The 41,160-nt window shown below is 69.6% G+C and carries 39 protein-coding genes; 23 read left to right on the forward strand and 16 right to left on the reverse strand.

Going from position 1 to position 41,160, the window contains the following annotated elements:
* Window positions 1–2,571: excinuclease ABC subunit UvrA (gene uvrA / locus ACZ5CR_RS18270; protein WP_468858520.1), on the reverse strand; the 2,571-nt coding region annotated here is incomplete at its 3' end.
* 9 nt (window positions 2,572–2,580) lie between these two features.
* Window positions 2,581–4,422, reverse strand: a complete 1,842-nt coding sequence (locus ACZ5CR_RS18275; protein WP_468858523.1) for a flavin-containing monooxygenase — start codon at window positions 4,420–4,422, stop codon at window positions 2,581–2,583.
* 143 nt (window positions 4,423–4,565) lie between these two features.
* Between ACZ5CR_RS18275 and ACZ5CR_RS18280 the strand changes: the two genes are divergently transcribed.
* Complete coding sequence (locus tag ACZ5CR_RS18280) at window positions 4,566–5,585, forward strand: SMP-30/gluconolactonase/LRE family protein (protein WP_468858526.1); 1,020 nt, start codon at window positions 4,566–4,568, stop codon at window positions 5,583–5,585.
* Between the two features lie 71 nt (window positions 5,586–5,656).
* On the opposite strand, the gene ACZ5CR_RS18285 is transcribed toward ACZ5CR_RS18280, so the two are convergent.
* From ACZ5CR_RS18285 to ACZ5CR_RS18300, 4 genes are all read right to left on the reverse strand, one after another.
* Window positions 5,657–6,253, reverse strand: a complete 597-nt coding sequence (locus tag ACZ5CR_RS18285; protein WP_468858528.1) for a TetR/AcrR family transcriptional regulator — start codon at window positions 6,251–6,253, stop codon at window positions 5,657–5,659.
* 32 nt (window positions 6,254–6,285) lie between these two features.
* On the reverse strand, window positions 6,286–6,711 hold the full coding sequence (locus tag ACZ5CR_RS18290; protein ID WP_468858531.1) for an ATP-binding protein: 426 nt from the start codon (window positions 6,709–6,711) through the stop codon (window positions 6,286–6,288).
* A 337-nt stretch (window positions 6,712–7,048) separates the two neighbouring features.
* Window positions 7,049–7,513: a peroxiredoxin gene (locus tag ACZ5CR_RS18295; protein ID WP_468858533.1), complete on the reverse strand. Its 465-nt coding sequence runs from the start codon at window positions 7,511–7,513 to the stop codon at window positions 7,049–7,051.
* A gap of 286 nt (window positions 7,514–7,799) precedes the next feature.
* Window positions 7,800–8,642: a SigB/SigF/SigG family RNA polymerase sigma factor gene (locus ACZ5CR_RS18300; protein WP_468858535.1), complete on the reverse strand. Its 843-nt coding sequence runs from the start codon at window positions 8,640–8,642 to the stop codon at window positions 7,800–7,802.
* Window positions 8,643–9,107: 465 nt separating this feature from the next.
* Between ACZ5CR_RS18300 and ACZ5CR_RS18305 the strand changes: the two genes are divergently transcribed.
* Window positions 9,108–9,434, forward strand: a complete 327-nt coding sequence (locus ACZ5CR_RS18305; RefSeq protein ID WP_468858538.1) for a plasmid stabilization protein — start codon at window positions 9,108–9,110, stop codon at window positions 9,432–9,434.
* A 430-nt stretch (window positions 9,435–9,864) separates the two neighbouring features.
* On the opposite strand, the gene ACZ5CR_RS18310 is transcribed toward ACZ5CR_RS18305, so the two are convergent.
* The gene (locus tag ACZ5CR_RS18310) at window positions 9,865–10,761 is read right to left on the reverse strand and encodes an RNA polymerase sigma factor SigF (protein WP_468858540.1); all 897 of its coding nucleotides are present in this window, start codon (window positions 10,759–10,761) and stop codon (window positions 9,865–9,867) included.
* Window positions 10,762–11,067: 306 nt separating this feature from the next.
* Here ACZ5CR_RS18310 and ACZ5CR_RS18315 point away from each other — a divergent pair, with 306 nt between their 5' ends.
* Window positions 11,068–12,231 (forward strand): PP2C family protein-serine/threonine phosphatase, encoded by a 1,164-nt coding sequence (locus ACZ5CR_RS18315; protein ID WP_468858543.1) that lies wholly within the window; start codon window positions 11,068–11,070, stop codon window positions 12,229–12,231.
* A gap of 101 nt (window positions 12,232–12,332) precedes the next feature.
* On the opposite strand, the gene ACZ5CR_RS18320 is transcribed toward ACZ5CR_RS18315, so the two are convergent.
* Complete coding sequence (locus ACZ5CR_RS18320) at window positions 12,333–12,830, reverse strand: MarR family winged helix-turn-helix transcriptional regulator (protein ID WP_468858545.1); 498 nt, start codon at window positions 12,828–12,830, stop codon at window positions 12,333–12,335.
* A gap of 497 nt (window positions 12,831–13,327) precedes the next feature.
* On the opposite strand from ACZ5CR_RS18320, the gene ACZ5CR_RS18325 reads away from it, so the two are divergent.
* The 3 genes from ACZ5CR_RS18325 to ACZ5CR_RS18335 all read left to right on the forward strand — a co-directional run bounded on the left by ACZ5CR_RS18325 (window position 13,328) and on the right by ACZ5CR_RS18335 (window position 16,434).
* Entirely contained in the window at window positions 13,328–13,684 is a 357-nt protein-coding gene (locus ACZ5CR_RS18325) for a hypothetical protein (protein ID WP_468858548.1), read from the forward strand.
* A 231-nt stretch (window positions 13,685–13,915) separates the two neighbouring features.
* Window positions 13,916–14,647, forward strand: coding sequence for a FadR/GntR family transcriptional regulator (locus tag ACZ5CR_RS18330; protein WP_468858549.1), 732 nt, complete (start codon window positions 13,916–13,918; stop codon window positions 14,645–14,647).
* A 347-nt stretch (window positions 14,648–14,994) separates the two neighbouring features.
* The gene (locus tag ACZ5CR_RS18335; protein ID WP_468858823.1) at window positions 14,995–16,434 is read left to right on the forward strand and encodes a sialidase family protein; all 1,440 of its coding nucleotides are present in this window, start codon (window positions 14,995–14,997) and stop codon (window positions 16,432–16,434) included.
* Here ACZ5CR_RS18335 and ACZ5CR_RS18340 read toward each other — a convergent pair.
* A complete protein-coding gene (locus ACZ5CR_RS18340) occupies window positions 16,424–17,113 on the reverse strand; it encodes a FadR/GntR family transcriptional regulator (RefSeq protein WP_468858551.1) in 690 nt (229 codons plus the stop codon). The two genes, ACZ5CR_RS18335 and ACZ5CR_RS18340, sit on opposite strands and share 11 nt — an antisense overlap.
* A gap of 206 nt (window positions 17,114–17,319) precedes the next feature.
* On the opposite strand from ACZ5CR_RS18340, the gene ACZ5CR_RS18345 reads away from it, so the two are divergent.
* From ACZ5CR_RS18345 to ACZ5CR_RS18375, 7 genes are all read left to right on the forward strand, one after another.
* Window positions 17,320–18,279, forward strand: a complete 960-nt coding sequence (locus ACZ5CR_RS18345; protein ID WP_468858553.1) for a dihydrodipicolinate synthase family protein — start codon at window positions 17,320–17,322, stop codon at window positions 18,277–18,279.
* The gene (locus ACZ5CR_RS18350) at window positions 18,276–19,232 is read left to right on the forward strand and encodes an ROK family protein (RefSeq protein ID WP_468858555.1); all 957 of its coding nucleotides are present in this window, start codon (window positions 18,276–18,278) and stop codon (window positions 19,230–19,232) included. Before ACZ5CR_RS18345 ends, ACZ5CR_RS18350 begins: the two co-directional genes overlap by 4 nt.
* A gap of 19 nt (window positions 19,233–19,251) precedes the next feature.
* Window positions 19,252–19,950: an N-acetylmannosamine-6-phosphate 2-epimerase gene (locus ACZ5CR_RS18355; RefSeq protein ID WP_468858558.1), complete on the forward strand. Its 699-nt coding sequence runs from the start codon at window positions 19,252–19,254 to the stop codon at window positions 19,948–19,950.
* Window positions 19,951–20,011: 61 nt separating this feature from the next.
* Window positions 20,012–21,508 (forward strand): sialate:H+ symport family MFS transporter, encoded by a 1,497-nt coding sequence (locus ACZ5CR_RS18360; RefSeq protein WP_468858560.1) that lies wholly within the window; start codon window positions 20,012–20,014, stop codon window positions 21,506–21,508.
* A 74-nt stretch (window positions 21,509–21,582) separates the two neighbouring features.
* Window positions 21,583–23,136, forward strand: coding sequence for an MFS transporter (locus ACZ5CR_RS18365; protein WP_468858562.1), 1,554 nt, complete (start codon window positions 21,583–21,585; stop codon window positions 23,134–23,136).
* 279 nt (window positions 23,137–23,415) lie between these two features.
* A complete protein-coding gene (locus tag ACZ5CR_RS18370; protein ID WP_468858564.1) occupies window positions 23,416–23,805 on the forward strand; it encodes a hypothetical protein in 390 nt (129 codons plus the stop codon).
* Between the two features lie 99 nt (window positions 23,806–23,904).
* Entirely contained in the window at window positions 23,905–24,573 is a 669-nt protein-coding gene (locus tag ACZ5CR_RS18375; protein ID WP_468858567.1) for a class F sortase, read from the forward strand.
* Window positions 24,574–24,689: 116 nt separating this feature from the next.
* Here ACZ5CR_RS18375 and ACZ5CR_RS18380 read toward each other — a convergent pair whose 3' ends face one another.
* Together ACZ5CR_RS18380 and ACZ5CR_RS18385 are read right to left on the reverse strand one after the other, a co-directional pair.
* Window positions 24,690–25,052, reverse strand: a complete 363-nt coding sequence (locus ACZ5CR_RS18380) for a DoxX family protein (protein ID WP_468858569.1) — start codon at window positions 25,050–25,052, stop codon at window positions 24,690–24,692.
* Entirely contained in the window at window positions 25,049–25,558 is a 510-nt protein-coding gene (locus tag ACZ5CR_RS18385; protein ID WP_468858572.1) for a cupin domain-containing protein, read from the reverse strand. The genes ACZ5CR_RS18380 and ACZ5CR_RS18385 overlap by 4 nt, the downstream gene beginning before the upstream one ends.
* Window positions 25,559–25,638: 80 nt before the next feature.
* On the opposite strand from ACZ5CR_RS18385, the gene ACZ5CR_RS18390 reads away from it, so the two are divergent.
* Window positions 25,639–26,490 carry a LysR family transcriptional regulator gene (locus ACZ5CR_RS18390; protein WP_468858574.1) on the forward strand — a complete coding sequence of 284 codons (852 nt, stop codon included), beginning with the start codon at window positions 25,639–25,641 and terminating at the stop codon, window positions 26,488–26,490.
* A gap of 46 nt (window positions 26,491–26,536) precedes the next feature.
* Window positions 26,537–27,160, forward strand: a complete 624-nt coding sequence (locus ACZ5CR_RS18395; RefSeq protein ID WP_468858576.1) for a TOPRIM nucleotidyl transferase/hydrolase domain-containing protein — start codon at window positions 26,537–26,539, stop codon at window positions 27,158–27,160.
* Here the strand turns inward: ACZ5CR_RS18395 and ACZ5CR_RS18400 are convergent.
* Window positions 27,141–28,619 (reverse strand): FAD-dependent monooxygenase, encoded by a 1,479-nt coding sequence (locus tag ACZ5CR_RS18400; protein WP_468858577.1) that lies wholly within the window; start codon window positions 28,617–28,619, stop codon window positions 27,141–27,143. The genes ACZ5CR_RS18395 and ACZ5CR_RS18400 overlap by 20 nt on opposite strands.
* Before the next feature lie 58 nt (window positions 28,620–28,677).
* Here ACZ5CR_RS18400 and ACZ5CR_RS18405 point away from each other — a divergent pair, with 58 nt between their 5' ends.
* Window positions 28,678–29,379, forward strand: a complete 702-nt coding sequence (locus ACZ5CR_RS18405; RefSeq protein WP_468858579.1) for a TetR/AcrR family transcriptional regulator — start codon at window positions 28,678–28,680, stop codon at window positions 29,377–29,379.
* 29 nt (window positions 29,380–29,408) lie between these two features.
* On the opposite strand, the gene ACZ5CR_RS18410 is transcribed toward ACZ5CR_RS18405, so the two are convergent.
* The 3 genes from ACZ5CR_RS18410 to ACZ5CR_RS18420 all read right to left on the reverse strand — a co-directional run bounded on the left by ACZ5CR_RS18410 (window position 29,409) and on the right by ACZ5CR_RS18420 (window position 32,122).
* Entirely contained in the window at window positions 29,409–29,651 is a 243-nt protein-coding gene (locus tag ACZ5CR_RS18410) for a DUF6411 family protein (protein ID WP_468858581.1), read from the reverse strand.
* A gap of 93 nt (window positions 29,652–29,744) precedes the next feature.
* Entirely contained in the window at window positions 29,745–31,427 is a 1,683-nt protein-coding gene (gene murJ, locus ACZ5CR_RS18415) for a murein biosynthesis integral membrane protein MurJ (protein WP_468858583.1), read from the reverse strand.
* Window positions 31,428–31,468: 41 nt separating this feature from the next.
* A complete protein-coding gene (locus ACZ5CR_RS18420) occupies window positions 31,469–32,122 on the reverse strand; it encodes a hypothetical protein (protein WP_468858585.1) in 654 nt (217 codons plus the stop codon).
* Between the two features lie 268 nt (window positions 32,123–32,390).
* On the opposite strand from ACZ5CR_RS18420, the gene ACZ5CR_RS18425 reads away from it, so the two are divergent.
* From ACZ5CR_RS18425 to ACZ5CR_RS18445, 5 genes are all read left to right on the forward strand, one after another.
* Window positions 32,391–33,383, forward strand: coding sequence for a GlxA family transcriptional regulator (locus ACZ5CR_RS18425; protein WP_468858588.1), 993 nt, complete (start codon window positions 32,391–32,393; stop codon window positions 33,381–33,383).
* Between the two features lie 119 nt (window positions 33,384–33,502).
* Window positions 33,503–34,132: an isochorismatase family protein gene (locus ACZ5CR_RS18430; protein ID WP_468858590.1), complete on the forward strand. Its 630-nt coding sequence runs from the start codon at window positions 33,503–33,505 to the stop codon at window positions 34,130–34,132.
* A gap of 109 nt (window positions 34,133–34,241) precedes the next feature.
* On the forward strand, window positions 34,242–34,319 hold the full coding sequence (locus tag ACZ5CR_RS18435; RefSeq protein ID WP_370443954.1) for a 50S ribosomal protein bL37: 78 nt from the start codon (window positions 34,242–34,244) through the stop codon (window positions 34,317–34,319).
* 169 nt (window positions 34,320–34,488) lie between these two features.
* Window positions 34,489–34,911 (forward strand): VOC family protein, encoded by a 423-nt coding sequence (locus tag ACZ5CR_RS18440; RefSeq protein ID WP_468858592.1) that lies wholly within the window; start codon window positions 34,489–34,491, stop codon window positions 34,909–34,911.
* A gap of 197 nt (window positions 34,912–35,108) precedes the next feature.
* Window positions 35,109–37,511: an ATP-binding cassette domain-containing protein gene (locus ACZ5CR_RS18445; protein ID WP_468858594.1), complete on the forward strand. Its 2,403-nt coding sequence runs from the start codon at window positions 35,109–35,111 to the stop codon at window positions 37,509–37,511.
* Window positions 37,512–38,019: 508 nt separating this feature from the next.
* Here ACZ5CR_RS18445 and ACZ5CR_RS18450 read toward each other — a convergent pair.
* Complete coding sequence (locus tag ACZ5CR_RS18450; protein ID WP_468858596.1) at window positions 38,020–38,310, reverse strand: hypothetical protein; 291 nt, start codon at window positions 38,308–38,310, stop codon at window positions 38,020–38,022.
* A gap of 174 nt (window positions 38,311–38,484) precedes the next feature.
* Between ACZ5CR_RS18450 and ACZ5CR_RS18455 the strand changes: the two genes are divergently transcribed.
* On the forward strand, window positions 38,485–39,276 hold the full coding sequence (locus ACZ5CR_RS18455) for a DUF4232 domain-containing protein (protein ID WP_468858598.1): 792 nt from the start codon (window positions 38,485–38,487) through the stop codon (window positions 39,274–39,276).
* A gap of 193 nt (window positions 39,277–39,469) precedes the next feature.
* A complete protein-coding gene (locus ACZ5CR_RS18460) occupies window positions 39,470–41,002 on the forward strand; it encodes an alpha/beta hydrolase (RefSeq protein WP_468858600.1) in 1,533 nt (510 codons plus the stop codon).
* Window positions 41,003–41,160 lie beyond the last annotated feature (158 nt).

Raw genomic sequence — 41,160 nt, forward strand, 5'->3', positions numbered from 1 at the left:
CGGGTGGGGGGGGGGGGAGGGGTGTGCTTTTTTCTTTCCTTCTTTGTTTTTTTTTTTTTTTCTTTTTTTTTTCTTCCTCCCCCCCCCCCCCCCCCCCCCCCGCGGCGCGAGGTAGGGCGCGGTGGCGCTGCGTTTCGACGTGGCGACTTTCGAGGGCGTGCCTTTGGCGACGACCCTGCCGCCCGCGTCGCCGCCGCCCGGGCCGAGGTCGATGACCCAGTCGGCGGTGGCGATCGTGTCGAGGTCGTGTTCGACCAGGACGACCGTGTTGTCGGCGTCGACGAGCCGGTGGAGCTGGCGGAGCAGCAGGGCGATGTCCGCGGGGTGCAGGCCCGCCGTCGGCTCGTCGAGAAGGTAGAGCGTGTGGCCGCGGCGGGCTTTCTGCAATTCGGTGGCGAGCTTGATGCGTTGGGCCTCACCGCCGCTGAGTTCTGTCGCCGGCTGGCCGAGTCGCAGGTACCCCAGGCCCACTTCCCGGAGTGTTTCGAGGCTTCGGGAGGCAGCGGGAACCTCCGCGAGGAACGTGGCGGCGTCGTCCACGGACATCGCCAGGACGTCCGCGATGTGTTTGCCGCGATACGTCACTTCGAGTGTCTCGGCGTTGTACCGCGCGCCGTGGCACGTCGGGCACGGGGCATAGGTTCCGGGCAGGAAGAGCAGTTCGACCGCGACGAACCCCTCGCCCTGGCACGTCTCGCACCGTCCCTCGGCGACGTTGAAGGAGAAGCGGCCCGGCGTGTAGCCGCGCGCCTCGGCCTCGTCCGTCGCCGCGTACAGCTTGCGTACCGCGTCGAACATCCCCGTGTAAGTCGCCAGGTTGGAGCGGGGTGTGCGGCCGATGGGCCGCTGGTCGACCCGGACGAGCCGGTCGAACGATTCGACCCCGGCCGATTCCCGCACGTCGATCTCGAACTCCGCTTCGTCGGGTTCACCGGGTCTATCGGGTTCATCGGGTGCGAGGCCGAGGTGGCGGCGCACGACCTCGGCGAGCACCTGCGTGACCAGCGTCGACTTCCCGGAGCCGGATACGCCGGTCACGGCTGTCAGTACGCGCAGCGGTACGTCGACGGACACGTCGCGCAGGTTGTGGCGGGAGACGCCGCTCAGGCGCAGCCAGCCCCGGGGTGTGCGAGGTCGGTGTCTGAGCGGCTCGGCACGTCCGAACAGATAGCGGCCGGTGGCCGACTCCTCCACCTCTTCGAGCCCGGGGACAGGACCGCTGTACAACACCCGTCCACCCGCCTCACCGGCGGCGGGCCCGATGTCGACGACCCAGTCCGCCCGCCGTACGACATCCATGTCGTGCTCCACGACGAACAGCGAGTTGCCCGAGGCTTTCAGCCGGTCGAGCACGTCAAGGAGTGGCTCGGCGTCAGCGGGGTGCAGCCCTGCGGACGGTTCGTCGAGCACGTAGACGACGCCGAAGAGGCCGGAGCGCAGCTGGGTGGCGATCCGCAGGCGCTGTGCCTCGCCGGGCGAGAGCGTCGTCGAGCGGCGACCCAGACTGAGGTAGCCGAGGCCCAGGCCGAGCAGCACCTCGACGCGTGCGACGACGTCGGCGCAGATCCGCACCGCCGCCTCGGTGCTCTCCCCGGACCGGGCGGTCGACGTGGCCGCCGAGCCTTCCCGCAGCTGTGCGACGGGCCGCAGCAGGGCCGCGACCTTCGTCAGCGGCATCGCGTTCACCTCGGCGATCGAGCGCCCGGCGAAGGTCACGGCGAGCGCCTCGGGCCGCAAGCCGCTGCCCTCGCACGCAGGGCAGGGAACACTCTGGACGAACCGCATCGCGCGCTCCCGCATCCGCTCGCTCTTGGAGTCGGCGAGGACATGCATCACGTGCTTGCGGGCGCTCCAGAACTTCCCGTGATAGCCGTGGTCGACACGGTCCGGCTCGGGTTCGATGAGCACGGACGGCTGTTCGTCGGTGTGGAGCAGCCACTCCCTGTCCTTCTTCCTGAGTCTGCGCCACGGTCGGTCGATGTCGATGCCGAGACCGCTCACGATGCTGCGCAGGTTCGCTCCCTGCCAGGCGCCCGGCCAGGCCGCGATCGCGCCGTCCCGGATGCTCAGCGACGGGTCCGGGACGAGCAGCTGCTCGGTGACGTCGTGCACGACGCCCAGGCCGTGGCATCGCGCGCAGGCACCGGCCGACGTGTTGGGCGAGAACGCCTCGGCCTCAAGACGTCCGGCGTCCGGCGGGTAGGTCCCGGCACGTGAGTAGAGGATGCGGAGCAGGTTGGACAGCGTGGTGAGCGTGCCGACCGTCGACCGTGAACCGGGCGCCCCGCGGCGCTGCTGCAGGGCCACCGCGGGCGGCAGGCCGGTGATCTCCTGCACGTGCGGCGCACCGACCTGCTGCAGCAGCCGACGGGCGTACGGCGCGACGGACTCGAAGTACCGGCGCTGCGCCTCGGCGTAGAGCGTGCCGAAGGCGAGCGAGGACTTGCCCGAACCGGAGACGCCGGTGAAGGCGACCATCGCGTTTCGCGGAATGTCCACGTCCACGTTTCTCAGATTGTGTTCATTGGCACCCAGGACACGCACACAGCCGTCAGTCGAATTGTCTTCCATGGCATGTCTTTAACCGTTCGGAGCCACCGCGGTTGGCCGCCATGCGGGTGGGGTGGTCGACCTGGCCTGGAGGATCCCGCCCATGGACTCCTCGCGCCATTGCTTCAGGAGTTCGTGGAAGGCGGATGCGCCGTGGGGGTAGGCGATCGGGCCGTTCGGCCGGCCGCGCCCTTCGCGGTTGTAGTAGCCGGGGGTGCACTCGGCGTGGAACCACTCGTGGTCGGGGGCGTCCGCGGCCAGGACGGCGATCCAGGCGTCCTCGGCCTCGCGGGTCGGCTCGAAGAGGGCGCCCTTGGCCTCGGCGGCCGCGACGAGGGCGGCGGCGTGGACGGCCTGCTCGTCCAGTACGTGGGTGAAGTTGACGCTGCTGGCGTTCTGGAGGGAGCCCATCTGGACCAGGTTCGGGAAGCCGTTGCTGGTGAAGCCGTGCAGGGTGCGCGGGCCCTGTCGCGCCCACGCGTGCAGCAGTTGGGCGCCTCCGCGGCCGTGGACGGGGAGCTTGCCGGAGTGGATGCCGGAGGTTCCGACGGAGAATCCCGTCGCGAAGATCAGACAGTCGAGTTCGTACGCGGTGTCGCCGACCACGACACCGTGTGCGGTGACGCGCTCGATGCCGTGGGTGTCCGCGGTGTCGACGAGGGTGACGTTGTCCCGGTTGAACGCCGGGTAGTACTTGTCGGAGAAGGTGGGCCGCTTACAGGCGTACCGGTACCAGGGCTTGAGCTTCTCCGCGGTGTCCTGATCGGCGACGGTCTGCTCGACGCGGGTGCGGAGCTCGTTCATCTTGGCGGCGTCCGCGGCCTCGTACGCGGCCTCGAAGTCCGCCCGGTCGCTCTGACGGCGGAAGCTCGGCAGGAGCTTCTCCAGGAGGCCTGCCGACATGGTCCAGCGGTCCGCCACGAGATCCTGCTCGGCGCCCTCGCCCGAGACGATACGGAGATAGTTCTCGCGGCGCTCACGTGCCCAGCCGTCGTGATCGGCGCCGACATCCCGTGCGGTGGTGGGGCGGTTGGCGCGCACGTCCACGGTCGAGGGGGTGCGCTGGAAGACGTAGACATGTCCGGCGTCCTCGGCCAGCATCGGAATGACCTGGATGCCGGTCGCCCCGGTGCCGACGATGCCCACCCGCTTCTGCGCAAGGCCTGTCATGCCGCCGTCCGGGGTGCCGCCGGTGTAGGCGTAGTCCCACCGCGACGTGTGGAAGGTGTGGCCCGTGAAGTCCTCGATGCCGGGTATCCCGGGCAGCTTCGGCTCGGAAAGGGTACCGGTGGCCGTGACGACGTACGTGGCCCGGAACGCGTCGCCGCGGTCGGTGGTGACCATCCACGTCTCGGAGGTCTCGTCCCAGGTCAGCGAGGTGACCCCGGTGGAGAACAGAGCGTCGGGGTAGAGGTCGAACTTCTCTGCGATCCGCACCGCGTGGCGGCGGATCTCCTCGCCGGGAGCGTACTTCCACTCCGGCACGTATCCGGTCTCGTCGAGCAGCGGCAGGTACACGTGCGACTCGATGTCGCAGTGGATGCCCGGGTACCGGTTCCAGTACCAGGTGCCCCCGAAGTCGCCGCCCTTCTCGACGATACGGACGCGCCGCACGCCCTGCTGCCGCATCCGCGCCCCGGCGAGGATGCCGCCGAACCCGCCACCGATCACGGCGACGTCGACGGTGTCGTGCAGCGGATCGCGCTCGGCCGGCTCTCCCGCGTAGGGATCAGCGGCGTAGTAGCCGAACTCGGCTTCGGTGGCGCGGTATTGGAGGGCGCCGTCGGGCCGTACGCGCCGCTCGCGTTCGAGGCGGTAGCGCTGCCTGAGGTCGGCGAGCTCGTCAGAAGACGGAGCTTGAGGGGTGGTCATGTGGGGGGACCCCGATCCTGCCTGTCGGGCCGTCCCGGAGTGAACGGCCGTCCGCTACGGTAGCAACAACCGGACAGCGCTGTCCGGTTGGATGGCGGACACCCCCCCCACACACACACAGCGGACAGGAAGAGTGACTCCTCATGCGGCGACTCCCGATCCGATCCCTCGCGGTCCTTGCCGTGATCGGCACGCTGGCCCTCACCGGATGCGGTACGGACACACGGGACTCCGGTGATCAGGCGGCTTCCGTCGGCGCGGGCAAGACGGTCCGCGCGCACAAGGTCATGCAGCTGACGAAGGTGCACCAGGAGACCGGGATGACCCTCCTGGAGGGCCCGACCTTCGGAAAGGACGGCGATCTGTACGTCGTCGACGTCACCGCACCCGCGGGCAAGCCCAAGGTGATGCGCGTCGACGTGGAGAAGAAGACCTCCCGTGCGGTCCATACCGATGAGCGCGGGGCCTACACCTCGGCCCAGTTCGGCCCGAAGGACGGACGGCTCTACCTGACCGACTACGCGCACGGCGAGGTCGTGAGCCTGGCTCCGGACGGCAGCGATCCGCGGACCTTCTTCTCCGGCAAGGTCGACGGCGCGCAGATGAACCCCGACGACATCGCCTTCGACAAGGAGGGCAATCTGTACGTCAGTGACTCACGTGGTCTCTCCGAGGGGCAGGAGCAGGGGCGCGTGGTGCGGATCGACCGCGACGGCAAGAAGGCCACGGTCCTGGCCGAGGGCCTGGCATCGACGAACGGGATCTCGTTCGACGTGGACTACCGCGGGCTGTGGATCAGCGAGCTGACCCAGAACCGGATCTCCTACCTTCAGCTGGACGGAAAGGGAGGGGTGGCGTCCCGGCACACCGCCATCCGCGTCGACGGCGGGATCGCCCAGACCGACTCGATCGCCGTGGACGCGGACGGCAACCTCTACCAGGGGTTGCACGGCCGAGCCGCGATGGCCGTGTACGACAAGTACGGTGAGCGCCTTGCGACGGTCGAGGTTCCCGGCAGCGCGGCGGGACTCGAATCGGCGACCAACGTGGCGATAGCGCCGGGCGGGAACAAGGCGTACATGACCGTCAGTGGGCCTGCCGGGGGGTATCTCTACACTTTCGATGCCCTGGCGGCAGGGATCAGGCAGTCGAACGGCGGCTGACACCGCCCGGTGATCCAACTGTGGTGACAGACATCGTCCGGCAGCCCAACGGTGGTGGCACTGCCCCGCGCTCACCCTTCGAAGGGCCGCACCGGCCCCACCTCGACGCCGAGCAGCCGCCAGGCAGCCATCGCCCGGCGTTCCCGCTCCTCACGAGTGGGGCCGGTGACGGCGCCGGAGACCATGGCGACAGCGAGCATGAGGTCGTCGGCCGCGCCCAGTCGGTGCCCCTGCGGCAGGTGTCCGCGCAGGCCGCGCTCCACCCGCTCGGAGAGGGCCACGGCGTGCGCGCGGATGTCGGAGTGGCCGCCTGCTCCCTCGGCGTGCAACAGGCCGATGAAAGCTGCCGACTCCGTCAGATGCCACGTCATCACACCGAGAACGTCGGCCAAGGTCGCGTCCTCGGCTGCGGCGGCCTGTTCGACCTGCCGTACGTTCTCCTCCAGAACCGCGGTCGCCACGGCGGCCCGGTCGGGGAAGTGCCGGTAGAGGACGCCTTGTCCGACCCCGGCCCGACGCGCGATCGCGGAGAGCGGAGCGTCCAGACCGTACGTCGCGTAGATCTCGCGGGCGGCGGTGATCAGGGCGGACCGGTTGCGTGCGGCAGCCTTCGGCCCGTCGTTCGCGGGGCGCCGTTCGTCCGGCTTGGGCTTGGGGGGCTGCGTCACCCCGGAAGCCTACCGGCGGCGGCAGGGGCGGCTCACGCCTGCTGTGCGGAGGCTTCGGCGGCCGGTTCGTCGGCCAGGGCGATGTGGGCGGTGATGCGTTTGCCCGCCGGTTCGAGGTGGACGTGGAACTCCCGGGCGACGGCCATGACGATCTCCAGGCCGTGCCCGCCTATTCTGCGCGGGTCCTCGGGGCGGGCGACTGGCTGGGCGGGGACGCTGTCGTGCACGGTCACCGCGACTGCGGCGTCCACGATGATCAGTTCCATGAGCAGCGGCCCGGGGGCGTATTTGCGGGCGTTGGTGACCAGTTCGCTGACGACCAGTTGAGTGAGGTCCATCGCGCGGGCGGAGACGGTGACGTTCTGGTCCGTCCGGGCGCGGGTGAGGAAGTCGAGCGCGAGGTGACGTGCCTCGGCGATGGAGGCGTCCCCGCCGTTCAGACGGACAGCGACCCCCATGGTGTGAGCTCCCGACGGCCCCTCGCCGTCACTTCCGGCTGAGTCCATGTCCTCGCCACCTTCGTCCCCGTTGTCTGCGCTCACCTACCCTGCCGGACGCTTCGCATACTGTTCTGCCCCGGATCGATAATCCGTTCGAGTAAGCCTGCGTGTTCCGTCCGGCGGTTCTCCGGCGTGTGCCCGGGTCCGCGGCGCTTGGGTGAGTGCAGTCGAGAACATGGTGACAGACCGCCGCAGGGACGGCCCGCCCATGTGCGGAACGCGCCCCCTGAAGCATGCACGGGACGGGCCCGCTGAAGAGGTGAAGAGGTGAAGAGGGCCCGTCCCGTCCGGCGCTCTAGTCGGCGGCGGACCGCAGAGCCGCCAGGGCCCGGTCCGCGTGGGCGCTCATCCGGAACTCGCTGCGCACCACCTCGAGAACGCGGCGGTCGGGTCCGATGACGAAGGTGGCCCGCTTGGTCGGCAGGGGACCGAAGCCGCGTGCCACGCCGAACTGCCCGCGCACCACCCCCTCCGGATCGGACAGCAGCGGGAAGCCGAGCGTGTGCAGCCCCGCGAACTCGCGCTGGCGCTCGACGGCGTCCGAACTGATGCCCACCGGTCGCGCGCCCGCCGCCGCGAACTCGGCCGCCAGATCACGGAAATGGCAGGCCTCCGCGGTGCAGCCGGGCGTCATCGCCGCCGGGTAGAAGAACACCACCACCGGGCCTTCGGACAGGAGCGAGGAGAGGGTCGTGGGCGCGCCCGTCTCGTCGGGCAGCGTGAAGTCCTCGACCAGGGAGCCGACTTGGATCCGGGTCATCGCTGTGCTCCTCGGCCGTGGTGGACGCGGGCGGGCGAAGCAAGCGTGGAAGCGGGAGCGAGGGCGAGCGGTGGACGAGGGGGGTGGACGGACACGAGGTCTCCTCACGGCACGGCAGCACAAGGCAGGTGGCACGCGATACTACTCGGCGGTAAGGAAGGGTGTCCCCGGCCTGGTTCGCCGCACACCACGCGGTGTGCGGCCGACCTGCCTGAGCCCCTGGGGCCGCCCTGGTGCCCCAGGGGCCGATCAAGCGATGCGCGCAAGGCGCATGCGGGCCCCGTCGTCAGGCCGCCTGAGCCTGCCCGATGCCCTCGTCCCCGCGGACGGCCTCCGCGCGTACACGGGCACAGCTGGTGGTGATGAGGCGGGAGACGTGCATCTGCGAGATGCCGAGCTCCTCGGCGATCTTGCTCTGCGTCATGTCCTCGAAGAAGCGCAGGTACAGAATGGTCCGCTCACGCTCCGGCAGCCGCCGCAGACCTTCCTTGGCGGCCTCACGGTCGGTGATGAAGTCGTAGGCGGGATCGGACGCGCCCAGGGTGTCGACCAGGCTGAATCCGTCGGGATCGGAGGAGATCTCGGCGTCGAGGGACAGGGCGCTGTAGCTCGTCATCGCCTCAAGGCCGTCATGGACCTCGGCCTCGGTCAGACCGGCCTGTTCGGCTATGTCCGCGATGCGGGGCTCGGCGTCGCGACCCGGCTGGTCCAACAGGTCGCGGCGCGCGACACGGACCTTGTTGCGCAGCTCCTGGACGCGACGGGGCACCCGTACGTCCCACATGCGATCGCGGAAGTGCCGCCGCAGCTCTCCGGTGATGGTGGGCACGGCGTAGCTCTCAAAGGCACCGCGCTCCGGCTCGTACCGGTTGACCGCCTTGATCAGGCCCATCGCCGCGACCTGGCGCAGGTCTTCGAGGCTCTCGCCCTTGTTGCGGAACCGGCCCGCGAGACGGTTCGCCATGGGCAGCCAGGCCGCCACGATCTCCTCGCACAGCAGGTCGTGCTCGGGCCCTTCATCGAGCGTGGCGAGGTGGGCGAAGGCCGCCTTGGTGTCAGGAGCGTCGTCGTGGGGGCGTCGCGTCCCCGTACGACGACGGGCTGAGGGTGCATGGAGATCGGTAAGCATCAGGAATCGCTCCTCAACGGTGGGCCGACGAGTGACCGCGAGGAACGGGATGATCCGGAGCCGGACATCCAGCGGGATTGGACAGACCGCTCCCCGCGGATGCGCCTCCGGTCCGAAGCACGAACTACGCCTGCCCCTCGACTCGGAGGCAAAACAAGTCGCACGCACCGAATTGCCGCCCGGCTGGCTGCCGCTGTCCGTCCGGGCGAGCCTGGAGAAGGTGTCCGTCGCCGAGTGCGAGCACTGCGGACGCGGGGCAGGAGGTGCCATGGGTGTGCGCAGGCGAGTCAGCCGATGCCCGTATACCGGCAGTTCACTGTCGGTGCCGTCGGTGCCGCCGGCACCGACGTGCAGGGCGGCCGTAGCCATGGCCAGTCGATCCGTCGGCGTGCGACCCGTACGACCACCAAGAATCATGAGGACGAACCACCCACGATCACCACACACATAAGAGAGGGGCATCACATGCCTGCCGGATCGAACAAGAAGCGTGAACGCCAGTACGAGCACATCAAGGAGAGCGTCGAGGACCACGGGACCTCGGCCAAGCGCGCGAAGGAGATCGCCTCCCGGACGGTCAACAAGGAACGGGCACGCTCGGGGGAGTCGAAGACGGCCAGCAAGACGTCCACGCAGGACAAGAAGTCGGCGTACGAGCGAGGTGGGGAGCGCTCGCACAGCGGCGCGCAGGGCCCGACCAAGGATCAGCTCTACGCGGAGGCCAGGAAGAAGAACATCGAGGGCCGCTCGTCCATGAACAAGAAGGAACTCAAGCAGGCTCTCGGCCAGTGACGCTGCCGCGCACGTTGCCGCCGATCGGGCGATCTTCACCGGTGCGGGGGCATGCGGAGGAACGGGTAGGGCACACGGGACGCGGGGTGCGAAGCGTCGGAACGGCCTCGGACGCTTGGCTTCGCCGATCGGCCGCATTGGGGTGCGGCCGATCGGCGGCCTTCCTCGCCGTGCTGTCGGCAGTCATGCCGTACTCACCGGAGTTGGCGGCCCTGAGGCGCCTTGCGGTACGGACGGTGACGTTCTTGACCAGTCTGGAGCCCGCGAGCGCGGGACTGGCGGGCGTACTGGTCCTGGGCGAGGACCCGCCTCGCGCAGCGGGCGGCCCTGGCGTGCGTAGGCGCTGCGAGCGCGCGCCAGGGTGGTGGCCCCGCGCGCGAGTCGGAGGGGGCGGGGCCACCGCGAGATCGAAGGTGATGGTGCGTCGGCGTCAGGCCAGCATTCCGTTGCGGAGCTTGCTGAGGGTGCCAGTGAGGAGACGGGAGACATGCATCTGGGAGACGCCGAGTTCGGCGCCGATCTGCGACTGGGTCATCTCCTGACCGAAGCGCAGTTCGAGGATGCGGCGCTCGCGGTCGTCGAGTTCGTCGATGAGTGGTGCCAGGGCGTGCAGGTTCTCCACCGTTTCCAGGGCCGGGTCGGATTCACCCATCACGTCGGCCAGCGTGCGCGTCGGCGTGGCCGCGCTCTCACCGCCGTCGCTGGGCGCCTCCAGGGAACCGGCCGTGTAACCGTTCGCGGCGATGATGCCGTCGATGACCTCTTCCTCGGTGATGGACATGTGGTCAGCGAGTTCCTTGACGGTCGGGTCATGGTCGAGACGAGTGGAGAGTTCCTCCTTCGCCTTGGCCAGTTCCACGCGCAACTCCTGGAGCCGGCGCGGTACATGCACGGCCCAAGTGGTGTCCCGGAAGAACCGCTTGATCTCGCCGAGGATGTACGGGACGGCGAAGGTGGCGAACTCGACTTCGCGGGTGAGGTCGAACCGGTCGATGGCCTTGATGAGGCCGATCGTGCCGACCTGAATGATCTCCTCCATGTCGCCGCTGCCCCGATTGCGGAAGCGCCGGGCCACGAACTGGACGAGGGTCAGATTCATCTCGATAAGGGTGTTGCGTGCGTACTGGTATTCGTGCGTGCCCTCTTCCAAGGTCTGCAGGCGGTCGAAGAACATCTTCGACAGTGCCCGGGCATCCTTCGGGGCCACCTTGTCCGTGTCCTCGATCCATGGCAGCGGGCCCTCGGTGGCGGGCGTCTCGCCCGAGGCCGAGAGCACGCCCTCGCTCTCTCGTGCGGTCCCGGCAACCTGTTCAGAGATCAGTGACATATCCCTACCTCCCCTAGTGGTACGACGCTTCCTCGTACGCCCCTGCCCCGGCATCCGGGAGGCATGTGCGTTGACCCAAATTTTCTTGCTGTGGGGAAATAGTTGTCTGCATGCATCGTACGATGTGCGAGGCTGCCCGGCTTCGGCCAGGCATTCGCCCGAACCTGACAGCCCCAGCCACCGGAGTGACTCTTCGGGCGTGCCGTGTTGGACTGAGTGCATGTCCCCCTACGCCGAAGGCCGACGGACCGGGGGCACTGTCAGGAGGCTCTTATTTCGGCGTGGCTTAATGAGAAGCAGGATCACGTGGACAGATTCGCTGCCGTCGAGCGGGCGCTGCGCAACGCGGCACCCCACTTGTTGCTCGATGTCGTGACGAGGGCGTTGCGGGAGGAGTACGGGGTCGAGCGGGTGGAACTGCGGCTCGCCGACTACGGCTTGACCACCCTTCAGATGGTGGAGGACGTGCCGTTCACCACCGAGCCGGTGTCCCTGCGGAACAGTCCGCAGGGCAGGGCCTTCGGCGCCCAGGAACCTTACGTCGAGTCGAGGATCGCGCAGGACGCGGCGACCGTACATCTGCCGGTGACCGTCCGGGGGGACCGGATGGGCGTACTCACTCTCACCGTTCCCGAAGAGCGCTGCGCCCCGGACGACCTGACGGAGATGCAAGGCATCTGCGAGGCGCTCGGTCACGAGATCCTGGTCGCCGAACGCGACACCGATCTGTACCTCCTCGCACGCCGGGCCGCCCGCCTCACTCTCGCCGCCGAGATGCAGTGGCAGTTGTTGCCCGGTCGCTCGGTGGCGCGTCCCGAATTCGCGTTGGGCGCCCACCTGGAGCCCGCGTACGCGATCTTCGGGGACAACTTCGACTGGTCGGTCTCGGCCCACCACCTCACGCTCACCGTGACCAACGGAATGGGTCAGGGGATGGAAGCGGCGCTGCTCACCAACCTCGTGGTGAACGCGCTGCGCAACGCCCGACGGGCAGGACTCGATCTGGCGGGCCAGGCGAGCCTCGCCGACCAGGCCGTCTACGCGCAGTACCGGGGCGAGCTGCACGCCTCCGTCCTGCTTCTGCGCTTCGACCTCGCCACCGGCGAGGTCGAAGCCGTCGACGCCGGATCCCCCCGCATGTGGAGGCTCCGAGGGCGGGCGGTCACGTGTGTCGACTTCGACGCGCAGCTTCCCCTCGGGATGTTCGAGGAGACGGCCTATGTCGCGGAGCGCCTGCGGCTGGAACCGGGTGATCGCATTCTGGTGGGCAGCGACGGGGTCTACGACAGCGTCTCGAAGATGGGGGAGCCTTACGGGGAGCGGGCGCTCGCGCGGTCCCTGTCCGCGCACCGTCTGCTGCCGGCGTCACAGGTGCCGCAGGCGGTGCTGCGGGATCTCGCGGACTACCGGAGCGCGCTGCCTCTGGACGACGATGCTCTCGTGGTCTGCCTCGACTGGTTCGGACGGTAGTCGCGCGTGCGTGGCCGACGGTAGCCGCGCGTGCGTGGTCGACGGGAATCGCGATCGCGCGTGCGTGGTCGACGGGCCGGCCTGGGCGCTCAGCGGCCTGACTAGCCGACCGAGCGCCAGGTCCTGGCTCCCTCGTCGCCCTGCTCCGGCGCGGTCGCCACGTCACGGAAGGCCCTGAGCCCTTCGAGCAGCGCACGCCGAGCCTTGGGGGGCATCGCGTCGATGGTGGCCATCAGGATGCCTTCCCGACGCTTGCGCAGGTCGGTGAGGTAGGCCCTGCCCAGGCTGGTCAGCCGAAGCTCCAGTTCCCGTCGGCTGACCGGGCTCGGCGTGCGTTCGATAAGCCCTGTGGCCTGCAGCCGGTCGCACAGTCGGCTCACCGACGGTGGAGCGGACCCCAGGGCCTCGGCGAGCATCCGCAGATTGATGCCGTCCTCGCGGTCCAGTGCGTACAGCACGCGCAGCTGGGACGGAGACACAGGCCCGGTCGGAACGGCCTCACGCCCCTGCTCCCACATGACTTCGAGCAGTTCGATGAACTCGGAACCCGCATGAGCCGCATCCCGGGACCTGCGATCCGGTTCGGGACTCAGACCCATAGCGATGACACTCCGATCGGCGTTGTCTCTCTTGTACATCTTGCCACCGGGGCACGGTCCACACATCGTCCCGATCGGCTGACAAGGACACCCGGGTCGCGAAGACCGAAGACCATGCGTGCGACGTGTGACAGCCCCGAGAAACCGCGTCGACCCCGGCGAACTTCTCGCAGTGGACGGGGCACGATGGGAGGCGCCGGTAGTGCACGCGGCACCGGATCGCATCTCGGCGTCGGCGGTAGCCCGAGGAAGCATAGTGGAAACCGGCCCGGGCATCGCAGGACAATGCCCGCCCAGGCCGTGACTGCGTTCCGTCGGAGATCAGGTGCCCGGCATCAACAACGCGTGAAGACTGCCGGAACACGGCAATGCGCCCGAACTGTCCTCCGGGCCAGGATGACTGCGGCAGGAACGGGGGGCGGGTTCCGGTGCCGGGTCGCGAAAGCGGGGTCCGGCACCGGGACCCGAGCCGCAGCGAGCGCGAACGGGGTGGAGCGGTGGGGGAATTCCTGCACGCCCTTGCCGGGTTCCCGGCCATCCTCTTCAGCGCCGCTCTCCCCGTGGTCCTGGGCTTCTGGCTGCTCGTCGCACTCGGCGGCGCCGATGCCGACAGCTTCGACTCGGATGTGGATGCCGGTGCGATGGGCCTGGGCGGTGTGCCGGTCGCGGCGGCGGCGTCCGTGATGGCCGTGGTGGGCTGGTTCACCAGCCTGACCGGTTCGATCCTGGTCGACCGGTCGGCCCCCACCGGTCTCGTGCACGCGGGGGCGGACGTCGTTCTCCTCTTTCTCTCCCTCTTGATCGCCTGGCGCGTGACGCGATGCCTCGTACGCAGCTGGGTCTGCCGCAGCTGATCGCTACCCTCGGGACAGCCCCGCACGTTCCAGGCAGTCGGCGATCGCCGCTGTCTCCGCCTGGTGCGCCGCTGTCTCCTCTGGTCCAGAGTCTCCTTGCCCGCGGGCCGTCGGTGTTCGACGACGGCCCGCCCTGCGGTCTCTGACATGAGACGTCAGATGTCTGATGCCTTGATAGCGTGGGAACGTAGCTTGACAATCGAAAGGGGTCAAGAGGTGGGGAGTTCACCCATGTCCGGTGCGAAGCCCGGCCGACAGCTGCTCCGGCAGGAAGTCGTCGAGGGCATCAAGCGCTACATCCTCGAGGAGCGGCTGCGCCCCGGGGACCCGCTGCCCACTGAGCCGGCCCTGTGTGAGGCGCTTGGCGCGAGCCGCTCCAGCGTGCGCGAGGCCGTCAAGATCCTCAATGCCCTGGACATCGTCGAGGTCCGTCACGGCCACGGCACCTACGTCGGCCGCCTGAGCCTGTCGGCCCTGGTGGAGAGCCTGACCTTCCGTGGTCTCCTCTCGCCGGGCGACGACTTCCAGGTCCTCGCCGACCTCGTCGACGTACGCGAACTCGTCGAGCGCGGGATGGCCGACCGGATCGTCACGACGCTCAGCGTCGCCCAACTCGACGCGCTGGAACGCCTCGTGGCCGCCATGCGCGATCAGGGCGCGGGGGAGGGGCGCGGCTTCGTGGAGGCGGACCGGGCGTTCCACGCGCTGCTCGTGGAGCCGCTCGGCAATGAGCTCATCGAGCAGCTCTCGATGGCCTTCTGGGACGTGTACGCGATCGTCGCGCCGCATCTGGACGGATTCACGCACGCCGACGAGACCGAGACCGTCGCCGCGCACCAGAGCATCGTGGACGCCGCGCGGGCCGGTGACGTCGCCGGTTTCATGAAGGCGCTCGGCGAGCACTACGCGCCGGTGCGGCGACGGATCTCCGAGGCCCGCGCCCGGGACGCCGCGCAGGTCTGACCTGGGCACTCGTCCTCCTGGAGGCTCTGCCGGGGCAAGTGTCCGGCAGAGCGGAGGCCTTGACGGCCCCTGAGAGCGCTGCCTAGGGTCCCGTCTGCCGCCAGGACATCAGACGTCTTCTGTCTGGAGGTTCGGCGTTCAGCTTCCCGGTCCCGCCCCAGGAGGGCACCTCCATGCCGCTGACGGACCTCTCGCTCGCGGACTGCCGCGCCTGTCGACCCGACTCGGCGGAGCCACCCGACTTCGACGCCTTCTGGCCGCGCACCCTGAGCGAGGTCTCCGCAGACGGCATCAGCCCTCCGGCCAAGCCCTCTCCGTCAAGCCCCCTCCGAGAAGAGAGATCGTCCATGCAGCGAAGAGTCCCTCTCGCCCTGCTGTCCGCCGCAGCGCTCCTCGTCACCGCGACCGGCACCGCACACGGCGCGCCCACCGCCTCCGGTGAGCTGACCTCCCAGGACCTGACCACCAACGGAGTGGGCTCGCCCTACTACCGCATCCCCGCCCTGACCACATCGGTCAAGGGCACGCTCCTCGCGGCCTACGACGCCAGGCCCACCCTGGGCGACCTGCCGGGCAACCTCGGCATCGTGCTGCGCCGGAGCACCGACGGGGGCGCGACGTGGAAGGCGCAGCAGGTGGTGCGCAAAGAGGCCGCGCCCAAGGGCCATGGCGATCCGAGTCTGCTCGTCGACCGCACGACAGGGCGGATCTTCGTGTTCTACGCCTCTTCGGTGAACCAGGGCTTCGCCGGCTCGGGCACCGGTAACGACGAGAGCGACCCGGACATCCTCCAGGCCGACTACAGCTACTCGGACGACGACGGTCTCTCCTGGACCCACCGCCGCATCACCAAGCAGATCAAGAACCCCGCGTGGGCAGGCATGTTCGCGGCGTCGGGCGAGGGCATCCAGCTGCGGCACGGCGCGCACAAGGGCCGGTTGATCCAGCAGTACGCCGTGCGGATCAACGGAGCCAACTACGCGGCCAGCGCCTACAGCGACGACCACGGGGCCACCTGGAAGATGGGCAATCCTGTCGGCCCCGGCGGAGACGAGAACAAGACCGTCGAGCTGTCCGATGGCAGGATCATGCTCAACAACCGCTCGAAGCCGTACCGGACGATCGCGTACTCGACCGACGGAGGGGTCAACTACACGCCGTTCCAACAGGACACGCAGCTCACCGACCCGGCGAACAACGCCTCGATCATGCGGTACGACGCGGGGGCCGCGGCGTCGGACCCGCAGTCGTCGTGGCTGCTGTTCAGCAACACCGAGGACGTGTCGGCGCGGCGTAACCTCACCGTGAAGATGTCCTGCGACAACGGCAGGACCTGGCCGATCAGGAAGGTCGTCGACCCGGGCGCCGCGGCCTACTCGACGCTGACCAGGCTGTCGAACGGGCGCGTCGGGCTGCTCTACGAGCGCGGCGACTACGCGCACATCACCTACTCGTCCTTCGACCTGGACTGGCTCGGCGGGACCTGCGCGGACATCACGATCGCCCCGCCCACGGCCCTGAAGGCGGACGCGGGCGCGGAGGTCGAGGTCCGGGTGGTCAACCGGATGGACACGCGTCGCGACCGGGGCACCCTCGATCTCACCGTGCCCGGTGGATGGACCACGCGTCAGGTCACCGTCCCCGCGCTCAAGCCGGGCAAGGGGGCCACCGTGAGGGTTCCGGTCACCGTCGCGGCGGACGCCTCGGGCAGCGCCGAGCTCACCGCCACTTACCGGACCGGGGGCAAGCAGGCCTCGGGCAGCTCGACGGTGGCGATCACTCCGTAGGTTCCAGGCGGGCGCGGATGCCGTCGAAGTGGGTCCGCATGGCGCGCACCGCGCGTTCGCCGTCCCCCGCCGCGACCGCGTCGACGATCTCGCGATGCTGCGAGCAGGTGACGGCCGGATCCTGATGTCCGTCGTCGAGATCTTCGCGTACGCGGTCCATGGCGGCCCAGAACGCGTCGAGGACCTCGCTGAGCAGATGGCTGTCGAGCGAGGCGTAGAGCGCGAGATGGAAAGCGCGGTCGGTGGCGCGCGCCACCCGGCCGTCGCGCGCCTCGGTCTCCATCTCGGCGACGAGAGCTCGCAGCACGGCGAGGTCCTCGGCGGGGATCCCGGCGGTGACGGCGCCGACAAGGCCGGCCTCGAGCGCCTCCCGCACCTTCATCAGCTCGAAGAGCCCCGGCTCGCCGAGGCGGTGACGTACGGCGGCCCGGAAGGCGAGACCTTCGGCGAAGGGGGACAGCGAGAGCGAGCCGACGAAGGTGCCGAAGCCGCGGCGGATCTCGACGACGTTGACGGCCTGGAGCGCCTTGAGCGCCTCCCGCACCGACACCCGGCCGACTCCGAAGAGCTCGGTCAACTCGGTCTCCGTGGGCAGCGGGTCACCGGGTGCCAGCCTGCGCTCCAGGATCAGCTCCTTCAGCTGGCGCTCGGTGTCCTTGGCCATGGTCGGGCGAGCCACAACATCCTCCTGAGGTGCGATTGCCCCTTGACCGGTGGCGGGAGCATCTGTTTAAGGTGAGGCAAGACGTAGGACATCTTACGTCCCATGTTCTCGGCCGCGTAATCGTTTCGCACCGCGTCACCGCGTCACCCCGTCACCGCTTAGAACCGCGGATCGTTTCGAACGGCGGCCGGACGCACCCACCTGAGCTGGAGCCCTTCACCATGTCTCTGTCCGCACCGCTACGCGGCGTCGTCCCGCCGGTCTGCACCCCGCTCGACTCCCGGGGAGAGGTCGACACCGCGTCCCTCGCCCGGCTCGTCGACCACCTCGTGGACGGGGGAGTGCACGGCCTTTTCGCCCTCGGCTCCACCAGCGAGGTCGCCTACCTCACCGACGAGCAGCGGGCCACGGTCCTGGAGACCGTGGTCAACGCCGCCGACGGCCGGGTCCCGGTCCTCGCCGGAGTGATCGACACGACGACCGCACGCGTCGTCGAGCACGCCACGGCCGCCGCCGCCCTCGGGGCTGACGCCCTGGTAGCGACCGCGCCCTTCTACACGCGCACCCATGAGAAGGAGATCGCCGGGCACTTCCGCCGCCTGCGCGCGAGCGTGGACCTCCCGCTGTTCGCGTACGACATCCCGGTCGCCGTCCACAGCAAGCTGGGGTCCGGCCTCGTGCGCGCCCTGGCCGAGGACGGCACGCTCGCCGGGCTCAAGGACAGCAGCGGCGACGAGGGCGGGCTGCGCCGGCTGATCGTCGAACTGGGCGGCCGCGACGGCCGCGCCCAGGGACCGGCCCCTGACTTCAGCGTGCTCACCGGATCCGAACTGACCGTGGACGCGGCCCTGCTGGCCGGTGTCGACGGTGTCGTGCCGGGCATCGGCAACGTGGACCCGGCCGGATACGTGCGGCTGTACGAGGCCGCGCGGGCCGGGGACTGGGCGCTCGCCGCCAAGGAGCAGGAGCAGCTCATCGATCTTTTCGGCATGGTCGACGTGGGGCCGGAGACGGACATGGGACGCAGCTCCTCCGCGCTCGGCTCGTTCAAGGCGGCGCTCCAGCTGCTCGGCATCATCGAGTGCGGCGACACCGCCTTCCCGCAGATCCAGCTGTCCGCCGAGTCGGTCGCGCTTGTCGCGCAGCGGCTGCGCGCCGCCGGTCTGCCGCCGGTCCGATGAACTCCGGCACCCTGCCGGGCTCCGACAACGCCGCGCTCATAGGCCTCGACCTCGGCGGTACGAAGATCGCCGCCGCGCTCATCGGCGCGGACGGCACCGTCCTTGCCCGGCACACCCGGCCCACCCCGGCAGGCAGTGGCGCCGACGCCGTGCTCGACGCCCTCGCGACGGCCGCCGCCGAGGTCGACCCGGGCCGCGGCGCATCGGCGCTCGGCATCGCCGCCGCCGGGGTCATCGACCCCCGTACCGGCCGGGTCACCAGTGCCACCGACTCCATCAGCGGCTGGGCGGGCACAGCCCTCGGCGCCGGTCTCGCGGACCGTACCGGCCTTCCGGTGGCCTGCGACAACGACGTACGGGCCACAGCCGGTCCTGAGCTCGCGGCACTGGACGCAGAGCACGGTTCGCTGCTGTTCGCCGCGATCGGGACCGGAGTCGGGGGCGCCGTCGCCGTCGACGGGCGGATGCTGCACGGCGCCGCGGGCATCGCAGGACACCTCGGTCATGTGCCGAGCCCCCAGGCGGCCGGGCTGCCCTGCACCTGCGGCGCCACCGGACACCTGGAAGTCATCGCGTCGGGGCCCGCGATCACCGCCCACTACCAGCGGCTCACCGGCACCACGGTGGACCGCCTGGAGACCGTCGCGGCCCGCGCTGCGCAGGGGGACGCGGACGCCGTCCACGCGATCACCATCGGTGCGGCCGCCGCCGGACAGGCGCTCGGCGGGCTCGCCAACGCGCTGGGTCCCGACCGGATCGTCGTCGGGGGCGGCGTCCCCCGGATCGGCGCCCTGTACGGGGACGCCCTGGCCGCCGCCCTCGGCGCGGAACTGATGCCGCCGCTGCGCGGCCTCGTACCGCGGGCCCCCTTGTTCGGCGCCGACGCGGCGGTGCTCGGCGCCGCCGCCCTCACCACAAGCCTGCCCCTTCACCACCCTGGAGCCCTCCGATGACCACACAAGGAGCCCTGCGATGACCACGCGGCAGACATGGACCGCGGCCGAACTCGCCGCCGAGCTCCGGGGCAGCCTGATCGTCTCCTGCCAGGCACCGCCCGGTGATCCGATGCGGGAGACCGGCACCCTCGTACGGCTGGCACGGTCGGGGGCAGCCGGGGGCGGCGCGGCCATCCGCGCCAACGAACCCGACGTCGTCGCCGCCATCGTCGCCGCCGTCGACCTGCCGGTCATCGGCCTGTGGAAGGACGGTGACACCGGCGTCTACATCACCCCGACCGTCCGGCACGCCCTGGCGATCGTGGAGGCCGGTGCGACCGTCGTCGCCGCCGACGCCACCGACCGGCCGCGCGCCGACGGCTCCACGTTCGCCGAGCTCGTCACCGCGGTCCACGCGGCGGGCGCGCTCGTCATGGCCGACGTCTCCACGCTCGCCGAGGGCGTCACCGCGGCCGAGGAGGGCGCCGACTTCGTCTCCACCACCCTGTCCGGCTACGTCCCGGGGACGCCCGAGCAGACCGGCCCCGACCTCACGCTGGTCGCCGAGCTCGCCGCCGCGATCGATGTCCCGGTCGTCGCCGAGGGCCGCGTCAACACCCCGGAGGACGCCGCAGCGGCCCTGGCCCGCGGCGCCCACAGCGTCGTCGTCGGAACGGCCATCACCGCACCCACGGCTCTGACCGCCCGCTTCGTCGCGGGCCTCACCAAGCACTGACCTGCCCCTTCAAGCGACCGGCCGCTCAAGGACGAGCACCGCCCCGCATCATGGAGTCACCGTGCAGACCTCATCACCCGCCAAGCCCCGCTGGTACCGCGAAGTCAGCCGTACCCAGTGGAAGTCGTTCTTCGCCGCCTGGATCGGCTATGTCCTCGACGGCTTCGACTTCGTCCTGATCACGCTGGTCCTCACCGAGATCAGTGACGAGTTCGGCCTCAGTACCGTTCAGGCGGCCAGCCTGATCTCCGGCGCGTTCATCACCCGCTGGCTCGGCGGCGCGGTCCTCGGCGCCCTGGGCGACCGGTACGGCCGCAAGGCCTCCATGGTGCTGAGCATCCTGCTCTACTCCCTGGGCACGTTCGCCTGCGGATTCGCCTGGAACTACCACAGCCTCTTCGCCGCGCGGCTCGCCATCGGCATGGGCATGGCCGGGGAGTACAGCGCGAGCGCCACGTACGTCATGGAGAGCTGGCCGGCGAAGCTGCGCAGCCGGGCGAGCGGGTTCCTCATCTCCGGCTTCTCGGTCGGCTCCGTGCTCGCCGCGCAGGTCTACAACTGGGTGGTGCCCTCGCTCGGCTGGCGGTGGATGTTCTACCTCGGCCTGATCCCGATCGCCGTCGCGCTGTGGATGCGGCGCGCGCTGCCGGAGGCCGCGGAGTGGAGCGAGTCGGTCGCCGAGAAGGGCGCCAAGCCCAATCCGTTCCGTCCGCTGTTCGCGACCCGTGGCAGGGCCACCGCCAACGTGGTCCTGACCGTGGCCGCCACCCTCGCCCTCTTCCTGGTCTTCACGCCGGGCGGCGCGGGCATGGTGCCCGCCCTTTCCGTGGTCGCCGGTCTTTCGCTCGCGGCCTTCGCCGTCCAGCTCGGCGGCAAGCGCGGCTGGGCGCTGTACCTGTCGATGATCGTCACGCTGTTCTTCGCGTTCCTCTACTCCTGGCCCATCCAGGCGCTGCTGCCCACGTACCTCAAGACCGATCTGGGCTACAGCACGGACCAGGTCACCGATGTCCTCTACTTCGCGGGCTTCGGCACCATGGTGGGCTGCTGGACCGCGGGTTTCCTGGGCGACCGGATCGGCGCGAAGAAGGCGTACGCGCTCACCCTCCTCGCCTCACTCGCCTTCGTCTATCCCGTGTTCGCCGTGGACGACAACCTGCTGCTGCTCGGCATCCTGCTGTTCCTGCTCCAGGCGACCAGCTTCGGCATCTCCGGTCTGCTCCCGCGCTACATCGGCGGTCACTTCCCGACGGAGAGCCGGGGTGCGGCGCTGGGCTTCACGTACAACGTGGGCGCCCTCGGCGGCGCGGTGGCGCCGGTCCTCGGGGCGCATCTCGCCTCCGGCATGGATCTGGGGCAGGCGCTCGCCGTGCTGACGTTCGCGGGCACGGTGATCGTGGTGCTACTGGTGGGCTTCGACGTCCCGGCCAGGCTGAACCGGCTCATGGATCCGGAGGGGGAGAGGGACCACCTGGCGGAGGAGGCGGCCCAGCTGTCCCAGCCGTCGCAGAAGGCGGACGAGCGAGCGCCGGCGGTCGGTGACACCGCCCGCACCTGACAACGGCTTCCTCGGCACCCGCATCGCGCCCGCTCCAGCGGCAGGAGTACGTGATGCGTGGTGTTCTGGAACCTATGAGCAGTCCAGAGGAGCAGACGAACCTGGGCCGGGCGAGCCGCGAGGTCCCCACGGCGGCGGAGCCTGCCTCCGGCCGCCGCTGGTGGGCCCTGGCCGTGATCGCGCTCGCCCAGCTCATGGTGGTCCTGGACGCGACCATCGTGAACATCGCACTGCCGTCCGCGCAGCGCGAGCTCGGCCTCACCAACGGCAACCGCCAGTGGGTCATCACCGCGTACACGCTGGCCTTCGGCGGACTGCTGCTGCTCGGCGGCCGTATCGCCGACCTGTTGGGCCGCAAACGCACCTTCATCATCGGACTCGTCGGCTTCGCCGCGGCCTCGGCCCTTGGCGGCGCCGCCACCGGACCCGCCATGCTGTTCGCGTCGCGCGCCCTGCAAGGCGTCTTCGCCGCGGTCCTCGCCCCGTCCGCCCTGTCGCTGCTGACCACCACCTTCACCGACGGCAAGGAACGCGCGAAGGCGTTCGGGATCTACGGCGCCATCGCAGGCGCGGGCGGTGCGCTCGGTCTGCTGCTCGGCGGCATCCTGACGGAGTACCTGGACTGGCGCTGGTGCCTGTACGTCAACGTCCCCATCGCCGTGCTCGCCGTCTTCGGCGCGATCTCCCTCCTTGAGGACCGCGTGGGACACAAGGAAGCCCGCCTGGACGTCCCCGGCGTGATCCTGGGATGCGGAGGGCTCATCGCCGTCGTGTACGGGCTGAGCGAGGCCGAATCCCGCGGCTGGACCTCCGCGATGGTGCTCGCACTGCTGATCGGCGGCATCGTCCTGCTTGCCGTGTTCACGTGGTGGCAGACTCGGACGACGCGTCCCCTGCTGCCGCTGCACATCGTGAAGGACCGCAACCGTGGCGGCTCGATGCTGACCATGGGACTTGCCACGATCGGCATGTTCGGCGTTTTCCTCTTCATGACGTACTACCTGCAGAGCATCCTCGGCTATTCACCGGTGAAGACCGGATTCGCCTTCTTCCCCATGTCGCTGGCCATCATCATCGGCTCGACGCAGATCTCGGCCCGGCTGCTGCATCACGTCCCCCCACGGCTGCTGATGGGGCCGGGGCTGCTGCTCGGGGCGGCGGGTCTGTTCACGCTGACTTTCCTCGGTACGGAATCCAGCTACGCCGGGCACATCCTGCCCGGCCTGCTGATGCTGGGTCTCGGGCTCGGTCTCACCTTCATGCCGGTGATGGCGACCGCCACCGCCGGGGTGGCCGCCAAGGACGCGGGCGTCACGTCGGCGACGGTCAACACCGCCCAGCAGGTGGGCGGTTCGATCGGCACGGCACTGCTCAACACCATCGCGACGACGAGTACCGCCACGTATCTCTCGTCCCATCTGGCGGGCGCCGCCCGTACAGGACGGCTGACGCCGGAGCGCAAGGCCCAGATCGTCGACTCCGGTGTGGTGCACGGTTTCACCGTGGCCATCGGGTGGGCGGCCCTGATCATGCTCGCGGCCTCCGCGGTCGCCTTCCTCCTCGTCAACGCCCCCGCGCCGCGCCACCGCCAGGAAGGTGCCGGAGCGCCTGACGTGACCTCGGTCTGAAGCGGCCTTCCTGCCCGCCCTGCTGCGGCGGCATGCTCATGTGCGGGCGAACGGTGCCGGCCTGCCGGAAGTGCGGGACTGGACCTGGCAGGACTGACCGACTTTGCCGTCCGGCCAGACGGGTGGGTGTGTATGGGCCGAGCGGGGGACGTGCGGCGTGTTGCCGGTAGCGACACGCCGTGAGGCGGGATGGCTCTTGGTAGAGGCGCGGTCGACGCCAGCAATACGTTCCGGGGCACGAGAGCTTCCGGGGGCCGCGTCCGTACTGGAGGTACAGAAATGCGTTCCATCCGAGTGCTGACCGGTCTGGCTGTTGCGGGCGCCGCGCTGGCGATCACCGCCCCCAACGCGCAGGCGGTGTCGCCGAGTTGCCAGAAGGCGCTGGACGACGCGGAGATCACGCAGAAGAACTCCGACACGGTGCAGGCCGACCCGAACGCATCGCAGGAGGAGAAGAAGGCCGCCGAGGACGAGGCCAACATGGCCGCCTCCACCGCGCAGCGGTTCTGCGACTCCACGGACCCGGCCGTCAGGGGCGGCGTGCACGCCGGTTCGGGCGGTTCCCAGGGCAGCACCGATCCGACCGAGCTGGCCGCGGGGGCCGCGGTCCTTGCCGTCGGTGCGGGAGCGGTGTACATGCACCGCCGCAAGACCGCCGGACAGCGCTGACCTTCCTTCACCGGTCAACCGGCCCCGCCGACCGAGCCCGTACTCGCCCGGCGGGGCCGCGTAACTTTCCCCCTCCACCTGGGCAGGAACGGCGACACCATGACCTACCCCCACGCAGCGTCGGCCCGCTCCCCGTGGCGCCACACAGGGTCCTGGGGCGCGCTCGCGGCCCTCGCCGTGGGCGTGTGGTTCTGGACAGCCGACGCCGAGGAGACCGGCACGCCGCCCAAACCCTCCGCCGCCCAGGCCAGGACCTTCGCATCCGGCCGCCCGGCCGAAGCCGCCGCGCCCGCGGTGCCCTCCTTGTCCGAGTCGCCCCCCGTCCGCGTCAAGATCCCCGTCATAGGCGTGGACGCTCCCCTCACCGCCCTGTCCAGGACCAAGGACGGCGGACTGAACGCACCACCACCCGACGACGTCAACCTCGCGGGCTGGGACGCGGCAGGCACGCTGCCCGGCAGCACCGGCACCGCTGTGATCGCCGGACACGTCGACACCAACGAGGGGCCCGCCGTGTTCTTCGGACTCGGCTCCCTGAAGAAGGGCGCCAAGGTGCAGGTGACCCGCGAGGACGGCCGCACCGCGGTGTTCACCGTCGACGGCGTCGAGGAGTACGAGAAGGACGACTTCCCCAGCAGCAAGGTCTACGCACCACGGGCGCGCCCCGAACTGCGCCTCATCACCTGTAGCGGCACCTACAACAAGACCGACGGTTACTCCGGCAACGTCGTCGTCTACGCACACCTGACCGGGGTCAGCCCACAGTAGCCCCAGTAGACCGTTGCCGTGGCCTACGCCGGAATGAGATAGCGCGAGCGTGCGGTCAAGCCTCTCCTCTACGTCTTCCACAAGGCCTTCGCGGCCAAGCTCAAGGGTGAGAGGACTCAAAGCCACGTCGTCGCCAGCCAGCTGGTCACGCCCGCGGTGACGACGAGCGCGAGGTTGAGGGCGATCTGGCGGTCTCCGCCGCGCAGGTGAACCCTGGTCGCGGCGATCTGCAGGACGACGAACCCGGCCGCCGCGGCCAGGGCGAGCCAGGGCGCGATGCCGGTCAGCGGCGGGAGTATCAGACCGATCGCACCGAGCACCTCGATCAGCCCGATGGCCCTGACGGCGGGCATCGGCGTGGTGTCCACCCAGGCCATCATCGGCCGGAGCTGCTCACGGCTCCGCACCAGCTTCACCCCGCCCCCGTAGAGGTAGAACAGGGAGAGCAGGCCCGCGACGATCCAGTAGGCGACGTTCATGATTCCCGCCCGACGATGAAATCGGTGGCGGGCTCGGTCGCGTAACGGCTCATCACTTGGATGTTCGCCCGGGGAGTCAATGCCCGGCCGTCGGCGATCATCGCCTGGAGGTCCCGGAAGTACTGCACATACAGGTCCGGTGTGAAGATGCTGAGCATGACGGCCGGTTGGTCGGTCACGTTGGCGAAGGTGTGCGGTGCGCCGGGCGGGACCATCACGAGCGTCCCCGCAGTCGCGTCGTGGTCCTTCTCCCCGACCGTGAACCGCACCGTGCCGGAGATGACGTAGAAACCTTCGTCGTGCTGGGCGTGCCGGTGTTGCGGCGGTCCGGGGGTGTGTGGCGCGAGGATCGATTCAGCGAGTCCGACACGGTGCTCGGTGTTGCTGCCGTCTTCGAGGACGCGCAGTCGTGTGGTGCCCAGGACGATCATCTCGCCGTCATCCGGACCGACCACCGACACGGCGGGGTCGGCAAGCGGCTCACTCGTTCTTGGTTCGTCGGTCATGCTTCGATTCCACCGCCAGGGTGCCGTCACCGTCCAAGACCTGTTCTGTGACATCGATACCGAGCGGGTATCGTCCCAGCATGGAGCTACGTACGCTGCGCTATTTCGTGGCCGTCGCCGAGGAACTCCACTTCGGCAGGGCCGCTGTCCGGCTGCACATCAGCCAGCCGCCACTGAGCCGGGCCATCAAGCGGTTGGAGACCGAGGTCGGGGCCGTGCTGTTCGACCGATCGTCCACCGGTGTCACGCTCACCGCGGTCGGTGCGGTGCTGTTCGACGAAGCGCGCGCCCTGCTCGACCAGGCCGACCGGCTACGGGTGCGGGTAGCCGCCGCCGCGGGCGTCGCGACCATCACCGTCGGCATCCTGGGGGACAGCGGCGATCCGGGCGCGATCCGTCTCGCCGCCGCCTACCGGCAACGGCACCCGCAGGTCGAGGTGCGTATCCGCGAGACCGACCTGACCGACCCGACCTGCGGGCTGCACGCCGGTCTTGTCGATGTCGCCCTGACCCGGGGGCCGTTCGACGGAACGGGCCTGACCACGCACGAGCTGCGCGCGGATCCGGTGGGCGCTCTGCTGCGCGCCGACGATCCGCTGGCCCGCCGCGACAGCCTGAAGGTGGCGGACCTGGCCGACCGCCGCTGGTTCGTCTTCCCGGAGGGCACCGACCCCCGCTGGCAGTCGTACTGGAACGGCGGAGAGCCTCGCGAGGGTCCGGTGGTGCGCGCCGTCGCGGAGTGCCGGCAAGCCGTGCTCTGGAACGGCACCGTCGGCATGACGCTCCTGGACCATGAGCCGGGGGAGGGGCTAGAGGTGGTGCCGTTGACCGACATGCCGCCGAGCCGTGTGGTGGCGGCATGGAACGAGGGCGACACGAATCCGCTGATCCGCTCGTTCGTGCAGATCGCGATCGCGGCCTATCGAGGCTGACGGATATTCCCGTGCCCTGCCGACGGCGAAGAGGCAGACTCGCCCCATGGCGGACATGCGGGCGTTCCGGGACGCGGTCAGTGACTGGGCGGCCGGTGGCCCCGGCGGACCGGCGAGCGAGCTGGCTGTACGAGTGGGGGTACGGACGGCCGTGCTGCTCGAAGGCCCCAGTGACCTCGCGGCCGTTGAGGCGCTGGCCGCGGCGCGTGGCCGCGACCTGGCCGCCGAGGGGGTGTGCGTCGTGTCGATGGGCGGGGCGATGAGTATCGGCCGCTACGCCGAACTCCTCGGGCCACCCGGCCTCGGGCTGCGCCTGGCAGGACTGTGCGACGAGAACGAACGAGGCTTCTACGACCGCGGCCTGGAGCGGGCAGGAGCACCGCGGCAAGGCTTCTTCGTGTGCGTGTCGGACCTGGAGGACGAGCTCATCCGCGCCCTTGGCGCGGCCAGGGTCGAGGAGGCCGTCCGGGCCGAGGGCGACCTGCGGGCCTGGCAGACCTTCCTGCGCCAGCCCGCGCAGCACGGCAGGCTCCGGCAGCAGCAGTTGCGGCGCTTCCTCGGCACGAAGAAGGGCCGCAAGATCCGCTACGGCCGCCTGCTCGTCGAGGCCCTCGACCCCGAACTGACACCGCCCCCGCTCGACGACCTTCTTACGAGCCTGCGAGCGTGAGCACGGCGTCCGGCACGTCGGATCGCTCCGCCCAGGCGACATGTCCGTCCGGGCGGATCAGTATCGCGGCCACGTCCTTGAGGCCGGGGTGGTCCGGCCAGTCCCGCACCGGGGCCACGCGTACGCGGTCCGCCGGTACGTGGGGGGCCGATGCCACCCCCGAGTCCTCGCGGGTGAGCAGCAGGAAACGGCCGTCCGTCAGCAGTCCGCTGACATGACTCACCGCACCGCCCGTGCGCACCTCGACATCCGGCATCCGGTGGCCCACCAAGGGGTGTTCGTTCTCCGAAGCCGCGTAAGCGGTCGAGAGCGCCGAGACCCGCCCTGCCAGCTTGCGGTTCACCTCGGGAATCTCCAGGAGCTCGTCCAGGAGTGAGCGCAAGGAGCTCGCGGGTCCCGAATAGCCCTCCAGAAGGGGGAGTTCGCCGAGGAGCGCCTGCACCTCGGTGTCCTGCGCAACGGCACGGCCGACCGGCCTGCGCTCGGCGTCATAGGTGTCGAGGAGCTCATCGCCCGCCCACCCCTTCACCGCTCCGGCGAGCTTCCAGCCCAGGTTCATCGCGTCCTGCATTCCGGTGTTGAGACCCTGCCCCGCGGCCGGGAAGTGGATGTGCGCGGCATCGCCGGCCAGGAAGACGCGCCCCGCCCTGTACCGCTCGGCCACGCGGGTCGCGTTCCCGAAGCGGGACATCCACACCGGTTCGTCGATCCCCAGGTCGCTGCCGCACAGTCGTACCAGCGCGCCGCGGAACTCGTCGACGGTCACCGGCTCCCGCGAGGAGACCCTCATCCGCTCGGGGTCGATGTACACCAGACGGGTCACGCCGCCGTCCAGGGGCGCCACCAGGATCCCCTGGGCGCGTGCCGCGACGAGCGCCTCGGTGTCCACCGTCAGGAAATCGCCCAGGACGCCGGTCAGTGACTCCTCGCTGCCCGGAAACGGAATAGCGGCGATCGCACGCACGCGGCTGCGCGCACCGTCGCACCCGACGAGGTAGGCGCAGCGCACGCTTCGCTCGCCCCCTTGCCCGTCGCGAACCCGGACGACGAGGCCGTCGGCCTCTTCTTGCGCGGCGATCAGTTCGCTGCCCCGCTCGACGGTGACCCCCAACTCGAGGGCCCGCTCCTCGAGGAGCGCCTCCGTCTGGGCCTGGGCGAGGAACAACGTGTGCGCCTGACGTGTGTCGAGGCAGGCGAAATCGAGCCGCGTGGCAAGACCCGCGAAGTGCCAGCCCGGCACGGTGCGCCCCGCGGCGAGGAAGCGTGAAGTCAGCCCGCGCAGGTCCAGGAGCTCCAGGCTCCGCGGGTGCAGCGTCAGGGCCCGGGAGTTCGGCTGGCGCTCGAGCCTCGGCTCGACGACGCGCACATTCACGCCTGCCAGGGCGAGTTCGCAGGCGAGCATCAGCCCCGTGGGCCCGGCTCCGGCGACGACTACGTCTGTGTCCGTGACGACGTTCATAACGACCTCCATTTAGTGAACAGTGTTCACGTGAACGATGTTCACTATACTCGGACGCATGATCAAGCAGTCAAGGAATCCACCGGGACCGCCGCGGCGCGGACGCCCCGCACGCCTGGACCGCGCAGCCGTGACCACGGCCGCGCTCGACCTTCTTGACGCCGTGGGAGTGGAAGACCTCACCATGAGGCGCCTGGCGGAACGGGTCGGCGTGCAGGCCGGCGCCCTCTACCGCCACTTCGCCACCAAGCACGACCTGCTCACGGCCATGGCCGAGCGCATGCTCGAGGACATCCGGGCGGCAGGCTCGGCAGACTCGGCAGAGGAACGGGAAACCGTCGACGATCTGGCCCGCGCGCTCCGCCACGCGTTGCTGGCCAGGCGGGACGGGGCACGTGTCTATGCCGGAACACACCCCGTGGGACCCAACACCCTGGCCTACGGCGACCGCCTGGTGGCGGCTCTCATGCGCACCGGCCTCACCGTCGAGGACAGCGGTCGCGCCTTCCTGGCCGTGGTGAACTACACCGTCGGCCACACACTGGAGGAGCAGGCCTCAACGCCCTCGGAGGACGACGGGATCGAGGGCGTGCAAGCGCTGGGCCGTGCCGTTCACGAGGGTGACTACGCGCACCTCGCCCTGGTCCTGCCCGCGCTCACCGACCCGGACTTCGAACAGCACTTCGCTCTGGGGCTCCAACTCCTCATGGACGGCGTACGAGCCCGCGCGGGCGAGGAGAGGCGCGAGGTCGCGCCCTGAGAGAGGGCGTCCTGGGAGCCGATGGGCCGTCAGAACGGCATACGGCCTCGGGTGCGCCGACCGGCTGAGCCGCTGCGGCCCACAGCCTTGGAGCTGCTGCGGAAGGGCTTGCTGAAGATCCGGCCCAGGATGCCGGGGGCCTTGCCGCCGACGCGCGACCCGGCGCCCAGGGTGCGCTGGGTTCCGCGCTCGGGGTGCCGGGAAAGGCGAGGCACGAAGAAGGCGAGGGCGGCCAGGACGAGACAGACAGCGACTATGCCGACAATGATCACGAGGGACTCCCTGTGTCGAGGCGTGTCTGCCGGGTGCCCTGTCGGGCGAGGCCTATGCGCCGGGCCCCTGTCAGTCCCGGGCGCCTCGTCGAACTAGCGCATCCCGGGCAGGCGTCGGAGCTCGCCGACCTTCATCAGCCGCGCGAGGAGGACGTATGCCGACGCAGTCGTGAACACTCCGGCTGCGAGCGCGGCGGCGGTCGGCCACGTTCCGTCTCCCAGCCCGGCGCACGCCTGCGTTGCGGCCCAGCCGAGTCCTGCGGCGGGGCCAGCAGCGCACAGCAGCTTCCTGTACGTGCGGCGCAGGCCGCCGTCGTCGATGCGGTCTCCGAGTTTCCTGCGCAGCAAGGACGCGGTGAGCGCCAGGCCCGCCAGGTAGGACAGGGTGTAGGCCCCCGCCATGCCGACGACCGCCCAGCGGACGGGAAGCAGCAGGTGACAGGCCGTGGCAAGGGCGATGTTCACCCCCGCGATCCAGGCCGCCATGAGGAAGGGAGTACGCGTGTCCTCCAGCGCGTAGAAGCCGCGTAGCAGTAGGTACTGGGCGGAGAACGGGATGAGGCCGAGCCCGAAGGCCTGCAGCATGTACCCCAGCGGGCGGGCCGACGCGGCGTCCGCCGCTCCGTGGGCGAACAGCAGTGATGCGATCTGCGGCCCCTGGGCGAGGAAGAGGAAGGCGGCGGGCACGATGATCACGCCGCTGATCCGCAGCGCCCGGGACAGATCCGCGCGCAGATCCTGGAGACGCCCTTCCGCGACGGCCCGGCTCATGCGCGGCAGCAGCGCCGTCACCAGGGACACGGTCACGATGGACTGCGGAAGCAGCCAGATGGTCTGCGCGTAGGTGTAGGCCGAGTAGCCGGCGCCCGCGTGCGGCAGCTTCTGGTCGGCGGCGTTGGCGTAGTTCGTGACCACTGTCAGGGCGGCCTGGTTGGCCAGGACGAACAACAGCGTCCACTTCGCCGCGTGGGCGCTCTTGCCCAGGCCGGTGCCTCGCCAGTCGAAGCGCGGCCGGAACCGGAAACCCGCTGCCCGCGCGAACGGGATCAGCGCCAGGGCCTGTACGGCGATGCCCGCCGTAGTGCCGAGCCCGAGCAACCGCACCTGGTCGGTGGTGATGTCCTCCACCTGGTCGGGAACCGTCATCAGCGTCAGGTAGGCGGCGAACATGCCGACCAGTACGACGTTGTTCAGTACAGGCGTCCACATCATCGCGCCGAACTTCTCGCGGGCGTTGAGGACTTGTCCGTAGATGCTGAACAGGCCGTAGAAGAAGATCTGCGGAAGCAGGAACCTGGCGAACGTCACCGTCAGCTCGAAGGCCTCGTGACTGTCGGGGGTGTCGCGCATGTACAGGCCCACGATCTGTGGGGCCGCCCATACCGCCAGCGCCGTCCCGACACCGAGGACACACACCACGAGCGTGACCAGACGCTGCTCGTACGCACGCCCGCCGTCGGGCTGCGTCGCCCTGGCGCGCACCAGCTGCGGAACCAGGACGGCGTTGAGCGCACCGCCGATCAACAGGGTGTACAGGCTCGTCGGCACTGTGTTCGCCGTGTTGTACGTACTGGCCAGCAAGCCCGTTCCCAGCGCCGCGGCTTGCAGCACCTGCCGGATCAGCCCCGTGGCCCGCGACACCACCGTGCCGGCAGCCATCAGCAACGACGAACGAGCCAGTCCGCCCCGGTCCTTCTTCGGTCCGGCGGCATGCCGCCCTCCCGTTCGCTGCTCCCGCGGCATCGTCTTCGCCGCAGGGCTCGCCCCCTCCACCATGTGGTCAACTTACGCTGTCGGGGTTCCGCGCCTGCGGCAGGTCATCCGGTGATGGATCCGGTGAACTCCGGGAAGTCCAGGTCGAAGTCGTCGCTGCCGCGCTGGACGGTGACGACGATCTTCTTGCCGTACTTCGTCTCGAGCGCGTTGTCATTGGTCTTCGTCGCGGACACCCCGGGAGCCAGGCGACCCTCGAGCGGCTCGGCGCCGTTCTCGAACGAGGTCGACGCGGCCTCGCCGCCGTTCGTGGCGCCCTCGATGATGAGGGAGAGGTCGTTGAGGGCCACCGCGGACTTGCCGGAGTTCGTGACCTTCAATTTCACGCGGAAGTCGGTGTTGCCGGGCTTGGCGGACTCCAGCAGCTCGGCGTCGTAGTCCTTGAACACCTTCGCCTCGGCGACGGACACCTTCAGACCGTCCGGCCAGGTGTAGGACTCGCCGAACTTCAGGCCCGTCGCCTGCCCCTCGGTTCCCTCGCCGTCGGAACCGGCATCGGCATCGGCACCGGCGCCTTCGTCGGAGCAGTGCTTCATCCAGTCGGCCTGGCTGATGTCCTCGTCCGCGCAGTCGACCTTCTTCGACGCCGAGGCCTTCGAGCCGTCCTGCGACTTCGCATCGGCTCCGTCGCTGCCGTCGTCGCTGTCACTGCCGCCGCACGCGGTCAGAGCGGTCAGAAGTATGGCGGCCGTAGCCACAGCCGTAGCCGTCGTACCAGCGCGAACGCGCATATGTCCCCCCGGAGTTGAGCTAGCCGGAACACGGTATGTCACATGCGGTTGAATCGTGCAGGGTGTGATCAGGTCGTGATGCGTGATGCGTGATGCCCTGGCCGGGTGCCGGGTGCCGGGTGCCGGGTGCCGGGTGCCGAGTGCCGAGTGGCTGGGAGTGCCGGGCCGTAGCGATGTCCGGATGTGACAGGGAATCGTCATTGCGGCCATCGGTGGCGGCGGTGAGGATGGGTTCATGCCCACTTCGCACCGTGTCGTCATCGCGGTCTTCCCCGATGTCGATCTCCTCGACGTCACCGGCCCCGCCGAGGTCTTCGCCCTTGCCAACCGGGAGACCGCGGGCCGCGCCGGCTATCAGGTCCGCCTCGCCGGGCCGGTCGCCGGTGAGGTCCGTACGTCGGCGGGGGTGCGCCTGGTGGCCGACCTGGGTTTCGACGAGGTCGGCGGGCAGGTGGACACCCTGCTCGTGCCCGGCGCGGTCGACATGACCGACGAGGGCCCCGTCGCCCGTATCGACGCGGACGTCGTGGAGTGGGTGAAGGCGACCGCCCCGCGGGCCCGCCGAGTGGCGTCGGTGTGCGTGGGCGCGCACGTACTGGCCGCGGCCGGACTCCTCGACGGGAAGACGGCGACCACCCACTGGTCGACCGCGGCTCAGCTGGCCGCCGAGCACCCGGCCGTCACGGTCGACCCGGACCCCATCTTCGTACGCGCCGAACGAGGCCGGTTGTGGACCGGGGCCGGGATCAGTGCCTGCCTGGATCTCGCCCTGGCGCTCGTGGCCGAGGACCAGGGCGAGGACGTGGCCCTGTCGGTGGCGCGGCAACTGGTGATGTACCTCAAACGCCAAGGCGGGCAGAGCCAGTTCTCCGTGCCGCTCAGCCGCCCGGCCTCCGCCCGTCGTGACATCGACGAGCTGCGGCTGTGGATCGCCGAGCACCTCGACGAGGACCTGTCGGCGGCGGCCCTCGCGGCCCGGATGTGCCTGAGCGAGCGGCACTTCGCCCGGGTGTTCAAACAGGAGACGGGCACCGGCGCGGCCGACTACGTCGAAGCCGCCCGCGTCGAGGTGGCGCGCCGCCTGCTGGAGACCACGGACAGTGCGCTCGAGCAGGTCGCGGCAGCCGCCGGTCTCGGTTCGGTGGAGACGTTGCACCGGGCCTTCAACCGGCAGCTCGCCATCACCCCGGCGGCCTACCGTCGCCGCTTCCGCATCCAGACTCCCTGACCCTCTTTCACCCACCACCCCCCTTGGGCATGCAGGCGAGCCCACGGCTCCGCCGTCATGCCCCGTGCCGCAATCCAGCTCGTACAGAAATACAGAAACTCACCATGAAAGGCGCCCCCATGAGCACGCATACGAATCAGGCCTCCACGACCCTGCGCGACGTGATCGGCCTGGACAGCCAACCGCCCAGGCTGAGCGAATCCGCCCTGATCATGATCGATTTCCAGAACACCTACCGGACCGGCGTCATGGCCCTGGACGGCGCCGAGACGGCCCTCGCGGCGGGCGCCCGGCTCTTGGCGCGCGCCCGTGCGGCGGGCACTCCGGTCGTCCACATCCTCAACGACGGCGGCGAGGGCACCCCCTACGACATCCGCGCGCACATCGGGGCCATCAGCGACGAGGTCGCCCCGGTGGACGGTGAGGCGGTCGTGGTCAAGAACTTCCCCAATTCCTTCCACGCCACCGAACTGGAGACGACGCTGAGCGATCTGGGCTTCGCAGGGGGGAGCGGCAAGGATCTTGTGCTCGCGGGCTTCATGACACACATGTGCGTCAACTACACCGCACAGGGAGCCTTCAACCTCGGCTACCGCCCCACCGCCATCGCCGAAGCCACCGCGACCCGCGCCCTCACCACTCCGGACGGCACCGTCCTGCCCGCCGCCGCGCTCCAGACGGCGGCCCTGACCACCATCACCGACCTGTTCGGCACCGTCGTCCCCACCATCGACGCGATTCCGGCCTGAGCACTGTAGTGACGTAGGCCACGTCATTACCAGGCGTCGATCTGGGTAGGGGGCGCATGATCGCCTGGGCTCGAGCCCGGGAAGCACCACGGGAACCACGGAGGTATCCATGTCCTCGAAGCGACGTCGCAAGAAGAAGGCCCGCCGCAAGAACGGCGCGAACCACGGCAGCCGTCCCCAGTCCTGACGGCGGGCACGGCCACCGGGGGCGGCACCATGTGGTGCCGCCCCCGGTGGCGTTCCCTGGGGCAGGAACGCCACACCGCGGAATTCAGGCGTGCACGGCGCGCCATCCGGACCAGACCGGTCAGGAATCGAGAAGCGCAGGTCCGCGGGCCAGATCTAGCGTGATGCCCATGGACGCCAACGTCACCGTCACCCTTCACGCGAGCTTCCTCCCGCACGACGACCCCGACGCCTCCCTGGCCTTCTACCGCGACACCCTCGGCTTCGAGGTCCGCGACGACGTCGGATACGACGGGATGCGCTGGATCACCGTCGGCCCCGCCGGCCAGCCCGGCGTCTCCATCGTCCTGCGCCCACCGGCCGCCGGTCCCGGCATCACCGACGCCGAGCGCCGCACCATCGCCGAGATGATGGCCAAGGGCACCTACACGGGCATCCTCCTGGCCGCCGCCGATCTCGACGGCGCCTTCGCGCGGCTGCGGGACCGGGGCGCCGAGATCGTCCAGAATCCGACCGAGCAGCCGGACGGCGTCCGCGACTGCGCCGTCCGCGATCCCGCGGGCAACCTGCTCCGCATCCAGGAACTGCGCTGAGTCGACCCGCGGCGAGCACAGCCGGGACCGGACCGGCACCGCTGATGAGCCGATCAGTCGGTCAGACGAACGGCGAACCGTTGCCGCGATCACGCCGAAGAAGTAGAACCTGACGTACTGCTCGACGCTGATCAGATCGAGCCGGGCGACACCGACGGAGACCGCGCAGGCGGCTCCGCCCGACAGATGGAGAGACCATGAGCCCCGCCAAGAGGAAGAACACGCAGTCGCCTGCGCTCCATGCTGCCGACAGCCACGACTTGATCCGCGTGCACGGCGCGCGCGTGAACAATCTCAAGGACGTCAGCATCGAGATCCCCAAGCGTCGCCTGACGGTGTTCACCGGAGTCTCCGGCTCGGGCAAGAGCTCGCTGGTGTTCAGCACGATCGCCGCGGAGTCGCAGCGGATGATCAACGAGACCTACAGCTCCTTCGTGCAGGGCTTCATGCCGACGCTCGCCCGGCCCGAAGTCGACGTACTCGACGGTCTGACGACCGCGATCATCGTCGACCAGCAGCGGATGGGTGCCGACCCCCGCTCCACGGTCGGCACCGCCACCGACGCCAACGCGATGCTCCGCATCCTCTTCAGCAGGCTCGGCAAGCCGCACATCGGCCCGCCGAGCGCGTACTCCTTCAACACCGCGTCGGTCCGGGCGAGCGGCGCGATCACCGTCGAGCGCGGCAACAAGACCAAGGCGCAGAAGGCGACCTTCAACCGCACCGGCGGCATGTGTACGCGCTGCGAAGGCCGGGGCTCGGTCTCCGACATCGATCTCACCCAGCTCTACGACGACTCCAAGTCGCTCGCCGACGGCGCGTTCACCATCCCGGGCTGGAAGTCGGACAGCCAGTGGACCGTGCAGGTCTACGCCCAGTCCGGCTTCGTCGACCCGGACAAGCCGATCCGCGCGTACACGAAGAAGGAACTGCAGGCCTTCCTCTACGGAGAGCCGGTCAAGGTCAAGGTGAACGGCGTCAACCTCACCTACGAGGGGCTGATCCCCAAGATCCAGAAGTCGTTCCTGGCCAAGGACAAGGAAGCGATGCAGCCGCACATCCGGGCGTTCGTGGAGCGTGCGGTCACCTTCACCACCTGTCCCGAGTGCGAAGGCACCCGGCTCAGCGAAGGGGCCCGTACCTCGAAGATCAAGCGGATCAGCATCGCCGACGCCTGCGCCATGGAGATCCGCGACCTGGCCGAGTGGGTCCGCGGACTCAAGGAGCCCTCGGTCGCGCCGCTGCTCACCGCGGTGCAGCAGACCCTCGACTCGTTCGTGGAGATCGGCCTCGGCTACCTCTCGCTCGACCGTCCCGCGGGCACGCTGTCCGGCGGGGAGGCGCAGCGCGTCAAGATGATCCGCCACCTCGGCTCCTCGCTCACCGACGTCACGTACGTCTTCGACGAGCCCACCATCGGTCTGCACCCCCACGACATCGAGCGCATGAACAACCTGCTGCTGCGGCTGCGGGACAAGGGCAACACGGTCCTTGTCGTCGAACACAAGCCCGAGGCCATCGCGATCGCCGACCACGTCGTCGACCTCGGCCCCGGCGCAGGCACGGGGGGCGGCGCCGTCTGCTTCGAGGGCACCGTCGACGAGCTGCGGGCCAGCGACACCGTCACCGGCCGTCACCTCGACGACCGGGCCGCACTCAAGGATCCGGTGCGCGAGCCCACCGGCACGCTGGAGATCCGCGGAGCCACCCGCCACAACCTCCAGGGCGTCGACGTCGACATCCCGCTGGGCGTGCTGTGCGTCGTCACCGGCGTCGCGGGCTCCGGCAAGAGTTCACTGATCCACGGCTCCGTCCCCGCATCCGCCGGGGTGATCTCGGTCGACCAGGCGCCGATCAAGGGTTCGCGGCGCAGCAACCCGGCGACGTACACCGGGCTGCTCGAGCCGATCCGCAAGGCGTTCGCCAAGGCCAACGACGTGAAGCCGGCGCTGTTCAGCGCCAACTCCGAAGGCGCCTGCCCCCATTGCAACGGCGCCGGCGTCATCTACACCGATCTGGCGATGATGGCCGGAGTCGAGACCACCTGTGAGGACTGCGAGGGGAAGCGGTTCCAGCCCTCGGTCCTCGAATACACCTTCGGTGGCCGTGACATCAGCGAAGTGCTCGCGATGTCGGTGACCGAAGCCGAGGAGTTCTTCGGCGCTGGGGACGCGCACACGCCGGCCGCGCACAAGATCCTCGACCGGCTCGCCGACGTCGGGCTCGGCTACATCAGCCTCGGCCAGCCGCTCACCACCCTGTCGGGCGGCGAGCGGCAGCGGCTCAAGCTGGCCACCCACATGGCGCAGAGGAGCGGGGACCAGCCCGTCCTCGTACTCGACGAGCCGACCACCGGCCTGCACCTCGCCGATGTCGAGCAGCTGCTCGGCCTGCTCGACCGGCTCGTGGACTCCGGCAGGTCGGTCATCGTCATCGAGCACCACCAGGCGGTCATGGCACACGCCGACTGGATCATCGACCTCGGCCCCGGCGCCGGTCACGACGGCGGAAAGATCGTCTTCGAGGGCACCCCCGCCGACCTCGTCGCCGACCGCTCCACTCTCACCGGCGCACACCTCTCGGCGTACGTCGGCACCTGAGTGAACCCTCTGCGGGCACCCGTGGTGAACACTCGCCGCTCGATTTCTCTCGTTCGGGTACGAATTCGAAGACTGCACGCAGACGATCCACGAAGTCAGTAACGTGCGATTGATGCTCCATTAAGCCCGTGGCATGCGCATGCCACGGGCTTATCGGCTGAGTAATTCCTGGAGTGGTTCGCGGTGTTGCCGAGATCAGAGAGGATCGTTGTACTGGGCATGAGCGATGCGGGGAATGAGATTCCTTCGCCGCGGCCGCCCCGTGCCGATACAAGGGCCGGCGGCGGGGAAGTTCCTTCGCAATCCCCCATCTACGACGCGCTGGTGCGTGAGTGGCGTGCTGAAGCCCGGGAGGTGCCGCGCGTGCCCGCCCCGCGCTCGCGCTGGGAGCGTGTCGATCCACAGGACCTGTTCCACAGGGGCTGAAGGGATTGAAGGGGCTGACGGGAGTTCGGTGGGATTTCGCGCCGTGCCTTCGCCTTGCCGCGCCATGCCGTGCCTCCCCGTGTCACGTGAGCGGGGTCGCGGGGTGGGCATGGGTGTTGAGCCAGCGGCAGATCGCGAGAGCGACCGTGTCATCGAGCGTGCTCAGCGCGTCGATGGCCTTGGTGTCGTCGGGGTGGGGTGGGATTCCGGCCGTCGTGAGCGTGGCGTGCAGGGTCAGACGGTGCCGATCACGTTCCGTCAGCAGGGTCGGGGCCGCCATGTCCAGACGCTGCGTCGGGTCGGGCGGGGGCAGCAGGAGTTCGGTCTCCGCGTCCCAGCTGACGGTCGGCAGGATGGTGGCAGGTGCAGTCATGGCGGCTTCCTCACGACGGGTGGGCAATGCCTGTGTCGGTCAGGAAGCAGTCCGGCGGCCGTCCGGTTGCACCGGGCCCGCCAAGACACCCGAACGCGGTAATCAGAGCGTCAGCGAGACAGCGGCGAGGCATCAGCGATACGTGAGCGGGGCGCCAGCGCGAGGACCGAAGCTGTGAGCGGACCAGTTGACTGCACACGGCACATCGGCGTCGACGGCAGCGGCGTCGACGACACCTCGGCGTCGACGATCCATCGGCATCGAGCACACCACACGGGGAGCCCCCACATGCGCACCTCCATCCGACGCCCTGCCGCGTTCGCCGCGGCCGCCTGCGCCACCTGCGTCGCGCTGAGCCTGACGCTCACCGCCTGCGGTGGCGGTGAGGGCGTGAAGGACGAGGGAGCCGCTTGGGCCCCGAAGCGGGCCGGAACCGGAGCGGGTGGCGAGTCCAGAGAGATGGGCAAGGCCGCCTCCGGTCCGGAGAACCCCGCCGCGCGGACCGATACCGAGAAGAAGATCGGCACCAACAAGGCCCCGGCTTGTGCCGCCGACGACGTGGAGATCTCTGCGGCCAAGCAGGACGGCGTACCCACCACGCACATCACGCTGACCGCGACGAATGTCTCGGGTCACTCCTGCAGGCTGCTGCGGTACCCGCTCATCGCGTTCGGCGGCATCCGGACCGCCAAGGACGTTCCGGCCGTCGCCAAGAGCAGGCCGGGTGCTCCCGTCGTGCTGAACGCCGGGGCCCCGGCCTACGCGGCCGTGCGAATCAACAAGGGCGGTGTCGACGAGAGGAACCGCGCCGTCACCACCTTCCACGTCAACCTCTTCGCCGCCGACGGGCCCGCCGAGGGCGGCAAGAGCGTCTCTGCGCCCAAGGGCGGCATCGCGGTCCACGACGCCGTCGCGAAGACCGGCTACTGGACGCCCCAACTGCGCGACGGAGCCGACGAGTTCTGAGTCGCCCGTTGATCGTTTCCCCTTGCTCACGGTCAGGGGTCCCACAGGGTGCCGGCTCATACCAGCGGAGTAGACACAACGGCCTTGTGTGGCACGTGAGTCGGAGAAGTTCGGACTTCAGGGATGAGTCGCTCGGGTGTCCGACGGGACAACATCACTCATGTCCCGCATGTCCACCGGAAGGACCATCCGCATGCAAAGAAGACCACTCGTCCCCCTGCTCGCAGTGAGCGTGATGGCGGCACTGGCCCCTGGCCTGGCCGCCACTCCGGCCGCCGCGAGCCCCTCGGCCCGCTCGGCACCCACCTCCACCGCAGCCGACGCCCTGCGCCCCTACACCCAGCAGAAGTTGGCCTGGGAGCGGTGCGGCACCGACACCCCCGCCGCCTTCCAGTGCGCGACCCTGAAGGTTCCGCTGGACTACCGCCACCCCCGCGGCAAGAAGATCGACGTCGCGATATCCCGGCTCAAGACCAGCGCTCCCGGAAAACGCCACGGCGTGCTGCTCTCGAATCCCGGAGGCCCGGGAGGGCCGGGCCTGGAGTTACCCCTCGAGCTGGACAAGCAGCTGCCCAGGGAGGTGAGGGACCGGTACGACCTCATCGGGTTCGACCCGCGCGGAATCGGCCGGAGCACGCCCGTCCAGTGCGGTCTCAGCACCGAGGACAACACGCTGCTGCGTCCGCTACGGACGTTCGAGAAGAACGTCGTCTGGGCCAAGGGCGTGGCCGACAAGTGCCGTACGAAGGCGGGGGACACCCTCGCTCACATCACCACCCGCAACACGGCACGCGACATGGACGTCCTGCGGGCGGCCCTGGGCGAGCGCAAGATCTCGTATTACGGAGTCTCGTACGGCACCGCCCTCGGCGCCGTCTACACGCAGATGTTCCCCAAGCGCGCCGACCGCTTCGTCCTCGACAGCGCCGTCGACCCGAAGCGGGTGTGGCGTGAGATGTTCCGGATCTGGGGCCCGGAAGCCGAGCGTGCGTTCCAGCGCTGGACGAAGTGGACCGCCGCGCACGACGCGACGTACCGACTCGGTGACACACCGGCGGCGGTGAGCAAGAGCTTCTGGGATGTGGTCGCCAGGGCCGACCGCGATCCCGTCGTCGTCGAAGGGGTGCCGCTCGACGGGGCCGGGGTGCGCGACCTGGTACGCCGCGAGTTCTTCACCGTCCGCGACGCGGCCGAGCGGGTGGTGAAGCTGAAGGAGGCCATCGGGGGGAGCGCCAGGGGCCTGGACCTCGCCGAGCCCTCGCCGGAGCCCGACATCTCGGCCACGATCACCGTGGTGTGCGGTGATGCCTCCTTCCCGCGTGACCCCGAGGTCTACCGCAGGGACTCGATCCGCGACGCGGCGAAGTATCCGCTGTACGGGGACTTCGCCGCCGGAATCGTGCCCTGCGCCTTCTGGGACAAGCCTGTTGAGCCCACCACCGAGGTGAACAACAAGGTCCCGACGCTCATCGTGCAGAACGAGTGGGACTCGCAGACCCCGCTGCTCACCGGACAGGCCATGCACCGTCAGTTGAAGGGCTCACGCATGGTGACGGTCGACGAGGGTGAGGGCCACGGCGTCTACGGCACGAACCCCTGCGCGGACTCCGCGGCCAACTCCTACCTGGCCACCGGCAAACTCCCGGCCTCCGACACGACGTGCCGTGCGACCCCTGGCCATCGGCGGGTGGCGTCCACGCTCCCGGCACCGGGACCCCTGAGCTGACCACCGGAACCACGTCCTGACAACTGACAGCTGACGGCTGACCGGAGCGGGGGGGGGGGGGGGGGGAACACCCCCCCCCCCCCCCCCCCCCTCTCCCCCCTTCTCTTCCCTTTTCTTCGTCTGTTTCCACCGGCCCCCTCCTTCTTTTCCTGGCGAAA

Source organism: Streptomyces sp. NPDC031274 (assembly GCF_055570235.1).

What these genes read in the sequence shown, in the direction of transcription:
- ACZ5CR_RS18275 (WP_468858523.1), bottom strand. Translation starts at nt 4,422, where the DNA reads ATGACCACCCCTCAAGCTCCGTCTTCTGACGAGCTCGCCGACCTCAGG.
- ACZ5CR_RS18280 (WP_468858526.1), top strand. Translation starts at nt 4,566, where the DNA reads ATGCGGCGACTCCCGATCCGATCCCTCGCGGTCCTTGCCGTGATCGGC.
- ACZ5CR_RS18290 (WP_468858531.1), bottom strand. Translation starts at nt 6,711, where the DNA reads ATGGGGGTCGCTGTCCGTCTGAACGGCGGGGACGCCTCCATCGCCGAG.
- ACZ5CR_RS18295 (WP_468858533.1), bottom strand. Translation starts at nt 7,513, where the DNA reads ATGACCCGGATCCAAGTCGGCTCCCTGGTCGAGGACTTCACGCTGCCC.
- ACZ5CR_RS18300 (WP_468858535.1), bottom strand. Translation starts at nt 8,642, where the DNA reads ATGCTTACCGATCTCCATGCACCCTCAGCCCGTCGTCGTACGGGGACG.
- ACZ5CR_RS18305 (WP_468858538.1), top strand. Translation starts at nt 9,108, where the DNA reads ATGCCTGCCGGATCGAACAAGAAGCGTGAACGCCAGTACGAGCACATC.
- ACZ5CR_RS18310 (WP_468858540.1), bottom strand. Translation starts at nt 10,761, where the DNA reads ATGTCACTGATCTCTGAACAGGTTGCCGGGACCGCACGAGAGAGCGAG.
- ACZ5CR_RS18320 (WP_468858545.1), bottom strand. Translation starts at nt 12,830, where the DNA reads ATGGGTCTGAGTCCCGAACCGGATCGCAGGTCCCGGGATGCGGCTCAT.
- ACZ5CR_RS18330 (WP_468858549.1), top strand. Translation starts at nt 13,916, where the DNA reads ATGTCCGGTGCGAAGCCCGGCCGACAGCTGCTCCGGCAGGAAGTCGTC.
- ACZ5CR_RS18335 (WP_468858823.1), top strand. Translation starts at nt 14,995, where the DNA reads ATGCAGCGAAGAGTCCCTCTCGCCCTGCTGTCCGCCGCAGCGCTCCTC.
- ACZ5CR_RS18345 (WP_468858553.1), top strand. Translation starts at nt 17,320, where the DNA reads ATGTCTCTGTCCGCACCGCTACGCGGCGTCGTCCCGCCGGTCTGCACC.
- ACZ5CR_RS18350 (WP_468858555.1), top strand. Translation starts at nt 18,276, where the DNA reads ATGAACTCCGGCACCCTGCCGGGCTCCGACAACGCCGCGCTCATAGGC.
- ACZ5CR_RS18355 (WP_468858558.1), top strand. Translation starts at nt 19,252, where the DNA reads ATGACCACGCGGCAGACATGGACCGCGGCCGAACTCGCCGCCGAGCTC.
- ACZ5CR_RS18365 (WP_468858562.1), top strand. Translation starts at nt 21,583, where the DNA reads ATGAGCAGTCCAGAGGAGCAGACGAACCTGGGCCGGGCGAGCCGCGAG.
- ACZ5CR_RS18370 (WP_468858564.1), top strand. Translation starts at nt 23,416, where the DNA reads ATGCGTTCCATCCGAGTGCTGACCGGTCTGGCTGTTGCGGGCGCCGCG.
- ACZ5CR_RS18375 (WP_468858567.1), top strand. Translation starts at nt 23,905, where the DNA reads ATGACCTACCCCCACGCAGCGTCGGCCCGCTCCCCGTGGCGCCACACA.
- ACZ5CR_RS18380 (WP_468858569.1), bottom strand. Translation starts at nt 25,052, where the DNA reads ATGAACGTCGCCTACTGGATCGTCGCGGGCCTGCTCTCCCTGTTCTAC.
- ACZ5CR_RS18385 (WP_468858572.1), bottom strand. Translation starts at nt 25,558, where the DNA reads ATGACCGACGAACCAAGAACGAGTGAGCCGCTTGCCGACCCCGCCGTG.
- ACZ5CR_RS18390 (WP_468858574.1), top strand. Translation starts at nt 25,639, where the DNA reads ATGGAGCTACGTACGCTGCGCTATTTCGTGGCCGTCGCCGAGGAACTC.
- ACZ5CR_RS18395 (WP_468858576.1), top strand. Translation starts at nt 26,537, where the DNA reads ATGGCGGACATGCGGGCGTTCCGGGACGCGGTCAGTGACTGGGCGGCC.
- ACZ5CR_RS18400 (WP_468858577.1), bottom strand. Translation starts at nt 28,619, where the DNA reads ATGAACGTCGTCACGGACACAGACGTAGTCGTCGCCGGAGCCGGGCCC.
- ACZ5CR_RS18405 (WP_468858579.1), top strand. Translation starts at nt 28,678, where the DNA reads ATGATCAAGCAGTCAAGGAATCCACCGGGACCGCCGCGGCGCGGACGC.
- murJ (WP_468858583.1), bottom strand. Translation starts at nt 31,427, where the DNA reads ATGGTGGAGGGGGCGAGCCCTGCGGCGAAGACGATGCCGCGGGAGCAG.
- ACZ5CR_RS18425 (WP_468858588.1), top strand. Translation starts at nt 32,391, where the DNA reads ATGCCCACTTCGCACCGTGTCGTCATCGCGGTCTTCCCCGATGTCGAT.
- ACZ5CR_RS18430 (WP_468858590.1), top strand. Translation starts at nt 33,503, where the DNA reads ATGAGCACGCATACGAATCAGGCCTCCACGACCCTGCGCGACGTGATC.
- ACZ5CR_RS18435 (WP_370443954.1), top strand. Translation starts at nt 34,242, where the DNA reads ATGTCCTCGAAGCGACGTCGCAAGAAGAAGGCCCGCCGCAAGAACGGC.
- ACZ5CR_RS18440 (WP_468858592.1), top strand. Translation starts at nt 34,489, where the DNA reads ATGGACGCCAACGTCACCGTCACCCTTCACGCGAGCTTCCTCCCGCAC.
- ACZ5CR_RS18445 (WP_468858594.1), top strand. Translation starts at nt 35,109, where the DNA reads ATGAGCCCCGCCAAGAGGAAGAACACGCAGTCGCCTGCGCTCCATGCT.
- ACZ5CR_RS18450 (WP_468858596.1), bottom strand. Translation starts at nt 38,310, where the DNA reads ATGACTGCACCTGCCACCATCCTGCCGACCGTCAGCTGGGACGCGGAG.
- ACZ5CR_RS18460 (WP_468858600.1), top strand. Translation starts at nt 39,470, where the DNA reads ATGCAAAGAAGACCACTCGTCCCCCTGCTCGCAGTGAGCGTGATGGCG.